This window comes from Agrococcus versicolor (assembly GCF_039531815.1).
Taxonomy (GTDB): Bacteria; Actinomycetota; Actinomycetes; order Actinomycetales; family Microbacteriaceae; genus Agrococcus; species Agrococcus versicolor.
Genome location: NZ_BAAAQT010000005.1, coordinates 1,031,820 through 1,088,584, shown reverse-complemented (window position 1 = coordinate 1,088,584; position 56,765 = coordinate 1,031,820). Strand labels below are relative to the sequence as shown.

At 72.6% G+C, this 56,765-nt stretch carries 49 protein-coding genes (1 of these 49 only partly in view); 27 read left to right on the top strand and 22 right to left on the bottom strand.

Annotated features, from left to right (window positions below; genetic code table 11):
* Window positions 1–737 carry the 5' portion of a DeoR/GlpR family DNA-binding transcription regulator gene (locus ABD249_RS08125; RefSeq protein WP_344342461.1) on the bottom strand. Its footprint begins 49 nt before the window's first position, so the window shows 737 of its 786 coding nt (coding positions 1–737); its start codon is at window positions 735–737; the stop codon falls past the left edge of the window.
* A gap of 148 nt (window positions 738–885) precedes the next feature.
* Here ABD249_RS08125 and ABD249_RS08120 point away from each other — a divergent pair, with 148 nt between their 5' ends.
* Window positions 886–2,271 (top strand): NAD(P)/FAD-dependent oxidoreductase, encoded by a 1,386-nt coding sequence (locus ABD249_RS08120; RefSeq protein ID WP_344342460.1) that lies wholly within the window; start codon window positions 886–888, stop codon window positions 2,269–2,271.
* Between the two features lie 21 nt (window positions 2,272–2,292).
* Here the strand turns inward: ABD249_RS08120 and ppgK are convergent, their stop codons facing one another.
* Together ppgK and map are read right to left on the bottom strand one after the other, a co-directional pair.
* A complete protein-coding gene (gene ppgK, locus ABD249_RS08115) occupies window positions 2,293–3,090 on the bottom strand; it encodes a polyphosphate--glucose phosphotransferase (RefSeq protein WP_344342458.1) in 798 nt (265 codons plus the stop codon).
* 13 nt (window positions 3,091–3,103) lie between these two features.
* Window positions 3,104–3,982, bottom strand: coding sequence for a type I methionyl aminopeptidase (map, locus tag ABD249_RS08110; RefSeq protein ID WP_344342457.1), 879 nt, complete (start codon window positions 3,980–3,982; stop codon window positions 3,104–3,106).
* A gap of 29 nt (window positions 3,983–4,011) precedes the next feature.
* On the opposite strand from map, the gene ABD249_RS08105 reads away from it, so the two are divergent.
* Window positions 4,012–4,185 carry an SPOR domain-containing protein gene (locus tag ABD249_RS08105; RefSeq protein ID WP_344342455.1) on the top strand — a complete coding sequence of 58 codons (174 nt, stop codon included), beginning with the start codon at window positions 4,012–4,014 and terminating at the stop codon, window positions 4,183–4,185.
* A gap of 5 nt (window positions 4,186–4,190) precedes the next feature.
* Entirely contained in the window at window positions 4,191–4,358 is a 168-nt protein-coding gene (locus ABD249_RS08100) for a P-loop nucleotide/nucleoside kinase family protein (protein WP_344342454.1), read from the top strand.
* 27 nt (window positions 4,359–4,385) lie between these two features.
* Here ABD249_RS08100 and ABD249_RS08095 read toward each other — a convergent pair whose 3' ends face one another.
* Both ABD249_RS08095 and panB read right to left on the bottom strand, forming a co-directional pair.
* Complete coding sequence (locus tag ABD249_RS08095) at window positions 4,386–4,898, bottom strand: DUF1697 domain-containing protein (protein ID WP_344342452.1); 513 nt, start codon at window positions 4,896–4,898, stop codon at window positions 4,386–4,388.
* Between the two features lie 10 nt (window positions 4,899–4,908).
* Window positions 4,909–5,766 carry a 3-methyl-2-oxobutanoate hydroxymethyltransferase gene (gene panB, locus ABD249_RS08090; RefSeq protein ID WP_344342451.1) on the bottom strand — a complete coding sequence of 286 codons (858 nt, stop codon included), beginning with the start codon at window positions 5,764–5,766 and terminating at the stop codon, window positions 4,909–4,911.
* A 62-nt stretch (window positions 5,767–5,828) separates the two neighbouring features.
* Here panB and ABD249_RS08085 point away from each other — a divergent pair, with 62 nt between their 5' ends.
* The 3 genes from ABD249_RS08085 to ABD249_RS08075 are packed head-to-tail and all read left to right on the top strand — an operon-like array spanning window position 5,829 to window position 12,182.
* Entirely contained in the window at window positions 5,829–7,919 is a 2,091-nt protein-coding gene (locus ABD249_RS08085; RefSeq protein WP_344342450.1) for an NAD(+) synthase, read from the top strand.
* A gap of 30 nt (window positions 7,920–7,949) precedes the next feature.
* On the top strand, window positions 7,950–9,275 hold the full coding sequence (gene glnA, locus ABD249_RS08080; protein WP_344342448.1) for a type I glutamate--ammonia ligase: 1,326 nt from the start codon (window positions 7,950–7,952) through the stop codon (window positions 9,273–9,275).
* A 15-nt stretch (window positions 9,276–9,290) separates the two neighbouring features.
* Window positions 9,291–12,182, top strand: a complete 2,892-nt coding sequence (locus ABD249_RS08075) for a bifunctional [glutamine synthetase] adenylyltransferase/[glutamine synthetase]-adenylyl-L-tyrosine phosphorylase (RefSeq protein ID WP_344342447.1) — start codon at window positions 9,291–9,293, stop codon at window positions 12,180–12,182.
* A 117-nt stretch (window positions 12,183–12,299) separates the two neighbouring features.
* On the opposite strand, the gene glnA (ABD249_RS08070) is transcribed toward ABD249_RS08075, so the two are convergent.
* Entirely contained in the window at window positions 12,300–13,724 is a 1,425-nt protein-coding gene (gene glnA / locus ABD249_RS08070) for a type I glutamate--ammonia ligase (RefSeq protein WP_344342445.1), read from the bottom strand.
* A 109-nt stretch (window positions 13,725–13,833) separates the two neighbouring features.
* Window positions 13,834–14,529, bottom strand: coding sequence for a DUF4191 domain-containing protein (locus ABD249_RS08065; protein ID WP_344342444.1), 696 nt, complete (start codon window positions 14,527–14,529; stop codon window positions 13,834–13,836).
* A 118-nt stretch (window positions 14,530–14,647) separates the two neighbouring features.
* Here ABD249_RS08065 and ABD249_RS08060 point away from each other — a divergent pair, with 118 nt between their 5' ends.
* Complete coding sequence (locus ABD249_RS08060; RefSeq protein WP_344342442.1) at window positions 14,648–15,832, top strand: hypothetical protein; 1,185 nt, start codon at window positions 14,648–14,650, stop codon at window positions 15,830–15,832.
* Between the two features lie 11 nt (window positions 15,833–15,843).
* Here ABD249_RS08060 and sucB read toward each other — a convergent pair whose 3' ends face one another.
* The 3 genes from sucB to ABD249_RS08045 all read right to left on the bottom strand — a co-directional run bounded on the left by sucB (window position 15,844) and on the right by ABD249_RS08045 (window position 20,600).
* Window positions 15,844–17,682 (bottom strand): 2-oxoglutarate dehydrogenase, E2 component, dihydrolipoamide succinyltransferase, encoded by a 1,839-nt coding sequence (gene sucB / locus ABD249_RS08055; protein WP_344342440.1) that lies wholly within the window; start codon window positions 17,680–17,682, stop codon window positions 15,844–15,846.
* A gap of 11 nt (window positions 17,683–17,693) precedes the next feature.
* Window positions 17,694–19,064 carry a dihydrolipoyl dehydrogenase gene (gene lpdA / locus ABD249_RS08050; RefSeq protein WP_344342438.1) on the bottom strand — a complete coding sequence of 457 codons (1,371 nt, stop codon included), beginning with the start codon at window positions 19,062–19,064 and terminating at the stop codon, window positions 17,694–17,696.
* 63 nt (window positions 19,065–19,127) lie between these two features.
* Complete coding sequence (locus ABD249_RS08045; protein WP_344342436.1) at window positions 19,128–20,600, bottom strand: leucyl aminopeptidase; 1,473 nt, start codon at window positions 20,598–20,600, stop codon at window positions 19,128–19,130.
* Window positions 20,601–20,682: 82 nt separating this feature from the next.
* Here ABD249_RS08045 and ABD249_RS08040 point away from each other — a divergent pair, with 82 nt between their 5' ends.
* The 6 genes from ABD249_RS08040 to ABD249_RS08015 all read left to right on the top strand — a co-directional run bounded on the left by ABD249_RS08040 (window position 20,683) and on the right by ABD249_RS08015 (window position 26,903).
* Window positions 20,683–21,594, top strand: coding sequence for a PAC2 family protein (locus tag ABD249_RS08040; protein WP_344342434.1), 912 nt, complete (start codon window positions 20,683–20,685; stop codon window positions 21,592–21,594).
* A 25-nt stretch (window positions 21,595–21,619) separates the two neighbouring features.
* Complete coding sequence (locus ABD249_RS08035) at window positions 21,620–22,957, top strand: MFS transporter (RefSeq protein ID WP_344342432.1); 1,338 nt, start codon at window positions 21,620–21,622, stop codon at window positions 22,955–22,957.
* A 104-nt stretch (window positions 22,958–23,061) separates the two neighbouring features.
* Complete coding sequence (locus ABD249_RS08030; RefSeq protein ID WP_344342430.1) at window positions 23,062–24,516, top strand: RNA polymerase sigma factor; 1,455 nt, start codon at window positions 23,062–23,064, stop codon at window positions 24,514–24,516.
* A 104-nt stretch (window positions 24,517–24,620) separates the two neighbouring features.
* Complete coding sequence (locus ABD249_RS08025) at window positions 24,621–25,454, top strand: amino acid ABC transporter substrate-binding protein (RefSeq protein WP_344342428.1); 834 nt, start codon at window positions 24,621–24,623, stop codon at window positions 25,452–25,454.
* Between the two features lie 23 nt (window positions 25,455–25,477).
* Window positions 25,478–26,134, top strand: a complete 657-nt coding sequence (locus tag ABD249_RS08020) for an amino acid ABC transporter permease (RefSeq protein WP_344342426.1) — start codon at window positions 25,478–25,480, stop codon at window positions 26,132–26,134.
* Complete coding sequence (locus tag ABD249_RS08015; protein ID WP_344342424.1) at window positions 26,124–26,903, top strand: amino acid ABC transporter ATP-binding protein; 780 nt, start codon at window positions 26,124–26,126, stop codon at window positions 26,901–26,903. Before ABD249_RS08020 ends, ABD249_RS08015 begins: the two co-directional genes overlap by 11 nt.
* Window positions 26,904–26,971: 68 nt before the next feature.
* On the opposite strand, the gene ABD249_RS08010 is transcribed toward ABD249_RS08015, so the two are convergent.
* A complete protein-coding gene (locus ABD249_RS08010; RefSeq protein ID WP_344342423.1) occupies window positions 26,972–27,187 on the bottom strand; it encodes a DUF7455 domain-containing protein in 216 nt (71 codons plus the stop codon).
* Between the two features lie 156 nt (window positions 27,188–27,343).
* On the opposite strand from ABD249_RS08010, the gene ABD249_RS08005 reads away from it, so the two are divergent.
* Window positions 27,344–29,449 (top strand): DNA gyrase/topoisomerase IV subunit B, encoded by a 2,106-nt coding sequence (locus tag ABD249_RS08005; protein WP_344342421.1) that lies wholly within the window; start codon window positions 27,344–27,346, stop codon window positions 29,447–29,449.
* Between the two features lie 42 nt (window positions 29,450–29,491).
* Here the strand turns inward: ABD249_RS08005 and ABD249_RS08000 are convergent, their stop codons facing one another.
* Window positions 29,492–31,906, bottom strand: coding sequence for a DNA gyrase/topoisomerase IV subunit A (locus ABD249_RS08000; protein WP_344342420.1), 2,415 nt, complete (start codon window positions 31,904–31,906; stop codon window positions 29,492–29,494).
* A gap of 11 nt (window positions 31,907–31,917) precedes the next feature.
* Between ABD249_RS08000 and ABD249_RS07995 the strand changes: the two genes are divergently transcribed.
* Entirely contained in the window at window positions 31,918–33,012 is a 1,095-nt protein-coding gene (locus ABD249_RS07995) for an alkaline phosphatase family protein (RefSeq protein ID WP_344342419.1), read from the top strand.
* 29 nt (window positions 33,013–33,041) lie between these two features.
* On the opposite strand, the gene sepH is transcribed toward ABD249_RS07995, so the two are convergent.
* A complete protein-coding gene (gene sepH, locus ABD249_RS07990; RefSeq protein WP_344342417.1) occupies window positions 33,042–34,130 on the bottom strand; it encodes a septation protein SepH in 1,089 nt (362 codons plus the stop codon).
* Between the two features lie 163 nt (window positions 34,131–34,293).
* Here sepH and ABD249_RS07985 point away from each other — a divergent pair, with 163 nt between their 5' ends.
* Window positions 34,294–34,584 carry a DUF4193 domain-containing protein gene (locus ABD249_RS07985; RefSeq protein ID WP_344342416.1) on the top strand — a complete coding sequence of 97 codons (291 nt, stop codon included), beginning with the start codon at window positions 34,294–34,296 and terminating at the stop codon, window positions 34,582–34,584.
* Window positions 34,585–34,606: 22 nt separating this feature from the next.
* Here the strand turns inward: ABD249_RS07985 and ABD249_RS07980 are convergent, their stop codons facing one another.
* Entirely contained in the window at window positions 34,607–35,044 is a 438-nt protein-coding gene (locus ABD249_RS07980) for a DUF3093 domain-containing protein (RefSeq protein ID WP_344342414.1), read from the bottom strand.
* Window positions 35,045–35,075: 31 nt separating this feature from the next.
* Here ABD249_RS07980 and dut point away from each other — a divergent pair, with 31 nt between their 5' ends.
* The 8 genes from dut to ABD249_RS07940 all read left to right on the top strand — a co-directional run bounded on the left by dut (window position 35,076) and on the right by ABD249_RS07940 (window position 43,693).
* Window positions 35,076–35,522 (top strand): dUTP diphosphatase, encoded by a 447-nt coding sequence (dut, locus tag ABD249_RS07975; RefSeq protein WP_344342412.1) that lies wholly within the window; start codon window positions 35,076–35,078, stop codon window positions 35,520–35,522.
* Window positions 35,515–36,102 carry a DUF3710 domain-containing protein gene (locus tag ABD249_RS07970; RefSeq protein WP_344342410.1) on the top strand — a complete coding sequence of 196 codons (588 nt, stop codon included), beginning with the start codon at window positions 35,515–35,517 and terminating at the stop codon, window positions 36,100–36,102. Before dut ends, ABD249_RS07970 begins: the two co-directional genes overlap by 8 nt.
* On the top strand, window positions 36,099–36,869 hold the full coding sequence (locus tag ABD249_RS07965) for a DUF3159 domain-containing protein (protein ID WP_344342409.1): 771 nt from the start codon (window positions 36,099–36,101) through the stop codon (window positions 36,867–36,869). Before ABD249_RS07970 ends, ABD249_RS07965 begins: the two co-directional genes overlap by 4 nt.
* Window positions 36,870–36,994: 125 nt before the next feature.
* A complete protein-coding gene (locus tag ABD249_RS07960) occupies window positions 36,995–39,853 on the top strand; it encodes an aconitate hydratase (RefSeq protein WP_344342408.1) in 2,859 nt (952 codons plus the stop codon).
* 109 nt (window positions 39,854–39,962) lie between these two features.
* Complete coding sequence (locus ABD249_RS07955; RefSeq protein ID WP_344342407.1) at window positions 39,963–41,162, top strand: SPFH domain-containing protein; 1,200 nt, start codon at window positions 39,963–39,965, stop codon at window positions 41,160–41,162.
* A gap of 21 nt (window positions 41,163–41,183) precedes the next feature.
* Window positions 41,184–42,542 (top strand): TFIIB-type zinc ribbon-containing protein, encoded by a 1,359-nt coding sequence (locus ABD249_RS07950; RefSeq protein WP_344342405.1) that lies wholly within the window; start codon window positions 41,184–41,186, stop codon window positions 42,540–42,542.
* Window positions 42,539–42,838: a hypothetical protein gene (locus ABD249_RS07945; RefSeq protein WP_344342403.1), complete on the top strand. Its 300-nt coding sequence runs from the start codon at window positions 42,539–42,541 to the stop codon at window positions 42,836–42,838. The genes ABD249_RS07950 and ABD249_RS07945 overlap by 4 nt, the downstream gene beginning before the upstream one ends.
* Before the next feature lie 9 nt (window positions 42,839–42,847).
* Window positions 42,848–43,693, top strand: a complete 846-nt coding sequence (locus ABD249_RS07940) for an ADP-dependent NAD(P)H-hydrate dehydratase (RefSeq protein ID WP_344342401.1) — start codon at window positions 42,848–42,850, stop codon at window positions 43,691–43,693.
* Between the two features lie 5 nt (window positions 43,694–43,698).
* On the opposite strand, the gene ABD249_RS07935 is transcribed toward ABD249_RS07940, so the two are convergent.
* The 5 genes from ABD249_RS07935 to ABD249_RS07915 form a co-directional block, all read right to left on the bottom strand.
* Window positions 43,699–45,219: a DUF7059 domain-containing protein gene (locus tag ABD249_RS07935; RefSeq protein ID WP_344342399.1), complete on the bottom strand. Its 1,521-nt coding sequence runs from the start codon at window positions 45,217–45,219 to the stop codon at window positions 43,699–43,701.
* Window positions 45,220–47,355: a 3-hydroxyacyl-CoA dehydrogenase NAD-binding domain-containing protein gene (locus tag ABD249_RS07930; RefSeq protein WP_344342555.1), complete on the bottom strand. Its 2,136-nt coding sequence runs from the start codon at window positions 47,353–47,355 to the stop codon at window positions 45,220–45,222.
* 2 nt (window positions 47,356–47,357) lie between these two features.
* Entirely contained in the window at window positions 47,358–48,569 is a 1,212-nt protein-coding gene (locus tag ABD249_RS07925; RefSeq protein ID WP_425546296.1) for a thiolase family protein, read from the bottom strand.
* 73 nt (window positions 48,570–48,642) lie between these two features.
* Window positions 48,643–49,896 (bottom strand): HRDC domain-containing protein, encoded by a 1,254-nt coding sequence (locus ABD249_RS07920; RefSeq protein ID WP_344342397.1) that lies wholly within the window; start codon window positions 49,894–49,896, stop codon window positions 48,643–48,645.
* Window positions 49,893–50,483, bottom strand: a complete 591-nt coding sequence (locus ABD249_RS07915) for a DUF3000 domain-containing protein (RefSeq protein ID WP_344342395.1) — start codon at window positions 50,481–50,483, stop codon at window positions 49,893–49,895. The genes ABD249_RS07920 and ABD249_RS07915 overlap by 4 nt, the downstream gene beginning before the upstream one ends.
* Window positions 50,484–50,505: 22 nt before the next feature.
* Between ABD249_RS07915 and ABD249_RS07910 the strand changes: the two genes are divergently transcribed.
* On the top strand, window positions 50,506–51,645 hold the full coding sequence (locus ABD249_RS07910; protein ID WP_344342393.1) for an alpha/beta hydrolase family protein: 1,140 nt from the start codon (window positions 50,506–50,508) through the stop codon (window positions 51,643–51,645).
* 7 nt (window positions 51,646–51,652) lie between these two features.
* Here ABD249_RS07910 and ABD249_RS07905 read toward each other — a convergent pair whose 3' ends face one another.
* Both ABD249_RS07905 and ABD249_RS07900 read right to left on the bottom strand, forming a co-directional pair.
* A complete protein-coding gene (locus ABD249_RS07905; RefSeq protein ID WP_344342391.1) occupies window positions 51,653–52,081 on the bottom strand; it encodes a SufE family protein in 429 nt (142 codons plus the stop codon).
* Window positions 52,078–52,977, bottom strand: coding sequence for a sulfurtransferase (locus tag ABD249_RS07900; RefSeq protein ID WP_344342389.1), 900 nt, complete (start codon window positions 52,975–52,977; stop codon window positions 52,078–52,080). Before ABD249_RS07900 ends, ABD249_RS07905 begins: the two co-directional genes overlap by 4 nt.
* Window positions 52,978–53,103: 126 nt before the next feature.
* Between ABD249_RS07900 and zapE the strand changes: the two genes are divergently transcribed.
* On the top strand, window positions 53,104–54,108 hold the full coding sequence (zapE, locus tag ABD249_RS07895) for a cell division protein ZapE (RefSeq protein WP_344342387.1): 1,005 nt from the start codon (window positions 53,104–53,106) through the stop codon (window positions 54,106–54,108).
* A 39-nt stretch (window positions 54,109–54,147) separates the two neighbouring features.
* Here the strand turns inward: zapE and ABD249_RS07890 are convergent, their stop codons facing one another.
* A complete protein-coding gene (locus ABD249_RS07890) occupies window positions 54,148–55,344 on the bottom strand; it encodes a Na+/H+ antiporter NhaA (protein ID WP_344342385.1) in 1,197 nt (398 codons plus the stop codon).
* A gap of 163 nt (window positions 55,345–55,507) precedes the next feature.
* Here ABD249_RS07890 and ABD249_RS07885 point away from each other — a divergent pair, with 163 nt between their 5' ends.
* A complete protein-coding gene (locus ABD249_RS07885; RefSeq protein WP_344342383.1) occupies window positions 55,508–56,734 on the top strand; it encodes an ammonium transporter in 1,227 nt (408 codons plus the stop codon).
* The last annotated feature ends 31 nt before the right edge of the window (window positions 56,735–56,765 follow it).

The following is a 56,765-nucleotide window of genomic DNA, read 5'->3' as shown; positions in this document are numbered from 1 at the left end:
CCGGGCCCGGGGGCGTGGTCGGTGACGACGACGTCGACGTCGTCGAGGGATGCGAAGCGGCACAGCGTCGACGCCCCGACCTTCGAGGCGTCGACGAGGCAGGCGATGCGCCGGCCGGCGGCGACGATCGCGGTCTTGACGGCGGCCTCCTCCGGATCGGGCGTCGTGAGTCCTGCCGCGTCGAGGCCGTTCGTGCCGAGGACGACGACGTCGGGTCGCAGCGACTGCACGGCGAGCAGCGTCTGCGACCCGACGGCGGCGCCGGTGAGCTGCCGCAGACGGCCGCCGAGCACGTGCACCTCGATGGCGGGATGCCGCGAGAGGATCGCCGCGACGGCCGGGGCGTGCGTGGCGACGACGAGGCGCTCGGCGAAGCGCTGCGGCCACTGCTGCACGAGCGCCTCGGCGAACGCCGCGGTCGTCGTGCCGGCGTCGACGAGCAGGCTCGTCGCGCCGAGGGCGACGAGGCGACGCGCGGCGAGCTCGGCGATGCGACGCTTGCCCGCGGCGTTGCGGCCCACGCGCTCGTCGACGGCGGCCTCGACGAGGCTCACGCGCTCGGCGCTCACCGCCCCACCGTGCACGCGGCGGGCGATGCCGGCGACCTCGAGCGCGTCGAGGTCGCGTCGCACGGTCTCCTGCGTGATGCCGAGGTCCGAGGCCAGCTCGGTGACGAGCACGCGGCCCTCGGCGCGGATGCGCTCGGCGATCGCATCGCGGCGGTGCACTGCCAGCATCGAGCCTCCTCGGTCGTGACTCGACGGTAGCGCACGAACACAGCAAAGCAAAGGAAAACGCAGAAATAACCAGGTGCGCGTACCGTCGCGAGTCGACGTCGGGCACGGCAGGATGGCGAGCACGCGACGGGCGAGGGCGAGGTGCGAGGTGACGACCTACCGCAACGGCGAGATCTCCCACTGGGCCCGCGTGACGCCGCGCCCAGCCCTGCGGACGGCTGCGGCGCTGCCGCGCGAGGTCGACCTCGTCGTCGTCGGCGGCGGCCTGACGGGGCTGTGGCTCGCGTACTACGCCCTCGTCGACGACCCGACGACGCGCGTGCTCGTCGTCGAGGCCGAGCGCGTCGGCTACGGCGGATCGGGTCGCAACGGCGGCTGGCTGTCACCGTTGCTGCCGGGCAACCGCGCCGTCTACGAGCGCACGAGCGGCCTGGATGCCGTGCGCGCGTTCCAGCGATCGATGCTCGGCGCGATCGACGAGACCCTCGAGGTCGCTGCCCGCGAGGGCATCGACGCGGGTGCGATCCGTGGCGGTCAGCTGCGCATCGCGACGACCCCGGCCGGCCTCGGGCGACTCGAGGCGGAGCAGGAGGGGCACCTGCGCTACGGCTACGAGCCCGACGAGGCGGTGCTGCTCGACGCGGCGCGCACGACTGCCCGCATCGCCGTGCACGGAGCGCTGGGCGGCCTGCTGACGCCCGCGACGGCACGCGTGCAGCCCGCGGCGCTCGTGGCCGGGCTCGCCGCCGCGGTCGAGGCGCGCGGCGGGATGATCGTCGAGGGGGTGCGAGCCGAGGCCCTGGAGCCGGGCGTCGTCCGCACGAGCCACGGCCCCGTGCGCACCCGCCACGCCATCGCGTGCACGGAGGCGTACTCCGGCCCGCTCGTGGGCGAGCGCGCGCTCATCCCCGTCCACTCCTCGATGGTCGTGACGACGCCCCTGTCGGACGCCGACTGGGCCCGCATCGGATGGGAGGGTCGCGAGTGCCTCGGCGACGCCGCCCACACCTTCGTCTACGCGCAGCGCACCGAGGATGGCCGCATCGCCATCGGCGGGCGCGGCTCGCCGTACCGGTTCGGCTCAGGGCTGCCTGGCGATGGCGAGCTGCCGATCGCCGTCATCCGCCAGCTCCACGCGCGCCTGCGCGCGATGCTCCCCGGCATCCGCATGCCGGTCGCGCACGCGTGGCGTGGCGCGATCGGGGTCACGCGCGACTGGTGCGCTCGCGTGCACGTCGACGACGCCACGGGCGTCGGCCACGCGTACGGCTACGCCGGGCACGGCGTGACGGCCACGAACCTCGCCGCGCGCACGCTGCTCGACCGGATCCGCGGCCGACGCACGGCGCTCACGGCGCTGCCGTGGAACGACCACGACGGCGGCACGTGGGAGCCCGAGCCCATCCGGTTCGTCGGCGTCCATGGCATGGTCCGCATGTTCGCGGTCGCCGACGCATGGGAGGAGCGCACGGGTGCGGCCCGGACGTCGCTGCTGGCGACGGCGGGCGGCAGGCTCGCCGGCCTCCACGAGTAGCGCGCGGGGCCGGCGAGGCGCTCAGGCCTTCGGCGGCTCCTGCGGGTCGATGCCGACCGCGAGCGCCGCCGCGCCCATGATGCCCGCGTTGTTCCGCAGCGTCGCGGGCACGATGGGCGTCTGCAGGTCGAGCAGCGGCAGGAACTTGTCGGCCGACTTCGAGACGCCGCCGCCGACGACGAAGAGGTCGGGCGAGAAGATGAACTCGAGGTGGGCGTAGTAGCGCTGCAGGCGCTCGGCCCACGCCTCGTACGACAGCTCCTCGCGCTCGCGCGCCTTGTTCGACGCCCGCGACTCGGCGTCGTGGCCGTCGAGCTCGAGGTGGCCGAGCTCGGCGTTCGGCACCAGCACGCCCTTGTAGATGAGCGCCCCGCCGATGCCCGTGCCGAGGGTCGTGAGGATCACGAGCCCGTCGACGTCCTTCGCCGCGCCCCAGTGGTCCTCGGCGATGCCCGCGGCATCCGCGTCGTTCACGAAGTGGATGGGGCGGCCGAGGTGCTGCTCGAAGAACCGCTCGGCCTCGAAGCCGATCCACTGGTCCGACACGTTCGCCGCGCTCAGCGTGCGGCCGTGCTTCACGATCGCCGGGAAGGTGACGCCGATGGGCGTCGCCTCGGCGGCGTCGAGGCGGCCGACGAGGTCGACGACGACCGTCGCGATGTCCTCGGGCTCGCCGCCGGCGGGCGTCGGCAGCTTGATGCGGTCGCTGAGCAGCTCGCCGGAGCGCACGTCGACGAGCGCCGCCTTGATGCCCGTGCCGCCGATGTCGACGCCGATCGCCTGCGTGGCGCGCTTCTTGGACTTCTTGTCCTTGCTCATGGTCGGTCGGTGCTCATTCCTGCGTGGTGGGGAGGGTCAGGACGTCGGCACCGGCCTCGGTGACGACGATCGTGTGCTCGAACTGCGCGGTGACGCTGCGGTCCTTCGTGGCGGCGGTCCAGCCGTCCGCCCACAGCGCGTAGTCCGGGGATCCGCCGAGGGTCAGCATCGGCTCGATCGTGAAGACCATGCCGGGGACCATCTCGGTCGTGTGCGACGCGGACTCGTGATGCGGGATGACGAGGCCGGAGTGGAAGGACGTGCCGACGCCGTGCCCGGTGAAGTCGCGCACGACGCCGTACCCGAAGCGCCGCGCGTACGTCTCGACCGCGCGCCCCACGAGGTCGACGCGGCGGCCGGGCGCGACGACGCGGATGGCGCGGTGCAGCGCCTCCTCCGTGCGCGTCACGAGGTCGTCGACCTCCGGTGCGACGGCCCCGACGCGGAACGTGCGGTTCGTGTCGCCGTGCACGCCGTCGACGAAGGCCGTGACGTCGACGTTGACGACGTCGCCCTCCTCGAGCACCGTGTCGTCGGGGATGCCGTGGCAGATGATCTCGTTGACGCTCGTGCACGACGAGCGGGGGTAGCCGCGGTAGCCGAGCGTCGACGGATAGGCGTCGTGCTCGACGAGGAAGGCGTGCGCGACGCGGTCGAGCTCGTCGGTCGTCGCGCCGGGGCGCACGGCCTGCTCGACGGCGACGAGCGCGTCCGCCGCGATGCGTCCCGCACGTCGGATCCGCTCGATCGTGCCCGCGTCGTAGACGTCGCCGCCGACGTGCGCCGCGGGGCCGGGACGCCCCACGTACTCGGGCCTCGCGATGCCGCGCGGGACGGCGGGGGCGGGCCCGACGACGCCGGGCACCAGGTGACCGCTCGCGTCCTTGGGCATAGGCTCCAGCATAGGGAAAGGGGACGATGATGACCGAGTACTGGTACAACCTCGAGACGGGCGCCGTCGAGGAGGGCATGGTCTCTCCCGGCTACGATCGCGCCGGCCCGTTCACCTCCGCCGAGGAGGCTGCACGCGCCCCCGAGATCATCAAGCGGCGCTCCGAGCAGTGGGCCGCGGAGGAGGCGGCGGAGGACCGCTGACCCGCGTGGCCACGGCGCATCTGCTCGTCGGCCTCGACGGCGCCGGCAAGTCCACGCTCGCCCGCCGCCTCGCCGCTGACGGTGGCGCCGTGCGGCTGAGCCTCGATGCCGTCATGCGCGCGATGCACCCGGGGCTCGCGTTCGACGACGAGCGCTACGGGCACGTCGGCTGACGACGGGCGTCGCGGGACGCGACGCGGTCAGCCGGCGGCGACGATGCGGCGCAGGGTGCGCAGGTTGCGTGTCATCGTCGAGTCCTTGCCCACGCGCGTCAGCGCCCGCCCGAACGGCGAGTCGATCGTCGTGCCCGTGGGGTTCGACCAGCACAGCGCGTCGCCGACGAGGGCGAGGTCCTCGGGGGTCTCGGTCGTGGCGAGCCGCTCGAGCACGCCGACGTCGAGGCCGAGCACGACGTAGGGCGTGTGCGCATCGTCCTCGGCGAACGGGTACGACGCCACGATGCGGGCGAGCGCCTCGAGCTCGAGGCCGAGCACGCGGATCCGGCGGCCGTAGCCGGCCTCGAGCGCGGCCTCGGCGGTGCGGGCCGCTGCCGTCGCGTCGTCGGCGTCGACGATGGCGTTGCCGCTCGCGAGGACCGTCCGGACCTCGCCGAGCCCCGCGTCCGCGAGCAGCGCCCGCAGGTCCGTCGAGCGCACGACGACCCCGCCCACGTTGACGCCCCGCAGCAGCAGGACGACGCGGGAGGTCGCCATCGTGCCCGCCCTACTCGTACTCGTGCTCGGCCGAGGGGTACGCCCCCGACTCGACGTCGGCGCGGAAGGCGACGACGGCCTCCGTCAGCGTCTGCGCGAGGTGCGCGTACTGCTTCACGAAGCGGGGCGTGCGGCCCGTCGTGAGCCCGGCCCAGTCGGTCCACACGAGCAGCTGCCCGTCGCAGTGCGGACCGGCGCCCACCGACAGCGTCGGGATCTCGAGCGCCGCGGTGACCTTCGCGGCGGCGTCCGAGGGCACCATCTCGAGCACGACCGCGAAGGCGCCTGCGGCCTCGACGGCGAGCGCGTCGCGCAGCAGCTGGTCGGCGCCGTCGTCGCCGCGACCCTGGATGACGTGGCCGCCGAGGCCGTGCTCCGACTGCGGCGTGAAGCCGACGTGGCCCATGACCGGGATGCCCGCGTCGACGATGCGGCGGATCTTGTCGGCCGAGCGCTCGCCGCCCTCGAGCTTCACGGCGTGCGCACCCGTCTCCTTCATGAAGCGGATCGCGGTGTGCAGCGCCTCCGCGGCGTCGACCTCGTACGAGCCGAACGGCATGTCGGCGACGACGAGCGCGCGCTGGCACGAGCGCGCGACGGCACGCGTGAGGGGGATGAGCTCGTCGACCGTCACCGGCAGCGTCGTGTCGTAGCCGAGCACCGTGTTGCCCGCGGAGTCGCCCACGAGCAGGAAGTCGATGCCGGCGCGGTCGAAGATCTGCGCCGTGAGGGTGTCGTAGCTCGTGAGGCCCGTGATCTTCACCCCGTCGGCCTTCGCCTGGCGGAAGTGGCGCGTGCGGACGCGCTTCCTGGTGGTGCCGGGCACGGACTGCGGTGCGCCCCCGTAGGGGCTCGACTCCTCTGGCATGCGAGGAGCCTACGCCGTGCGAAGGGGGAGCCGACGGCGTCGCCGTCTGCGAGGATCGACCCATGGATGCGTTCCGCAGCGCCTACGCCCACGGATTCGCCCGCGTCGCCGCGTGCACGCTGCCGGTCGCGCTCGCGCAGCCCGCCGTGAACGCGGAGCGCATCGCCGAGCGCGTGCATGCCCTCGACGCGCAGGGGGTCGCCGTCGCGGTCTTCCCCGAGCTGTCGCTGTCCGGCTACGCGCTCGACGACCTCCATCTGCAGGACGTGCTGCTCGACGCGGTCGATCGCGCGATCGTCGACCTCGCGGCGGCGACGGCCGACTGCGCGACGATCGTCGCGGTGGGTGCCCCGCTCGCGATCGGCAGCCGCGTGTTCAACTGCGGCGTGCTGCTGCACCGCGGCGTCGTGCTGGGCGTCGTGCCGAAGATGTCCATCCCGAACTACCGCGAGTTCTACGAGCTGCGCTGGTTCGCCGAGGGATCCCGTGCGCCGTCCTGGATCCAGCGGCCGCACTGGCCGGGTGCCGACGACGACGGCGAGCTGCCCTGCGGCCCCGACCTCGTCGTCGTGGCCGACGACGTCCCTGGTCTCGCGGTGCACGCCGAGGTCTGCGAGGACATGTGGGTGCCCGTGCCGCCGTCGGCGCTCGCGGCGCTCGGCGGCGCGACCGTGCTGCTCAACCTCTCGGCCTCGCCGATCACCGTCGGCCGCGCCGAGGACCGCCACCTGCTCGCACGCTCGGCGTCGGCGCGCGGCAACGCCGTCTACGCGTACGCCGCCGCGAGCGAGGGGGAGTCGTCGACCGACCTCTCGTGGGACGGCATGACGATGGTCTACGAGCTCGGCGACCTGCTCGGCGAGTCCGAGCGCTTCCCGTCCGGCCCTGCCGAGACGATCGTCGACGTCGACCTCGACCGCCTGCGGCAGGAGCGGATGCGACAGGGGAGCTTCGACCAGAACGGGGCGATGGTCGGCGCGCCGGGGGTGCGCGAGATCCACGTCGAGCTCGAGCCGACGACCGAGGACATCGGCCTGCGCCGCGCCGTCGACCGCTTCCCCTTCGTGCCCGACGACCCGGCGCGTCTCGCGCTCGACTGCTACGAGGCGTACAACATCCAGGTCTCGGGCCTCGAGCAGCGCCTGCGCGCCCTCACGACCGACGCGTACGCGCCCCGCATCGTCATCGGCGTCTCCGGCGGCCTCGACTCGACGCACGCGCTCATCGTCGCCGCGAAGGCGCTCGAGCGGCTCGGGCGCCCCGTCACCGACATCCTCGCGTTCACGATGCCGGGGTTCGCGACGAGCGCGGGCACCCGCTCCAATGCCATCGCGCTCATGGAGTCGCTCGGCGTCACGTGGGAGGAGCTCGACATCCGCCCCGTCGCCACGAGCCTCCTGCAGACGATCGGGCACCCGGCGGGCGAGGGGGAGCCCGTCTACGACGTGACGTTCGAGAACGTGCAGGCGGGCCTGCGGACCGACCTGCTCTTCCGCATCGCGAACCAGCGCGGCGGCATCGTGCTCGGCACGGGCGACCTCAGCGAGCTCGCGCTCGGATGGTGCACGTACGGCGTGGGCGACCACATGTCGCACTACGGCGTCAACGGCGGCATCCCGAAGACCCTGATCCAGCACCTCATCCGCTGGGTCGTCGACACCGGGCAGTTCGGCGACGACGTCGGCGAGGTGCTCACGGCGATCGTCGGGCAGGAGATCAGCCCCGAGCTCGTGCCGCAGACGGATGCCGGCGCCATGCAGTCGACCGAGGACGCGATCGGCCCGTACCCGCTGCAGGACTTCACGCTCTTCCACGTGCTGCGCCGCGGCTACCGGCCGTCGAAGATCGCCTTCCTCGCCATGCACGCCTGGGCGGACGCGTCGACGGGCGCGTGGCCCGTCGGCTACCCGGTCGAGAAGCGCATCGCCTACGACCTGCCGACCATCCGACGATGGCTCGAGGTGTTCGTGCGCCGCTTCTTCCAGCACCAGTTCAAGCGCTCGGCGCTGCCGAACGGGCCGAAGGTGGTCGCGGGCGGCTCGCTGTCGCCGCGCGGCGACTGGCGGATGCCGTCGGACGCCTCGGCGGCGGCGTGGCTCGCCGAGCTCGACGCGGCGCTGCCGGCGTCGGACGTCCCGGCCGCGCACGGATAGCCTGGGGTCACGGAAGCGAAGGGACCTTCGATGGACAAGCAGCGTGACTTCGTGCTTCGCACGATCGAGGAGCGCGGCGTCAAGTTCGTGCGACTGTGGTTCACGGACGTGCTCGGCACGCTGAAGTCGGTCGCGATCGCCCCCGCAGAGGTGGAGAGCGCGTTCGCCGAGGGCCTCGGCATCGACGGCTCGTCGATCGAGGGACTCACGACCGCGTCGGAGGCCGACGTCATCGCCCGCCCCGACCCCGCGACCTTCCAGGTGCTGCCGTGGCGCGGCGAGGTCGACCCGACCGCGCGCATGTTCTGCGACATCCTCACGCCCGACGGCGAGGGCGCCGCCGCCGATCCGCGCAACGTGCTGAAGCGGGCGCTCGCGCGCGCCGCCGAGCGCGGCTTCTCCTTCTACACGCACCCCGAGTGCGAGTTCTACCTGCTGAAGGACGCCGACCCCTCGAACCCGACGCCCGTCGACCAGGCCGGCTACTTCGACAACGTCCCCGGCGGCACGGCGAACGACTTCCGTCGCGCGAGCGTGCGCATGCTCGAGGACCTCGGCATCTCGGTGGAGTTCAGCCACCACGAGGCGGGCCCGGGCCAGAACGAGATCGACCTGCGCTACGCCGACGCGCTCTCGACGGCCGACAACATCCAGACCTTCCGCACCGTCGTGAAGGAGGTCGCGATCGCGCAGGGCGTGCATGCGACCTTCATGCCGAAGCCCCTGCAGGCGCAGCCGGGCAGCGGCATGCACACGCACATGTCGCTCTTCGAGGGCGAGCAGAACGCCTTCCACGACGCGGCGGGCCAGTACGGCCTGTCGAGGACCGGCCGGCAGTTCGTCGCCGGCCTCCTGCGCCACGCGCCGGAGTTCACGGCCGTCACCAACCAGTTCGTCAACTCGTACAAGCGCCTGTGGGCCGGCGACGAGGCCCCGAGCCACATCTCCTGGGGCCACAACAACCGCTCGGCGCTCGTGCGCGTGCCGCTGTCGAACAAGCCGCAGAGCGCCCGCGTCGAGTACCGCGGCATCGACGCCGCCGCGAACCCGTACCTGGCGTTCTCGGTCATGCTCGCCGCAGGCCTCAAGGGCATCGAGGAGGGCTACGAGCTGCCGGAGGAGGCGACGACGGAGGTCTGGAGCCTCACCGACAAGGAGCGCCGCGCGCTCGGCTACGAGCCGCTGCCGTCGAGCCTCGACCGCGCGCTCGGCCTCATGGAGGACTCCGAGCTCGTCGCCGAGACGCTCGGCGAGCAGGTGTTCGAGTTCTTCCTGCAGTCCAAGCGCGCCGACTGGCGCCGCTACCGGGCGCAGGTGACCCAGTACGAGCTCGAGGCCAACCTCACGCTCCTGTGATGCGGCACGACCACCATGCGCGCTGAGACGACGACGTCTCGCCTCGCGCGGCTCGGCTTCTCGTCCCCGAGCGAGGCGATCGACCTCGTCGGCGAGGTGGAGTCGGTGCTCGGCGAGCGCCTCGACGACCTGCGTCTCGCCGCGGATCCCGATCGCGCGCTGCGGTCGCTCGTGCGCCTGCACCGGGCCGGCCTCGACCTCGCGCCCACGCTCGCGGACGCCGCGGCGAGCGCGTCGCTCATGCGCGTGCTCGGCGCGTCGACGGGCCTCGCGACCTGCATCGAGCGCGCACCCGAGCTGCTCGAGGCCCTCGTGCCGCGCGCCCTGCCGACGACCGAGGAGCTGCGCAGCAGCCTCCAGGAGGCCGTGGCCGACCCCGAGGCGTCCCGCACCGACGCGATCGTCGCGATGCGCCGCAGGTACCGCAGGCACCTCACCGAGATCGTCGCCTACGACCTCGCCCAGCCCGATCCCGTCGCGCACGTGCAGGCGGTGAGCGCCGCGCTCGCCGACGCCGCGGCCTCCGCGCTCGAGGCGAGCCTCACGATCGCCCGGCGCACCGTCGCCGTGCGCTTCGGCGCCGACGACGTCGCCGCCACGGCGCTCGCCGTCATCGGCATGGGCAAGACGGGTGCGCGCGAGCTCAACGTGCTCAGCGACGTCGACGTCATCTGGGTGCACGGGTCGACCGAGGCGATCTCCGAGGAGCGCGCGGCGCAGGTCGCGCAGGCGCTCGCGCGCGAGACGACCGCGGGCTGCGTCGAGTCGGCGCGCGAGCCCATGCTGTGGGAGGTCGACGCCAACCTGCGCCCCGAGGGCAAGGACGGCACGCTCACGCGCACGCTCGAGTCGCACGTCGCCTACTACGAGCGCTGGGCGAAGTCGTGGGAGTTCCAGGCGCTCCTCAAGGCCCGCGCCGTCGCGGGCGACGCGGAGCTCGGCGCCGCGTACGAGGAGGCCGTCGCCTCGCGAGCGTGGCAGTCGTCGTCGCGCGGGGGCTTCGTCGAGTCCGTGCAGCGCATGCGCGAGCGCGTCACCGCGCACATCCCCGCCGACGAGGTCGACTGGCAGCTGAAGCTCGGACCGGGCGGCCTGCGCGACGTCGAGTTCACGGTGCAGCTCCTGCAGCTCGTGCACGGCGCGACGGACGAGCACGTCCGGCAGCGCGGCACGCTCGAGGCGATCGACGCGCTGCTCGCCGCCGGCATGATCGGACGCGTCGAGGCGGGCGAGTTCGCCGACGACTACCGGCAGCTGCGCGTCCTCGAGCATCGAGCGCAGCTCGCGCGCCTGTCGCGCACCCACCTCATGCCGTCGGATCCCGACGCGCAGCGCGGCATCGCGCGGGCCGCGGGATTCGCCGACGCCGAGGCGATGCTCGCGCGCTGGACGACGATCAAGCGCGAGGTGCGCAGGCTGCACGAGCGGCTCTTCTACCGGCCGCTGCTCGCCGCCGTCGCCTCGCTGCCCGACGGCTCGACGCAGCTGACGGACGAGGCCGCCAGGGCGCGGCTCGAGGCGAGCGGGTTCCGCGATCCGAAGGGGGCGCTCGCGCAGATCGGCGCGCTCACGAACGGCGTCACCCGGCGCGCGCAGATCCAGCGCGTCCTGCTGCCCGTGCTGCTGCAGTGGCTGTCGGAGGGACCCGACCCCGACATGGGGCTCCTCGCGTTCCGCCGGCTGTCCGAGGCGCTCGGCGAGTCGCCGTGGTACCTGCGCATGCTGCGCGACTCCGAGCTCGCCGCGCAGCGGCTCATGACGGTGCTGTCGTCGTCGCGGCTCATCGCGACGCTGCTCGAGCGCATCCCGGAGGCCGCGCACTGGCTCGCGGACGAGTCGCGCCTGCAGGCGCTGCCGCATGCGACGCTCGCCGACGAGGCGCGGGCCATCGTCGAGCGGCACCGCGACGACCGCGCGACGGCGCAGACCGCCCTGCGCACCCTGCGACGCCGCGAGCTGCTGCGCGCCGCCCTCGCCTCGGCGCTCGCCGTCGACGACGTGCTCGAGACGGGCGAGCGGCTCACGGGCATCGCGGGCGTGACGATCGACGCGGCGCTCGACCTCGCGGGCGGCGACGTCGCGATCGGCGTCGTGAGCATGGGACGCACGGGCGGTCGCGAGATCGGGTTCGGCTCCGACGTCGACGTGCTCTGGGTCTGCCGGGACGAGTCCGACGTCGACGCCGCGATGCGCGCCGTGCGCGCCGCGAGCGAGATCGTGCAGGATCCGTCGGTCAAGTTCGAGCTCGACGCCGGGCTGCGCCCCGAGGGCAGGCAGGGGCCGCTCGTGCGCACGCTCGCGTCGTACGCCACCTACTACGAGCGCTGGGGCGAGGTGTGGGAGCAGCAGGCGCTCCTGCGCGCCGCGCCGTTCGCGGGCGACCGCACGCTCGCCGACGACCTGCTCGCGATCGTCGTCGCCGCCCGCGACAGGGATACCCTCTCGCAGACGGGCGCACGCGAGATCCGCCGCATCAAGGCGCGCGTCGAGGCCGAGCGGCTGCCGCAGAACGCCGATCGCACGCGGCACCTCAAGCTCGGCCGCGGCTCGCTGAGCGACGTCGAGTGGCTCGTGCAGCTCCTGCAGCTGCAGCAGCCCGTCGACGGGGCGCGCGAGCGGCATCCCACGACCCTCGTCGCGCTCGCCGGCCTCGTCGAGGCCGGGGCGATCCCGGCGCGCGACGCGGCGATCCTCCGACGCGCGTGGCTGCTCGCGTCCCGCCTGCGCAACGCGCTCGCGCTCGCCCAGGCCCGCACGATCGACCTGCTGCCCACCGATCGCGGTCAGCTCGAGGTCGTCGCACGGCTCATGGGGCGCACGCAGGGGAGCGCCGCCACCGTCGAGGAGGAGTACCTGCGCGCGACCCGCCTCGCCCGCAAGGTCTTCGACGAGCGCTTCTGGGGCTAGCGCCTCGCCTGCCGACGTCGCGCGCGATCGTCGCCCGCAGCGTCGAGCGGACATGGGAAGGGGCCGGGTCCCCCCAAGGAACCCGGCCCCAGTCTCATGGGATCGACGTGACGTCGATCAGACCCCGAAGTACAGCTCGTACTCGAAGGGGTGCGGACGCAGCGCGACCGGGAGGATCTCCGACTCGCGCTTGTACGCGACCCACGTCTCGATGAGGTCCTCGGTGAACACGTTGCCCTCGAGGAGGAACGCGTGGTCCGCCTCGAGCGCCGCGAGCGCCTCCTCGAGGGTGCCGGGCACCTGGGGGATGCTCTTGGCCTCCTCGGGGGGCAGCTCGTAGAGGTCCTTGTCGACGGGCTCGTGCGGCTCGATGCGGTTCTTGATGCCGTCGAGGCCCGCCATGAGCTGCGCCGCGAAGGCGAGGTACGGGTTGCCCGAGGCGTCGGGGGCGCGGAACTCGATGCGCTTCGCCTTGGGGTTCGTGCCCGTGATCGGGATGCGGATCGCCGCCGAGCGGTTGCCCGCCGAGTAGACGAGGTTGACCGGGGCCTCGAAGCCCTTCACGAGGCGGCGGTACGAGTTCAGCGTGGGGTTCGTGAACGCGAGCAGCGCCGGCGCGTGGGCGAGGATGCCGCCGATGTACCAGCGGGCGAGGTCCGAGAGGCCGCCGTAGCCGTTGCCGTCGTAGAACAGCGGCTCGCCGCCCTTCCAGAGCGACTGGTGCGTGTGCATGCCCGAGCCGTTGTCGCCGAAGAGCGGCTTCGGCATGAACGTGGCGGTCTTGCCCCACTCCTCGGCCGTGTTCTTGACGATGTACTTGAACTTGAGGATGTCGTCCGCCGAGCGCACGAGGGTCGAGAACTTGTAGTTGATCTCGGCCTGGCCGCCCGTGCCCACCTCGTGGTGCGAGCGCTCGAGCTCGAGACCCGCGTCGATGAGCTTCAGCGACATGTCGTCACGCAGGTCGGCCTGCTTGTCGACGGGGGAGACGGGGAAGTACCCGCCCTTGAAGGGCGTCTTGTTGGCGAGGTTGCCGCCCTCCTCGACGCGACCCGAGTTCCACGCGCCCTCCTCGGAGTCGACGGCGTAGAACGACTGGTTCTGCTTGACCTCGTAGCGCACGTCGTCGAAGACGTAGAACTCCGCCTCGGGCGCGAAGAACGCCGTGTCGGCGATGCCCGTCGAGGTGAGGTACTGCTCGGCCTTGTGCGCGACCTGACGCGGGTCGCGGTGGTAGATCTCACCCGTGCGCGGGTTGTAGATGTCGAAGATCATGATGAGCGTCTTCGACTCGCGGAACGGGTCGAGGTACGCGGTCGTCACGTCGGGGATGAGCTGGAGGTCGGACTCCGCGATGCCCTGGAAGCCGCGGATGGACGAGCCGTCGAACAGCTGGCCGACGGTGAAGAAGTCCTCGTCGACCGTGGAGGCGGGGATGTTGAAGTGCTGCTGCACGCCGGGGAGGTCCGTGAACCGGATGTCGAGGAACTTCACGTCCTCGTCGGCGATGAAGGCGAGAACCTCGGACGAATCCTTGAACATGACGCTCCTTGCTCCTTGGGGGTGGGCGCGGGACGCGCCGTGGTCATGACGCTAGGGCGAGGCCGTTGCCCCGACGTGACGCGATTGTTTCCGGCGCGTTACGCGATCGTCAGCGCGGACGGCCGGCGCGCATGCGACGCGGATCGATGCCCTTCGGGATCGGCATCTGCATGCCGCCGAGGCTCGAGAGGCGGTTCGAGACCGCCATGACCTCGGCGCGGGTGAGCGTGCGCTTGAGGCCGCGCATGCGACGCGTGAGGCGTCGCAGCGGGATGTCGGAGTCGGGGCCGATCGCGAGGACGTGCACGGGGACGTTCGGGACGATGCGCTTGATCTTGCGCTGCTCGTCCTGCACGAGGCGCTGCGTGCGCGCCTGCGGGCCCTCGGCGATGAGGACGATCCCCGCGCGGCCGACGGCGCGGTAGACGGCGTCCTGCGTCTTCGTGTTCACGGCGACGGGCATCTCGCTCGACTGCCACGATCCGCGCAGGCCGTTCGAGAGCACCGCGCCCACGGCGCCGGCCTTGCCCTCGATCTGCGAGAAGGCGAGCTTCTCGGCGCGCCACGTCAGCGTGAGCATCAGCAGCATCAGGCCGATGAGGACGCCCGAGACGATCCACAGGATCGTGAAGAGCACGTCGCCCGGGGCGATGAGGAGCGCGAGCACGACCGCGAGGACGATCGGCAGCACCGCCGCGCCGATCATCAGCGGCAGGGCCACCCGATCCTGCTTGCGCGTCATCTGGAAGATGCGCCACATGGTCCGGATGCGACCCGGCTCCCTCGCGTCGATCGGCTGCGCCATGCCTCCCAGGGTATCGCCCGCGAGGGGCGTTCGACGACGCCTCCCGCACAGGCTCGCGACGTCCACAGCCCGCGGACGCGGCGACGGGCTCGCCGGGCGCGTGGGCGAGGGTTCGGGCATGGAGGAGATCGCTGGGCATCGGGTCGTGCGCGTGGTGCGCGACGAGGGCGAGCGGCGCGTGCTCGCGGCGTTCGGCGACCAGGCCGTCGAGCTGCACGTCGGCCGCGGCGCGGCGGCGGCGACCATGGCGCAGGAGGCCGCCGTGCTGCTCGCGGTGCCGCACGCGCACCTGCTGCCCGTGCTCGACGTCGCGACCCTCGACGACGCGGTGGTGCTCGTGCGACCCTCGTGCGCCACGACCGCGGCGGCGTGGCTGCTCGCTCGTGGCGCGCCGCGCGTGGGCGAGGTCGTCACGATCGCGGCGCCGATCCTCTCGGCCGTCGCCGCGCTGCACGCCGCGGGTGCGACGGCAGGCAGGATCGACCTCCACGCGCTCGTGCTCGACGAGGACGGCTGCCCCTCCCTCGTCGGCGTGGGCGCCGAACGGCGCACGACGTCGCCCACGCAGGCGTGGCGGGCGTCGTGCGAGGCGGTCGCGGCAGACTGCGACGCGCTCCTCGTGCTCGTCGACGAGCTCGTGGGTGCGTGCGGCGAGCCGGTGCCGATCGGCGTGCGCGACGCGCTGCGGGCACGGGACGCCGACGCGGCGGCCGACGGGCTCCTCGAGGCATGGCCCGCGGTGCCCATCGAGCACGCCCATGCCGCTCCGGCGCCACCGAGGAGGGCGCGCGAGCGCGTGCGCCGCGTCGAGGAGGCATCGCGCGCGGTGCGGTGGGCGCAGGATGCGCTCGCGCAGCTGGGGGCCGTGCGCCGGCCGGTCTGGCTCGCCGGGGGAGCCGGCGCGGTCGCGCTCGCCGGCGCGCTCGTGCTCGCGGGCACCGCCTCGTCGGCGCCCGTCGCCGACGCCCCTGCGTCGTCGGCGTCGCCCGGTGGCGGGTCGTCGGTCGACGCGGCGGCACCGCCGACGCCCGAGGCGACGTCGGTCGAGGCCGCGGGCGCGCTGCTCGCGGCACGCGAGGCGTGCCTCGACGCGGCCGACGACGCGTGCCTCGCAGCCATCCTCGATCCCACGGGTGCCGCCGCGGCCTCGACGTGGCGGCTGCCCGGCGACGCGACGCTCACGGAGGTGGCCGTGCTCGGCGACGCCGTGCTCGTGGACGTCGCCAGCAGCAGCGAGCCGGCGTCGGTCCTCGTGGTGAGGACCGACGCCGGCTGGATGCTGCGCGATGCGTGGGGCGCGTGAGGCCCGGGGCGCTAGATGCCCAGCTGCCCCTCGAAGTCGCCGGCCTCGAGCCGCTGCTTCACCTGCGTGAGGTAGCGGGCGGCGTCGGCGCCGTCGATGATGCGGTGGTCGTACGACAGGGCGAGGAACACCATCGACCGCACCGCGATCGAGTCCTGACCGTCGACCGACACCACGACGGGGCGCTTCACGACCGTGCCGACGCCGAGGATGGCGCGCTGCGGCTGGAAGACCACCGGGGTGTCGAACAGCGCGCCGCGCGAGCCCGTGTTCGTGAGGGTGAACGTGCCGCCCGCGAGCTCGTCCGGACCCAGCTTGTTGTCGCGGGTCCGCGACGCGAGGTCCGCGATCTGCTCGGCGAAGCCGCGCAGGTCGAGGCGCCCGGCGTCCTTGATGACCGGGGTCAGCAGGCCGCGCTCGGTGTCGACCGCCATCGAGAGGTTCTCGACGTCGGGGTAGGTGATCTCCTCGCCGTCGTCGGTCGCGTTGATGACCGGGTGCGCACGGAGCGCCTCGACGGCGGCGAGCGAGAAGAACGGCAGGAACGAGAGCTTCTGCCCCGTCTCCTCCTGGAAGCGACCCTTCACCCGGTCGCGCAGCTGCGCGACCTTCGTCACGTCGACCTCGACGACCGTCGTGAGCTGCGCCGTCGTCTGCATCGACTCGACCGCGCGCTTCGCCACGACCTTGCGCAGTCGCGACATCTTCGCGGTCGTGCCGCGCAGCGGCGAGTCCTCGACGGTGGCCGGAGCCGATGCAGCGGGTGCGGCAGCGGCGGCGGGCGCCGACGACGCGGCGGCCTCGGCGGCGGAGAGGACGTCCTCCTTGCGGATGCGACCGCCGACGCCCGTGCCCTGCACGGTCGTGAGGTCGACGCCGCGCTCGTGCGCGAGCTTGCGCACGATCGGGGTGACGTACACCGAGCCGCTGGAGGTGGCGGGCGCGGCGGGCGCCTGCTGCTTCGGAGCGTCCTGCGCCGGAGCCTCCTGCTTCGGAGCCTCCTGCTTCGGAGCCTCCTGCTTCGGGGCTGCCGGAGCCTCGGGCGCCTTCGGCGCCGGCGGGATCCCCTGGACGGCGGCGGGAGCCTCGGCGGGCTTCGCCTCGACCTTCGGCTCCTCTGCGGGAGCCTCCTGCGCGGGAGCCTCCTCGGCGGGGGCGTCCTGCGCGGGCGCCTCGGCCGGAGCCGAGCCGCCTGCCGAGCCGCCCACGCGGGCGATGACGGCGCCGACGTCGACGGTGTCGTCCTCCTCGGCCAGCAGCTCCGAGATCGTGCCGGCGACGGGCGAGGGCACCTCGGTGTCGACCTTGTCCGTCGAGATCTCGACGAGCGGCTCGTCGACCTCGATCGAGTCGCCGACCTTCTTGAGCCAGCGCGTGATGGTGCCCTCGGTCACGCTCTCGCCGAGCGCGGGGAGGGTGATGTCGGTCGCGTCGCCGCCTGCGTCGCTCGCACCGGCCGTGGGGGCGGGGGCGGGCTCGGACTCGTCGGTCGACGGACGCTCGGGCGCCTCGTCGGGCACGTCGGCGTCGACGTCGTCGGCGGCGGGAGCCGCGGGCTCCTCCACCGACTCCTCGGCGGGCGTCTCGGCGGGTGCCGCGTCGCGCGGCGCGTCGCCGGCGTCGCCCACGCGGGCGATGACGGCGCCGACGTCGACGGTGTCGTCCTCGTCGGCCAGGATCTCGGTGATGGTGCCGGCGATGGGCGAGGGCACCTCGGTGTCGACCTTGTCGGTCGAGATCTCGACGAGCGGCTCGTCGACCTCGACCGTGTCGCCGACCTGCTTGAGCCAGCGGGTGATCGTGCCTTCGGTGACGCTCTCGCCGAGCGCGGGCAGGGTGATGTCAGCCATGCGTCAGTCTCCTAGATGGCGTGGAGCGGCTTGCCGGCGAGCTTGAGCATCGTCTCGCCGATCGACTCGCCCTGGGTCGGGTGGGCGTGGAGCAGCGACGCGACGTCCTCGGGGTAGGCCTCCCAGTTCACGATGAGCTGGGCCTCTCCGACGAGCTCGCTCACGCGGCGTCCGATCATGTGCATGCCGACGACGGGGCCGTCCTTGACGCGCACGGCCTTCACGAAGCCCGAGGTGCCGACGATCTCGCTCTTGGCGTTGCCGCCGAGCGAGTACTCGTAGGTCTCGATCGCGTCGGCGCCGAAGTGCTCCTTGGCCTTGGCCTCGGTGTAGCCGACGGACGAGATCTCGGGGTCGCTGTAGGTGACCTTGGGGATGTTGAGGTCGTCGACGAAGCGCGGCTCGAGGCCCGCGATCTCCTCGGCGACGAAGATGCCGTGCTGGTAGCTGCGGTGCGCGAGCTGCAGGCCGGGCGTGATGTCGCCGATGGCGTACACGCCGGGGACCGAGGTCTGCAGGCGCTCGTCGACCGTCACGAAGCCGCGGTCGGTCGCGATGCCGACCTCCTCGAGGCCGATGTCCTGCGTGACCGGGCCGCGGCCGACGGCGACGAGCATGAGGTCGGCGTCGATCGTCTCGCCGGACTCGAGCGAGACGTGCACGCCCGAGTCGTCCTGCGTGACGCCGGCGAAGCGCGCGCTCAGCTTGAACTGGATGCCGCGCTTCTTGTACTGGCGCTCCATCTGCTTCGAGATGGACTCCTCCTCGTTGGGGACGAGGTGGGGGAGGCCCTCGATGATCGTGACCTCGGCGCCGAAGCCGCGCCAGACGCTCGCGAACTCGACGCCGATGACGCCGCCGCCGAGCACGATGACGTGACGCGGGATCCAGTCGAGCTGCAGCGCCTGCTCGCTCGTGATGACGCGGCCCTCGATCGCGAGGCCCGGGAGGGTCTTCGAGAAGGAGCCGGTCGCGAGGACGACGTTGCCGGCCTCGATGGTCTGGTCGCCGACCTGCACGGTCGTGGGCGACGTGATGCGGCCGGAGCCCTCGAAGACCGTGACGCCCTTGGCCTTGATGAGGCCCTGGAGGCCCTTGAACTTCTTGGCGACGATCTCCTCGCGGAAGCCCGTGACGGCCGCGATGTCGACGCCCTTCAGCTCGGCCTGCACGCCCGCGTGTGCGGCGTCGCGCACGACGTCGGCGACCTCGGACGAGTGGAGCATGGCCTTCGTCGGGATGCAGCCTCGGTGCAGGCACGTGCCACCGAGCTTGTCCTTCTCGATGATCGCGGCGGTCTTCCCGAGCTGGATTGCACGCAGCGCCACGGCGTAGCCGGCGCTGCCACCCCCCAGCACGACGATGTCGAACTTCTCGGCCACGTCACGCACTCCTTGGATGTCTCGCTGGCAGGCGTCGGCGCGTCGCCGCCGCCGTGTCCAACCCTATCGGCTGGCGTCCGCCCGCTGCGTCGTCCCGGAGAGCGCTGTGAGCGATCGCAGGAGTCCGCGCACGGCGACGCCCGTCGCACCCACGGGCACGGTGCCGTGGGCGGAGCCGGTGTTCGTCGACGGTCCGGCGATGTCGACGTGCGCCCACGGGATGGGCGCGCCGTCGCGCTCGCCGACGAACGTCGACAGGAACACGCCAGCGAGCAGCATGCCCGCGGCGCGGTTGCCCACCTTGGCGTTCGCGATGTCGGCGACGGGGGAGTCGAGCATCTGCAGCAGCTCCTCCGGCAGCGGCATGGGCCACAGGTCCTCGTCGACGGCGTCGCTCGCCTCGCGGATCGTCGCCACGAGCGCGTCGTCGTTGCCCATGAGCCCCGAGTAGCGGTCGCCGAGCGCGACGCGCTGCGCACCCGTGAGGGTCGCGACGTCGACGATCGCGTCGGGCAGCGTCTCGCTCGCGAGCGCGATCGCGTCGGCCATGACGAGACGGCCCTCCGCGTCGGTGTTCGTGACCTCGACCGTGCGGCCGCCGCGGATCGTCAGGACGTCGTCGGGGCGGATGGCCGTGCCGGAGGGCATGTTCTCGGCGAGGCAGAGGTACGCGGTGATGCGGACGGGCACCTGCAGCGCGGCGGCCGCGGCCGTGACGGCGTAGACGGTCGCGGCGCCGGTCATGTCGAACTTCATGTGCTGCATGGCGTCGGCCGGCTTGAGTGAGAGCCCGCCGGTGTCGTAGGTGATGCCCTTGCCGACGAGCGCGATGTGGCGCTCGGCGCCCGTGGGGGCCCACTCGACCGTCACGAGGCGCGGCGGCCGCGACGAGCCCTGGCCGACCCCGAGGATGCCGCCGAAGCCCTCCTCGGCGAGCGCGACCTCGTCGCGCACCGTGACGGCGAGGCCCGTCTGCGAGGCCTCGTCGCGCACGAGCTCGGCGAAGATCTCGGGGCTCAGGTCGCGCGGCGGCGTGTTCGACAGGTCGCGCGTGCGGTGGACGGCCTCCGCGACGATGCGGGCGCGGCGCACGTCGGCATCGGTCACGTGGACCTCGCCCACGACGACCGCGACCTCGGCGGGCGGCGTCGACGTCGCGTCGGCTGCCTTGTAGCGGCCGTAGCGGTAGGCGCCGAGCGCGGCGCCCTCGAGGACGGCGCCGACGTCGGCGGCATCGGACACGGGGAAGGCGATGGCGACGGTCGGGGTGCCCGCGAGCGCGCGCGTCGCCGCGGCGGCGGCGTCGCGCAGCGCACGGGTGGTCGCGGTGCGGCCGATGCCGACGAAGGCGACCCTGCGCCCGTCGACGACGGCGCGCACGACCTGCTCCGCACGCCCCGTGACGCCGAGGTCGGCCAGCAGCGCGGGATCGACGCCTGCGGCGTGCGGGGCGTCGGCGGCGAGCACGCCGTGCACGAGGACGTCCGCGGTGGCGTCGTCCGATGCGGCGATGAGCGAGAGTGCGGGGATCGGCATGCCGTCGAGCCTATGCGGCTCGCGACGCGAGCCGCCCGGTCGCGCGGCGACGCACGCCGCGACCGCTGGCTACGCTGGAGGCATGGTCAGGCCCGAGGATCTCATCGCGTTCTCCGACGAGGACGCCGTGCCGCCGGGCCTCGACCTCGTCGTCGCGATGCACGGGTTCGCCGACGCGGGCGCAGCAGCCGAGCTCGCGGCCGCCACGATCGTGTCGACGCTCCCGCACTCCTCGGTCGTCGAGTTCGACACCGATCTGCTCGTCGACCACCGCTCGCGACGTCCGCACGTGCTCTTCGACGAGGACCACATCGCCGAGTACGTGCCGCACGCCCTCACGATGTCGCTGTGCGAGGACGACGCCGGCAAGCCCTTCCTCCTGCTCTCCGGCCCCGAGCCCGACTACATGTGGGAGCGCTTCGCCGACGCCGTGCGCATCGTCGCCGAGCGCCTCGCGGTCCAGCGCACGACAATCCTGCTGTCCATCCCCATGCCCGTGCCGCACACGCGACCGCTCGGCGTCACGGTCTCCGGCAACCGCAAGGACCTCGTCGAGGCCTTCTCGGTGTGGAAGCCGACCTCGACGGTGCCCGCGTCGGTCATGCACCTCCTCGAGCACCGCCTCGCCCCCGAGATGCCCGTCGCCTCGTTCGTCGTGCTCGTGCCGCACTACGTGGGCGAGTCCGGCACGGCCGGCCCTGCGCTCGCGGCCCTCGACGGCGTGACGAACGCGACGGGGCTCGTGTTCCGCACCGAGGAGCTGCGCGGCACCGAGCGCGAGTTCCAGTCGCTCGTGAGCCAGCAGATGGAGGCGAACGAGGAGCTGCGGCGCCTCGTCGCGACCCTCGAGGCTCGCTACGACGCCTACATGGAGAACGCCGGCGTGCGCTCGCCCCTCACCGACGAGGACGGCTCGCTGCCGACGGCCGACGAGATCGCCGCCGAGCTCGAGCGCTACCTGGCTCGCAGGCGGGCCGACCCCACGCAGCCGTGACCGGAGCGCGCTCGTGAACGGGCGGATGGCGTGGGTCACCTGGGTCGTCTGCATCCTCGCCTACCTCGTCGCCACGCTCCATCGGTCCTCGCTCGGCGCCGCGGCGCCCGACGCGATCGTGCGGTTCGACGCCACGGCGGCCCAGCTGTCGAGCCTCGCGGTGCTGCAGCTCGTCGTCTACGCCGCGCTGCAGATCCCGGTGGGCGTGCTCGTCGATCGCTACGGTCCGCGCATGCTCGTCGCGATCGGCGGCGTGCTCATGGCGCTCGGCCAGGGCCTGCTCGCGGCGACGGACGACGTGCCGGTCGCGATCGGCGCGCGCATGCTCGTCGGCGCCGGCGACGCCGCGACCTTCATCTCGGTGCTGCGCCTGCTGCCGTCGTGGTTCTCCGGACCGCGCCTGCCGCAGCTGTCGCAGTGGACGGGCAACATCGGGCAGCTCGGCCAGCTCTTCTCGGCCGTGCCCTTCGTGTGGATGCTGCAGCACCTCGGCTGGACGACGTCGTTCGCGTCGGTCGCGATCGTCGGCGCGGTCGTCGCGGTGCTCGTGCTCGTCGTCGTGCGCAACGCGCCGCCGGGCATCGTCGCGCCCCGCACGGACAGCATCCAGCTGCCCGCGTCGTGGTGGCGCCGGCTGCGCTCCGCGATCGGCCTGCCCGGCACGCAGCTGGGGTTCTGGGCGCACTTCTCGACGCAGTCGCCCGGCACGGTCTTCTCCCTGCTGTGGGGGTTCCCGATCCTCGTCTCCGGCCTCGGCTACACGCGCGGCGAGGCATCGGGCCTCGTCGTCGTCATCATCGCGACCGGCGTCGTCAGCGGGCCGATCCTCGGACTGCTGAGCGCGCGGTTCCCGGCGAGGCGGTCGAACCTCGTGCTCGCGATCGTCGCGCACATGGCGCTCGCGTGGGCGGTCGTGCTCCTCTGGCCGGGCACCCCGCCGACCGCGGTCGTCGTGTGGATGCTCGTGGCGATCGGGATCGGCGGGCCCGGCTCGCTCATCGGCTTCGACTTCGCGCGCACCTTCAACCCCATCCGCTCGCTCGGGTCGGCGAACGGCTTCGTCAACGTCGGCGGGTTCACGGCGTCGTTCTGCCTCATGGCGCTCATCGGCATCGGGCTCGACGTCATCCATCGCATCCGGCTCGACGCGGGCATCGACGCCGGGCTGTACGACTGGGAGGCGTTCCGCATCGCGCTGTCGGTGCAGTTCCTCGCGCTCGGGCTCGGCGCCGCGATGCTCCTGCACGCCCGGCGGCGCACGAGGAGGCGTCTGCAGGAGGAGGATGGGGTGACGGTCGCGCCGCTCTGGTCGGCGCTGCTGGCCGCGATCCGACGTCGTCGAGGACGCGCGGGAATGCCGTAGCGTCCCGCGGCGCTATAATGGTACACATCCGCCCGTCGGACGCAAGGGTCATCTGCATCCGTCGGGCCTCCGCACATCTGCCCAGCCACCCTCCAGGAGGTGCCATGGCGACCCGCACCAGCACACGAGCGAAGGCCGACGCCGACGCGACCGACACGGCCGCGCCCACGACGACCCCCGCGACGACGAAGACGACCGCCGCGAAGACCGCGGCGGCCAAGGCTCCCTCCAAGGCCGCGGCTACGAAGACGGCGGCTGCCGCGAAGGCTCCCGCCGCCAAGGCCACGACGGCGAAGGCCACGACCGCGAAGACCACGACGGCGAAGGCGACGACGGCCAAGGCCACGACGACGCGCAAGGCGGCCGCCCCCAAGACGGCCACCGCATCCGCGACGCCGCGCACGAAGGCGAAGGCCCGTACGAAGGCCGCGTCCGAGGCGACGAGCGACGAGGCTGCCGACGAGGACGCCCAGGTAGCGGTCGACGCCGACGACGCCGACGAGACCGAGGACGAGGACGGCACGCCCCGTCGTCGTCGTGGCCAGAAGTCCGACGAGTCCGCGTACGACGAGAAGCTGCCGAACGGCGCGCTCATCATCTCGACGAACGAGGACGACGAGGTCCCGGTCTACTCGGCCACGATCACGGGCGCGACGGCCGACCCCGTCAAGGACTACCTGAAGCAGATCGGCAAGGTCCCGCTCCTCAACGCCGCCGAGGAGGTCGACCTCGCGATGCGCATCGAGGCGGGCCTGTTCGCCGAGGAGCGTCTCGCCGGCGACGAGAAGCTCGCTCCGAAGCTCACGCGCGAGCTCCGCTCGATCGCTCGCGACGGCAAGCGCGCGAAGAGCCACCTGCTGGGCGCGAACCTGCGCCTCGTCGTGTCGCTCGCGAAGCGCTACACCGGTCGAGGCATGCAGTTCCTCGACCTCATCCAGGAGGGCAACCTGGGCCTCATCCGTGCGGTCGAGAAGTTCGACTACACCAAGGGCTTCAAGTTCTCGACGTACGCGACGTGGTGGATCCGCCAGGCGATCACGCGCGCCATGGCCGACCAGGCGCGCACGATCCGCATCCCGGTCCACATGGTCGAGGTCATCAACAAGCTCGCCCGCGTGCAGCGCCAGATGCTGCAGGACCTGGGCCGCGAGCCCACGCCCGAGGAGCTCGCGCGCGAGCTCGACATGACGCCCGAGAAGGTCGTCGAGGTGCAGAAGTACGGCCGCGAGCCCATCTCGCTGCACACGCCCCTCGGCGAGGACGGCGACAGCGAGTTCGGCGACCTCATCGAGGACACCGAGGCCGTCGTGCCCGCCGACGCCGTCGGCTTCACGATGCTGCAGCGTCAGCTCGAGTCGCTGCTCGACTCCCTGTCCGAGCGCGAGGCGGGCGTCATCAAGATGCGCTTCGGCCTGGGCGACGGCATGCCGAAGACGCTCGACCAGATCGGCGACACCTTCGGCGTCACGCGCGAGCGCATCCGCCAGATCGAGTCGAAGACGATGGCGAAGCTGCGCCACCCGTCGCGGTCGCAGGCGCTGCGCGACTACCTCGAGTAGGCCGCCGCTCGCAGCGACGAGACATGGGGCGTCACCCGGCTTCGGGTGACGCCCCATCGGCGTATAGACTGACCTTCTACCCCCAAGAAGGAATGCCGATACCCATGCTCCGCTCGAAGTCGCTGCGCATCGCAGCCGTCACCGCCGCCGTCGCCTCCCTCGCGCTCGCCGGCTGCTCCGCGTCGTCCTCCGCACCCGAGTCCTCCGAGGAGGCGAGCGGGCTCACGCTCGCCGACGTGCAGGAGGCCGGCGTGCTCGTCGTCGGCACCGAGGGCACGTACTCGCCGTTCTCGTTCCACGCGGACGGCGGCACGGGCGAGCTGACCGGTTACGACGTCGACGTCATCACGGCCATCGCGGGCGAGCTCGGCGTCGAGGTCGAGTTCGAGGAGACGCAGTGGGACGCGATCTTCGCCGGCCTCGACTCGGGCCGCTGGGACGTCATCGCCAACCAGGTCTCGATCAACCCCGAGCGCGAGGAGCGCTACCTCTTCTCGACGCCCTACACGTACTCGCCGGGCGTCCTCATCGTGCCGACCGACAGCGACATCGCCTCGTTCGACGACCTCGAGGGCGTCACGAGCGCGCAGTCGCTCACGTCGAACTGGGCCGAGGTCGCCACGGAGTCCGGCGCGACGGTCGAGGGCGTCGAGGGCTTCGCCCAGGCGGTCGAGCTGCTCCGCACGGGCCGCGTCGACGCGACGATCAACGACCGGCTGACGTTCCTCGACTACGAGACCGCCCAGGGCGGCGACATCGGCGTCGAGATCGTCGACGAGACCGAGGACGTCTCCGAGTCGGCCGTGACCTTCCGTCAGGGCAGCGACGACCTCGTCGCCGCCGTCGACGAGGCGATCGCGACGCTCACGGCCGATGGCACGCTCGCGGAGATCTCGGAGCGCTACTTCGGCGAGGACGTCTCGGTCGCGACCGCGTAGGCGGCCGGCCCTAGGCTCTGGCCATGGACTGGGACCTCGTCCTCACGTCGATCGGGCCGATCGCGCTCGCCGCCGTGCGGGCGACGATCCCGCTCACGCTCGCGTCGTTCGCGATCGGGCTCGTGCTCGCCGTCGGCCTCGCCCTCATGCGCATCTCGGGCGTCGCCGTGCTCTCGGGCATCGCACGGGTGTACATCTCGCTCGTCCGCGGCACGCCGTTGCTCGTGCAGCTGTTCCTCGTGTTCTTCGGCCTGCCGTCGATCGGCGTCACGATCGACCCGTGGCCGAGCGCCATCATCGCGCTGTCGCTCAACGTCGGCGGCTACGCGGCCGAGGTCGTGCGGGCGGCGATCCTCTCGATCCCGCGCGGGCAGTGGGAGGCGGCGTCGATGCTCGGCATGACGCGCGGGCAGGCGTTGACGCGCATCATCCTGCCGCAGGCGTCGCGCGTGTCGGTGCCCCCGCTGTCGAACACCTTCATCTCGCTCGTGAAGGACACGTCGCTGTGCTCGACGATCCTCGTGACCGAGCTCTTCCGCGTCGCGCAGCAGATCGCGGCCCCCTCGGGGGAGTTCCTGCTGATCTACGGCGTCGCCGCCGTCGTCTACTGGGTGCTCTGCACGATCCTCGCGTTCGGGCAGGACCTGCTCGAGAGGAGGCTCGAGCGCCATGCCGTCTGAGCCCGCCACCGTGTCCGAGCCGCTGCTGTCCGTGCGGGGGCTGCGCAAGTCGTTCGGCGACCTCACCGTGCTGCACGGCGTCGACCTCGACCTGTTCCCCGGACAGGTGCACGCCCTCATCGGTCCGTCGGGCTCCGGCAAGACGACGGTGCTGCGCTCGCTGAACGGGCTCGAGACGGCCGAGGCCGGCACGCTCACGACGCCCGACTGGTCGATCGACCTCGCGCAGGGCCTCGGCCGGCGCGATCGCACGCGGCTCGCGGCGCTGTCGTCGATGGTCTTCCAGCAGCACCACCTGTTCCCGCACCTGTCCGTGCTCGACAACGTGACGGTGGGGCCGACCGTGGTGCAGCGCGTGCCGCGCGCCGAGGCCGAGCAGCATGCGCGGGCGCTCCTCGACCGCGTCGGATTGGCCGAGAAGGCCGACGCGCGACCCTCCGAGCTCTCCGGCGGGCAGCAGCAGCGCGTCGGGATCGTGCGGGCGATGGCGATGCGGCCGCAGATGCTCCTCTTCGACGAGCCCACGAGCGCGCTCGATCCCGAGCTCGTCGGCGAGGTGCTGCGGGTCGTCGGCGAGCTCGCGCACGAGGGGTGGACGATGGCGATCGTCACGCACGAGCTCGCGTTCGCGCGAGCCGTCGCCGACACCGTGACGTTCTTCGACGCCGGCGTCGTCGTCGAGCAGGGCACGCCCGAGCAGCTCTTCGACGACCCGCGGTCGGATCGTCTGCAGCGATTCCTGCGCAGGCTCACCGACCCGCTCGGCTGAGCAGCGGCCGAGCCGTCGGACGCACGAAGGGGGCCCGCCGTCCGGCGGGCCCCCTTCGTCGTCTGCGCTCAGTCCTGCAGCAGACGCTCGCTCTCGTCGTGCCACACCAGCGCGAGCGGCGCGAGCTTCTCGCGGTGCTTCGTCGCGTGGTGGGCGCAGAAGAGGAGGACGCCGGACTCCATGGTCGCTCGCACGTATGCCTGCGCACCGCAGCTGTCGCAGCGGTCGAGACCGGTGAGCGGTGCCGTGGCCTCATCCTCGATGGTCGAGATGGTGTCGTTCACGGGTACCTCCTTCTCCTGACGTAGATCCATGCTGCCATGCCTCGCGGTGCGAGGACGCGACATCCGGGTCCGTTTCGCGCGCGGCGTACGCCGCGAGCCTGCACCGAGGGTTCGTCGCCGCTGCCTAGTCTGGATGTCGACACGAGAAGGAGCACCGTGGCGTCGAAGGACTACACCGCCAGGCACCTGTCCGTCCTCGAGGGGCTCGAGGCGGTGCGCAAGCGACCGGGCATGTACATCGGCTCGACCGACTCGCGCGGGCTCATGCACTGCCTGTGGGAGATCATCGACAACTCGGTCGACGAGGCGCTCGGCGGCCACGGCACGCGCATCGAGGTGCAGCTGCATGCCGACGGCAGCGTCGAGGTGCGCGACACGGCCCGCGGCCTCCCCACCGACATCGAGCCCCGCACGGGGCTCACCGGCGTCGAGGTCATCTTCACGAAGCTCCATGCGGGCGGCAAGTTCGGCGGTGGCGCGTACGCATCCTCCGGCGGCCTGCACGGCGTCGGCGCGTCGGTCGTCAACGCGCTGTCCGAGCGCCTCGACGTCGAGGTCGATCGCGACGGCGCGACATGGGCGATGAGCTTCCACCGCGGCGAGCCGGGCGAGTTCCTCGACGGGAAGGACGGCCCGTCGCCGACGGCGACGTTCGTGCCCTTCGTCGACGGCTCGCGCCTGCGGAAGGTCGGCAGGGTCTCGAAGGCCACGACGGGCACGCGCGTGCGCTACTGGGCCGACCCGCAGATCTTCACGCGCGACGCCGCCTTCCAGCTCGAGCCGCTCGTGCGCCGCGCGCGTCAGACCGCGTTCCTCGTGCCCGGCCTCGAGCTCGAGATCGCCGACGATCGCACGCCGCCGACCGACGCGGAGGGCGCGGCGCCCGAGCGCATCCAGACGTTCCGCTACGACGGCGGCATCGGCGAGTTCGTCGACTTCCTCGCTCCGGATGCGGCGCTGACGCAGACGTGGCGCATCACGGGCGCCGGCGACTTCGCCGAGACGGTGCCGGTGCTCGACGAGCAGACCGGGCACATGATCTCGCGCGAGGTGCAGCGCACGTGCGAGGTCGACATCGCGATGCGATGGGGCACGGGCTACGAGACCGTCGTGCAGTCGTACGTCAACATCATCGCGACGCCGAAGGGCGGCACCCACCAGACGGGCTTCGACCAGGCCCTCACGAAGGTCCTCCGCGACCAGGTCGCCCAGAACGCGCGTCGGCTCAAGGCCGGCACCGACAGGCTCGAGAAGGACGACATCGCCGCCGGCCTCACGGCCGTCGTGACCGTGCGCCTCCCCGAGCCGCAGTTCGAGGGCCAGACGAAGGAGATCCTCGGCACGCCCGCCGTGCGCCAGGTCGTCCAGAAGGTGCTCTCGCAGGGCCTCACCGAGCGGTTCACGTCTGCGCGGCGCGAGGACAAGGCGCAGTCGGGCCTCGTGCTCGAGAAGGTCGTGAGCGAGATGAAGGCGCGCCTGTCGGCACGTCAACTCAAGGAGACGCAGCGCCGGAAGTCGGCGCTCGAGTCGTCGACGCTGCCGCCGAAGCTCGCCGACTGCCGCTCGTCCGACACGACGCAGAACGAGCTCTTCATCGTCGAGGGCGACTCGGCGCTCGGCACGGCCAAGCCCGCGCGCGACTCGGAGTACCAGGCGATCCTGCCCATCCGCGGCAAGATCCTCAACGTGCAGAAGGCGTCGGTCGCCGACATGCTCGCGAACGCCGAGTGCGCCGCGATCCTGCAGGTCATCGGCGCGGGCTCCGGCCGAACGTTCGACCTCGAGGCCGCGCGCTACGGCAAGATCATCATCCTGTCCGACGCCGACGTCGACGGCGCGCACATCCGCACGCTGCTCCTGACGCTGCTGCACCGGTACGCGCGGCCGCTCATCGAGGGCGGTCGCGTCTACGCGGCGGTGCCGCCGCTGCACCGCACGGTCGTCAAGGCGCAGGGACGCCGGGCAGGCGAGGTCGTCTACACGTACTCCGACGCCGAGAACACCGCGCTGCAGGCCCGCCTGGCGAAGCAGGGGCGGACGTTCGACAAGCCGCAGCGCTACAAGGGACTCGGCGAGATGGACGTCGACCAGCTCGCCGAGACGACGATGGATCGCTCGAGGCGCACGCTGCGACGCGTGACGATCACCGACACCGAACGGGCCAACGAGGTCTTCGAGCTGCTCATGGGCAACGACGTCGCGCCGCGCAAGGAGTTCATCGTCAACGCGCCCGGCTTCGATCGCGAGCGCATCGACGTCTGATCGACGCCGCGGTCGCGCGGCAGGCGGAGGCCCGCCGCGCGATCAGGTGCCGAGCGTGGTGCCGATGGCGCCGATCGGCTGCTCGATCGCGACCCCGGAGCCCGTGCGGGGCGTCGCCTCCGGCAGCGGACGCTGGCTGCCGTCCGACCCGACGGCGAGCGGCGCGACGCCCGCCCACGCGTGCGCGAGGGTCGTCTCGCCCTTGAGGAAGCGGTGGCCGCCCACGCCGCCCGTCGCACGCCCCTTGGCGGGGAACTCGGCGAGGTCGGAGACCTTGACGCGCGCATCGTCGAGCCCGGCGAGGGTCTCGGCGGCGACGGTGACCGTGACGATGCTCGCGGCGTCGGTGACGGCGCCCGCGAACAGCACGGTCGCGGCGCCCTTGAGCGAGATGCCCTTCATGCCCGCCGCGCCCGGCCCCTGCGGGTTCACGTCCTTCGCCTTGAAGCGCAGCACCTGGGCGTCGCTCGCCACGAGCACGACCCAGTCGTCGTCCGTCGCGTGCGCGGCGCCGACGACGCGGTCCTTCGGCTTGAGGGCGATGATCTCGGCCTCGTCGCGGTCGGGGAGCGCGGAGGGCAGCACGCGCTTGACGACGCCCTGCGCCGTCGCGACGAGGATGGGACGCTCGTCGGCCAGCGACACGATCGTCACGACCTCCTCGCCCCGCTCGAGCGCGAGCGCATCCTTGACCTTGAGGCCCGCGGTGAGGCCGATGGAGGTCGGCGGCACCGACGGCAGGTCGACGGGGGTCGTGCGCAGCACGCGGCCCGCGGTCGTGACGACGCCGAACGCGCCGCGGGTCGTCGTGCGCACCTCGGCGCGGATCGCGTCGTGGCGCGAGCGACGCGCAGGGGCCGGCAGCGGCTCGGTCGTGTCGATGCGCACGAGCCTGCCCGTGGCCGAGAGCACGACGGCCGTCGGCTCGTCGGCGACCTCGAGCTGCGCGGCCTGCGCCTTCGTCGTGGGCTTGGGGCGAGCCTCGGTGAGCAGCGTGCGCCGCGGCGTGCCGAAGCGCTCCGCGACCTCGTCGAGCTCGTCCGCGACGACGCGGCGCAGGAGACCGGGCTCGCCGAGGATGCGCTGCAGCTCCTCGATGCGCGCACGCAGCTCGGCCGCCTCCTGCTCGAGCTCGATGCGCGAGAAGCGCGTGAGCCGCCGCAGCCGCAGCTCGAGGATGTACTCCGCCTGCGCCTCCGAGAGGTCGAAGACGTCCTGCAGGCGCGAGCGGGCCTGCGCGGAGTCCTCGCTCGAGCGGATGACCTGGATGACCTCGTCGATGTCGACGATCGCGATGAGGAGGCCCTCGACGAGGTGCAGGCGATCCTGCGCCTTGCGGAGCCGGAACTCGCTGCGGCGGCGCACGACGCGCAGTCGGTGGTCGAGGTAGACGCGCAGCAGGTCGACGAGCCCGAGCGTGCGCGGCGTGCCGTCGACGAGCGCGACGGCGTTGATCGAGAACCCGTCCTCGAGCGGCGTGACGCGGTAGAGCTGCTCGAGCACCGCCTCGGGGCTGAAGCCCGTCTTCACGTCGACGACGAGGCGGAGGCCGTGCTTGCGGTCGGTGAGGTCCTGCACGTCCGAGAGGCCCTGCAGGCGCTTCGACTGCACGCCGTCCTTGATCTTCTCGATGACGCGCTCGGGACCGACGAGGTACGGCAGCTCGGTGAAGACGAGCTGCGACTTGCGCCCCGTGCGCTCGATGGACGCCTTCGCGCGCGTCTTGAACGAGCCGCGACCCGTCGCGTAGGCGTCGCGCACGCCGTCGAGGCCCGCGACGATGCCGCCGCCGGGCAGGTCGGGACCGGGCACGAACGCCATGAGGTCGTCGACGGTCGCGTCGGGGTGCTCGAGCAGGTGCTTCGCGGCCTGCACGACCTCGATGAGGTTGTGCGGCGCCATGTTCGTCGCCATGCCGACGGCGATGCCGCTCGCACCGTTGACGAGGAGGTTCGGGTACGACGCCGGCAGCACGACGGGCTGCTGGAACTCGCCGTCGTAGTTGGGCTCGAAGTCGACGACGTCCTCGTCGAGGCCCGCCGTGAGCGAGAGCCCGGCGGCGTCGAGCCTGGCCTCCGTGTAGCGCGAGGCGGCGGGGCCGTCGTCGAGCGAGCCGAAGTTGCCGTGGCCGTCGACGAGCGGCACGCGCATCGTGAACGGCTGCGACAGGCGCACGAGCGCGTCGTAGATGGGGGAGTCGCCGTGGGGATGCAGCTTGCCCATGACGTCGCCGACGACGCGCGCGCTCTTCACGTGACCGCGATCGGGCGTGAGCCCCATCTCGGCCATCTGGAAGAGGATGCGTCGCTGGACGGGCTTCAGCCCGTCGCGCGCGTCCGGCAGGGCGCGCGTGTAGATGACGGAGTAGGCGTACTCGAGGAAGGAGCCCTGCATCTCGGCGGCGACATCGACATCCTCGATGCGCTCGCCATCGGAGGGTGTGGCGATGTCGGTCATAGGCTGTCCGAATGCTACCTGCGCCCAGCCCTGCCGGCGTGCGCCTCGCCGACGTGCTGCCGTCGCAGATCCTCGCGACGCGGGGTGCGCAGAACCCCCTCGGCCTGCCGCGCGCACGCCGCACCGTCCTCGTGGTCGTCGACGGGCTCGGGGTCGCGAACCTCAACGCGCGCGCGGGGCATGCGCGCACGCTCGTCGCCGGCCCGCGCAAGGGCATCGTCTCGGGATTCCCGACCACGACCGCCGCGGCCCTCACGTCCCTCTACACGGGCACGGCTCCCGGCACCCACGGCATCGTCGGCTACGACGCCCTCGTGCCGGGCGTCGGCGTGCGCAACCAGCTGCGCGACTGGGGTCGCGACATGGATCCCGAGACGTGGCAGCGCAGCGCGCCGCTGCTCGCCGACGTGCCGAGCGTCGTCGTCAACGAGGCGCGCTACGCCGACTCGGGCTTCACGCGCGCGACGCTGCGGGGCGCGCGCTACGTCGCCGCGCGCTCGATCGACGATCGCGTCGACGCCGCGATCGAGGCGACGCACGCCGGCGACGGCATCGTGAGCTGCTACGTGCCCGACCTCGATCGCATCGGGCACGACCGGGGCTGGCAGTCCGACGCGTGGATCGACGCGCTCGAGCGGCTCGACGGGGCCGTCGCCCGCCTCGTCGACCGCGTGCCGGCCGGCACGGGCATCCTCGTCACCGCCGACCACGGCATGGTCGACGTGCCCGAGCATCGCCACGTCGTCGTGCCGCCGTCGCTCCTCGAGGGCGTCGCGCACGTCGCGGGGGAGCCGCGCTGCCTGCAGCTGCACCGCGACCCGACCTGGAGCGGCTGGGCGTCGACGGTCGAGGCGTGGCGCGCCGCGCTCGGCGACCTCGCCTGGATCGCCACGCGCGACGAGCTCGTCGCGTCGGGCTGGCTCGGCGTCGTCGACGACGCGGTGCTGCCGCGCATCGGCGACCTCGTGGTCGCGATGCGCGGCACCGGCGCCCTCTACCTGCGCGAGGACGACCCCGCGCGGGGCATGGTCGGCCAGCACGGCTCGCTCACGCCGGAGGAGCTGCGCGTGCCGCTCGTCCGCCTCGGGGCGTACGCGGCCTCCTAGCCCCCGCAGGAGGCCGGACCGCGCCCGCCTCAGGCGGGATCGTCGTCGTGCCGTGCGCCGAAGACGATCTCGTCCCAGCTCGGCATCGACTGCCGGCCGCCGCGCTTGGCACGGCCGCCCGACAGCGGGCTCGTGTGATGCACGCCGGGCTGCTCGTCGGCGGCGGCGGGCTCCTCCGACTCGAAGAGCGGCTCCTGCGAGCGGGGCAGATCCGGCACCGTGCCGGTCTCGGCCTGCTGCAGGGCGGCCTCGCGCTCGCCGCGGCGACGGCGCAGGGCCTCGAGCAGGTCGGCGGTGTGGTTGGGCGCCTGCGCCGGTCGAGCCGTCGACACGGCGGCCTCGACGACCGCGGCCGGCTGGCCCTGGGCGGCATCGCGCAGCACGGGGTTCGGCGTCACGGGCTTGGAGGGCCGCTGCTCGCCGACGTGGAAGGCGCCGGAGTCGAAGCGCTCGCCGTCGACGCGCGGCTGGGGCTGCGTCCTCGCCTGCTGCGGCGTCTCGGCGACCGCGGGCTCGGCGTCGGCCTGCTGCTGCTGGTCGACGGCGCGCAGGCGCGGCATGAGCACGGTCGAGGCGTCGCCGCGCTGGCTGAGGGCGGTGGCCTCCTTGTCGCGCGGCGTGAGCGCCGCCTTGCGCGGCTCGAACGTCCACGTCGCGACGTGGTCGATGCCCTGCGCGTGGAAGCGCAGCCGCACGACCCAGGCGCCCGCGCCCTCGCGCCAGGCGAACCAGGACTCGTCGCTCGCGCCGATGTCGCGCAGCCTGCCCTCGAGGGCGTCGCCGAACGTCGACTCCTTCGCGAGCGGGTCGATGTCGCCCGAGGCGACGGCGACCTGCAGCGCCTGGTCGAGCACGTGGTCGCGCTCGGCGACGACGGGACCCTCGAAGCGGCGCACGAACTCGAGCACCTCGCCCGTCTCGCTCGCGACCTCCTCGGCCGTCTTGCCGGCGCGCAGCGCCGTCTGGATCTCGCGCGGCGAGGCCTTGCGCTGCGACGTCTGGGCCTTCGCCCTCGGCAGCTCGGGCAGCGCCGCGACGTCGATCGCGAAGCGTGCGCCGTCGGCGGTCTCCACGACGAGCAGGTCGTCCTCGACCCCGATCACACTGAGCTTGTCCATGCGCCTCACGTCCCGGTTCGGATGGTCGCTGCCAGCATCGCATCGCGGGTCGATCGAGGGCGGGAATGACCGTGGCGTGCCGCGAGTTGCAATCGTCGGATCGAACGTGCAGACTGTGCGCCGACTCCCCCTGAATCCACGCCGAAGGAACGCTGAGCACGCAATGGCAACCGACTACGACGCACCTCGCAAGACCGACGACGACTCCGAGTCGATCGAGGCCCTGAAGGAGCGCGTCCCCGCCAAGGCGCAGACGGCGACGGACGACGACGCCGACAACCCCGGCAGCTTCGACCTGTCGGCGGCAGACCTCTCGGACGTCGAGCTCGAGACCATCGTGCTGCCCGCCCAGGAGGACGAGTTCACGTGCGTCAGCTGCTTCCTCGTGAAGCACCGCCTGCAGTTCGACCACGAGACGAAGCTCGGCCCCATCTGCAAGGAGTGCGCCTCCTAGGCACGCACCCCGGCGGCGCTCGCTAGGCGCGAGCGTCGCGGATCGCCGCGACGAGCGCCTCGGGCCGTCGCGTCGACACGACCCACGCGGTCGTCGGATCCGACCCGTCGACGACGGGCACCCGGACGAGGCGCCGCGTCCACGGCACCGTGGAGTGGTAGGCCCGTGCGTCCCACTCGGCGTGGAGCGTGACGTACGACTGCCGCGCGTCGAGCGCGACGGCCTCGCCGAGCGCCTCGAGCGGGATGCGCGCGCGCCCCGCGTGCAGCGTCGTCCCGTCGACCTCGACGACGGGCGCGGCGACGACGAGCCCGCCGGCGATGCCGAGGTAGAGGACGATCGCGACGATCCACCCCCACACGGGATCGATCGGCAGGAACACCAGCACCGCCGCGGGGACGACGAGCAGGCACACGGCGAAGAGCCAGATCGGGGGCAGGAGACGCTCACGGTGACGCACCCCTCCATCCTGCCCGCTAGCCTTGGCTCCCGTGGACGAGGTCGAGGTGCTCATCGTCGGCGACGTGCCGACCTACGCGCATCCGGGCGATGCGGGTGCGGACCTGCACGCCGCGGAGGCGCTCACGCTGCAGCCGGGGGAGCGAGCGGTCGTGGGCACGGGCGTGCGCATCGCGCTGCCCGCCGGTCACGTCGCGTTCGTCGTGCCGCGCAGCGGCCTCGCGGCGAAGCACGGCATCACGATCGTGAACGCGCCGGGCACGATCGACGCGGGCTACCGCGGCGAGGTGCGGGTCATCCTGCACAACATGGGTGCCGAGCCACACGCGATCGCCGTCGGCGACCGCATCGCCCAGGTGATCGTGCAGCGCATCGAGCGCGCGCGCTTCGTGCAGGTCGACGAGCTCCCGGGCTCCGACCGCGGCGAGGGCGGCTTCGGCTCGAGCGGATTCGGACGGACGAGGGAGACGCATGCCTGACGAGATCGACGACCAGGTCGAGGAGGAGTCGTTCGAGAAGAGCGCTCCCGCCGACCGCGCGGAGGCCGGACCGCTCGACGAGTCCGAGGCACCCGTGCGCCCGTACATCGACCTCGGCGGCCTGCGCATCGTGCCCAGGCAGGGGCTGCAGATGCGCCTCGAGGTCGAGGAGGCGTCCAAGCGCGTCGTCGCGGTGACGCTCGAGCACGCGGGGTCGACCGTGCAGCTCCAGCCGTTCGCGGCACCCCGCTCCGAGGGCATCTGGGGCGGCGTTCGCGCCGTCGTGTCCGCGCAGCTGCAGCGCCAGGGCGCGACGGTCGCGGAGGAGGAGGCCCTGCTCGGGCCCGAGCTCCGTTGCACGCTGCAGCCCGGCCCCGACGGCCAGCAGCGCTCCGTGCGCATCGTCGGCGTCGACGGTCCGCGCTGGATGCTGCAGGGCATCGTCGGTGGCGCCGCGGCGAGCGACGACGCGGCGATGGCCGACCTCGTCGAGATCTACCGCTCGACCGTCGTGTGCCGTGGCGACCTGCCCATGCCGCCGCGCGAGCTCATCCCGCTCCACGCCCCGAAGCCCGCATGACGAGCGAGCAGCGACCCGGCGAGGAGCCCGTCGAGCGCGACGCGACGACGGCCGCTGCCGACGGCGACGAGCGCGACCGCGCGGACGACGCGATCGCCAACGCCATCCGCTCGTCGCGGCTCGGGCACATCGCGCCGGGCGAGCGTCCGTCGGGCTCGGCGATCCTGCAGGCGATGGGCGGCGTGCGCGGCATCGTCGAGTCGCTGCTGCCCGGCATCCTCTTCCTCGTCCTCTACACGGTGACGCAGGACGTCTGGCTCTCGGTGCTCGTGCCGCTCGGGGTGTCGATCCTCGCCGTGCTGCTGCGCGTCGTGACGAAGGGGCAGCCGCTCCTGGCCTTCGCGGGCCTCATCGGAGTCGGCATCTCCGCAGCCGTCGCCATCTTCACGGGCAACGCCGCCGACAACTTCCTCTGGGGCTTCATCGTCAACACGGTGGGCGTCGTCGCCCTCGTGATCTCGCTCGTCGTGCGCCGGCCGCTCGTGGGCCTCCTCGCCGGCGGGCTCACCGGCACGCCGTACGCGTGGCGCACCGAGCCGGCACGGAAGGCCGTCGCCGTGCGCGCGACGATCCTGTGGATCTGCGTGCTGGGCGCGCGGCTCGCCGTGCAGGTGCCGCTCTACCTCTCGGACGCGACGCAGGCCCTCGCGACGACGAAGCTGCTCATGGGCGTGCCCCTCTACGGCGCCGCGCTGTGGATCACGTGGCTCATGGTTCGCGCCGTGCCCGAGCCCCTCGAGCAGCGCGACACGCCAGCGTCCGCCTGACGGGGTGCCCGCGCCGCGCGATCGGCGTAGACTGTCTTGACGTCAAGATACTTTCGGCCGGGGCGCCCAGCCCGCGGCTATGCTCGGACGCGCACAGCGTCAAGACGATCGTGTGGGGAGTCACCGTGTCGGCAGTCGACAGCTTCGGAGCCCGCAGCACCCTCGAGGTGGGCGGCCAGGACTACGAGATCTTCAGGATCGATGCGGTCGAGGGGCACGAGTCGCTGCCCTTCAGCCTCAAGGTCCTGCTCGAGAACCTCCTGCGCACGGAGGACGGCGCCAACGTCACCCGCGCGCAGATCGAGGCCCTCGGTGCGTGGAAGGCAGAGGCCGACCCCGACACCGAGATCCAGTTCACGCCCGCGCGCGTGGTCATGCAGGACTTCACGGGCGTGCCGTGCATCGTCGACCTCGCCACCATGCGCGAGGCCGTGACCGAGCTCGGCGGCGACCCCGCTCGCATCAACCCGCTCTCGCCCGCCGAGATGGTCATCGACCACTCGGTCATCGCCGACCTCTTCGGCTCCGACAACGCGCTCGAGCGCAACGTCGAGATCGAGTACGAGCGCAACGGCGAGCGCTACCAGTTCCTCCGCTGGGGCCAGACGGCGTTCGACGACTTCAAGGTCGTCCCGCCCGGCACCGGCATCGTGCACCAGGTCAACATCGAGCACCTGGCGAAGGTCGTCTACGACCGCACGGTCGACGGCGTCCTGCGCGCCTACCCCGACACGTGCGTCGGCACCGACTCGCACACGACGATGGTCAACGGCCTCGGCGTGCTCGGCTGGGGCGTCGGCGGCATCGAGGCCGAGGCGGCCATGCTCGGCCAGTCGGTCTCGATGCTCATCCCGCGCGTCGTCGGCTTCCGTCTCACGGGCGACATCCCCGCGGGCGTCACCGCGACGGACGTCGTGCTCACGATCACCGACATGCTGCGCCAGCACGGCGTCGTCGGCAAGTTCGTCGAGTTCTACGGCGAGGGCGTCGCCTCCGTGCCGCTCGCGAACCGCGCGACCATCGGCAACATGAGCCCCGAGTTCGGCTCGACGGCCGCGATGTTCCCCATCGACGACGTCACGCTCGACTACCTGCGCCTCACGGGGCGCGACGAGCAGACCGTCGCCCTCGTCGAGGCGTACGCGAAGCAGCAGAAGCTGTGGCACGACCCGTCGCGCGAGCTGCGCTTCAGCGAGTTCATGGAGCTCGACCTGTCGACGGTCGTGCCGTCGATCGCCGGCCCGAAGCGCCCGCAGGACCGCATCCTCCTCTCGGAGTCGAAGGGCCAGTTCGAGCGCGACATCCTCAACTACGTCGCGAGCCCGTCCGGCACGGCGACGACCGACGACGCGGCCGACATCGCCTCGATGGACTCCTTCCCCGCATCCGACCCGGGCAGCGTGCCCGGCGAGGAGCACGAGCAGCACGAGCACGCCGCGAAGGTCGCCGTGCTGCAGAGCGGCTCGTTCGAGGGCGCCTCGACGCCCGCCAACGTCACGACGCCCGACGGTCGCGAGTACGTGCTCGACCACGGCGCCGTGACGCTCGCCGCCATCACGTCGTGCACGAACACGTCGAACCCGTCGGTCATGATCGCCGCGGGCCTCCTCGCCCGCAAGGCGCGCGACCGCGGCCTGACGAGCAAGCCCTGGGTGAAGACGACGCTCGGCCCGGGCTCGAAGGTCGTCACCGACTACTACGAGAAGTCGGGCCTGAACCACGACCTCGAGCACCTCGGCTTCTACACGGTCGGCTACGGCTGCACGATCTGCATCGGCAACTCCGGACCGCTGATCGAGGAGGTCTCGGAGGCCATCAACGAGCACGACCTCGCCGTGACGGCCGTGCTCTCGGGCAACCGCAACTTCGAGGGCCGCATCAGCCCCGACGTGAAGATGAACTACCTCGCGTCGCCGCCGCTCGTCGTCGCGTACGCGCTCGCCGGCTCGATGCACTTCGACTTCGAGACCGACGCGCTCGGCACCGACCAGGACGGCGCGGAGGTGTTCCTCAAGGACATCTGGCCGTCGACGGAGGAGGTGCAGGAGATCGTCGACTCGTCGATCTCCCGCGAGCAGTTCATCACGCAGTACGCCACCGTCTTCGACGGCGACGAGCGCTGGCGGAGCCTGCCGACGCCCGAGGGCCCCATCTTCGAGTGGGACGCCGACTCGACGTACGTGCGCAAGGCGCCGTACTTCGACGGCATGACGATGGAGCTCACGCCCGTCGCCGACATCCACGGTGCGCGCGTCATGGCGACGCTCGGCGACTCGGTGACGACGGACCACATCAGCCCGGCCGGCAACATCAAGGCGGGCACCCCCGCCGCGCAGTACCTCACCGAGCACGGCGTCGGCCAGCGCGACTTCAACTCCTACGGCTCGCGCCGCGGCAACCATGAGGTCATGATCCGCGGCACGTTCGCGAACATCCGCCTGCGCAACCAGCTCACGGCGAGCGTCAACGACGGCACGGCGATCGAGGGCGGCTACACGCGCGACTTCACGCAGCCCGAGGGCCCGAGGTCGTTCATCTACGACGCATGCCAGTCGTACGCCGAGCAGGACACCCCGCTCGTCGTCTTCGGCGGCAAGGAGTACGGCTCGGGCTCGAGCCGCGACTGGGCCGCGAAGGGCACGCGCCTGCTCGGCGTCAAGGCCGTCATCACCGAGTCGTTCGAGCGCATCCACCGCTCGAACCTCATCGGCATGGGCGTCGTCCCGCTGCAGTTCCCGGCGGGCGAGTCGTGGGAGTCGCTCGGCCTCGACGGCACCGAGGTCGTCTCGATCACGGGGCTCGAGCAGCTGAACGAGGGCACGACGCCGAAGACGGTCACCGTGACCGCTGCGCCGAGCGAGCACTCGGCACCCGGCAAGGAGACCATCGAGTTCGAGGCGCTCGTGCGCATCGACACCCCCGGCGAGGCGGACTACTACCGCAACGGCGGCATCCTGCAGTACGTGCTGCGCTCGCTGGTCTGACCCGCACCGCACTCGCATCCCGGACCCCCGCAGGCTCTCAGCCTGCGGGGGTCCGCGCGTCGTAGCATCGAGCGCGAGCGGCGTCCGCCGCGCAGGCGAGGGAGACGACATGGGCCTCTTCAGGGCAGCGATCGACGCGGCGGGCGGCGTGCTCGCCGACCAGTGGAAGGACTTCCTCACCGTCCCGGACGGCCTGCCGGACACCGCGGCCCTCTTCGCGGCGGTGCCGCGCGGCCAGAACGCCGGGCGCGGCTCGAACACGAGCGGGTCGGACGGCGTCATCACGAACGGCTCGCGCATCGTCGTGCCCGAGGGCTACGGCCTCGTCCTCATGCAGGAGGGTGCCATCACGGGCTTCGCCTCCGTCCCCGGCGGGTACGAGTGGCGCAGCGACGCGCAGGAGTCGCAGTCGGTGTTCGCGGGCGACGACGTCGTCGGCTCGCTCGTGCGCACGTCGTGGGAGCGCTTCAAGCTCGGCGGCCGTCCCGCGGCGCAGCAGCAGGCGTTCTTCGTCAGCCTCAAGGAGCTGCCGAACAACCGCTTCGGCACGCAGTCCGAGATCTACTGGGACGACGCGTACCTGAACACGCAGGTCGGCGCCGTGACGCGCGGCACGTACACGCTCCGCATCGTCGACCCGATCCTCTTCGTCAAGGCGTTCGTGCCGGCCTCCTACCTGCGGCCCGGCGTCGTGTTCGACTTCGCGGACCTCGACAACGACGCGGCGGCGCAGCTCTTCAACGAGGTCGTCGCCTCGCTCGCGCCCGCGTTCTCGATGTACACGAACGATCCCGCCAAGGGCAATCGCATCACGCGCATCCAGCAGGACTCCGTCGGCTTCGCGCAGAGCCTCTCCGCCGCCGTCGAGCAGGGCTACCGCTGGACGACGGACCGTGGCATCGCGATCGTGAAGACGGCGATCGTCGCGATCGAGTACGACGCGCAGACGCGCGAGCTGCTGCGCAACGTGCAGCGCGCCGACGCGCTGAGCGGTCAGCGCGGCAACGCGAACCTCCAGGCCTCGGTCGCTGCGGGCTTCGAGTCCGCCGGCGAGCAGCAGGGCACGACCGGCATCCTCGGCATGGGGATGGCGGCGGGCACGACGGGCCTCGGCGGGCTGCAGCAGCCTGTGCAGCAGGCGCCGCAGCAGCAGGCGCCGCCGCAGCAGGCTCCCGCGCCCGCCGCGCAGGGCGGCTCGGCAGCGGAGGACCCGATGGCGGTCCTCACGCGCGCGAAGGCGATGCTCGATGCGGGCCTCATCACCCCCGAGGACTACGAGGCAGCGAAGGCGAAGGCGCTCGGGCTCTAGCTCGACGCCACGGTCGACCGCATGACGATGCCGCCACCGCAGGCGCCACCGCCTCCCGAGGGCGCGGGAGGCGGCGCGGCCGCGCCCGACGCGCGCGCCGTGCCGGTGGTGCCGCGGCGACCCCTGCCGCCGCCGCGGCCCGAGGACCGGCAGCGCGCGCCCGGGCCCGGCGAGCCGCCCGTCGAGCTCGCGGTGCCGCCCGCTGGGCCGCGGACGCAGAACGCGCGGCTGCAGGACGGCATCAACCGTTGTCCGCGCTGCGGGTCGACCGACATCCGCCTGAAGGTCGAGGGCGGCCTGCTGCGCTGCGGCTACTGCCGCAACGAGTGGTCCGAGGCGCGCGTGGAGGAGCGGCTCGGCCTCGGCGAGGGCATCCGCGACCTGCGGGGCACGCTCGTGGCCTCGGGCGCGCAGGACATCGACGCGGCGGTCGACACGTCGCTCACCATCGAGTGCGCCGGCTGCGGCGCCGAGGTCGTCATCGACACGGACGACGCGATGAGCGCGCGATGCCACTGGTGCAGGCAGCGGCTCGACGTCAACCGGCAGATCCCCAACGGCGCCGTGCCGGACGCCGTGCTGCCGTTCGCGCTCCCGCACGCCGAGGCCGTCGAGCGCATCCGCGCCTTCGCGCACGCCCGCCGCACCTTCGCGCACGCGCGGTTCAAGGCCGAGTTCCAGCCCGAGAACGTCGTCGGGGTCTACCTGCCGTACATGGTGGTCGACGCGCAGATCTCGACGCGTCTCGAGGGCGTCGGCGAGGTCGAGACGCGGCGGTACACGCGGGGCACGAAGAGCAACCGCAGGACGTACTACGACGCCGACGTCGTGCGCGTGCGTCGAGCGGTGGACGTGACGGTCGACGACCTGACGTTCGAGTCGTCGGCGCAGCGCTCGAACCTCGACGTGCACCGGTCGACGAACAACATCGTGAACTCGATCCTCCCGTTCGACACGAAGAACGCCGTGACGTGGAACGCCGCCTACCTCGCGGGCTTCACGTCGGAGCGCCGCGACCAGGACGTGCAGGCGATGCATCCGCGGCTTGAGGACCAGCTCCTGTCGATCGGGCGCTCGCAGGTCCGGGCCTCGCTCGGTGCGTACGACCGGGGCGTCCGCTGGGAGACGGAGGCGCTCGACGTCCACGGCACCCGGTGGGTCGCGATGTACCTGCCGGTGTGGCTCTACTCGTACCATCACGTCGAGGGTGGCGTCGGGATGGTGCACTACGTCGCCGTGAACGGGCGCACGGGGGAGACGATGGGCAGCATCCCGCTCGCGAAGGGGCGGCTGCTCGCCGTCGCCATCGGCGTCGGAGCCCTCGTCGAGGCGATCGTGCTGCCGCTCGTGGCGCTCGGGGTGCTGTCGTGGGGCCGGTGATGCACGCCGACGCGCTCGTCGCCGTCGCGGCCGTCGTCGCGTCCTCCGACGGCGAGGGATTCCTCTTCGCGCTGCTGGCTGCGGGTCCGGCCACCGGCATCGCCATCTACACGACGATCTACCGCCGCTACCGCAACCAGGACAAGACGCACGTCTTCGAGCAGGAGACGCGCATCGCGCCCGGACCGGTGCGCGGCGACGACGCGAAGGTCGACGAGGTGCGGGGCACGCGGCGCAGGCGCATCGAGGGCGACGTCATCGATCAGCCGCGGCAGCGCGTGCGTCGCGTCCCGTAGCGTGGGCGCGTGAGCCGAGGGGGAGCGCCCATGGAGCACTGGACGAGGGCCGAGGCACGCGCGTGGATGCGCGCGCCGGCGGCGACGGACGACAAGTACGCCCGCGGCGTCGTCGGGCTCGTCACCGGCTCGCACGACTACCCGGGCGCCGCCGTGCTCGGTGTCGAGGCGGCGCACCGTGCAGGCGCCGGCATGGTGCGCCACGTCGGGCCGCGCCGGGTCGGCGACCTCGTGCTCGCCCGTCGTCCGGAGACCGTCGTGCAGGCCGGCCGCGTGCAGGCGTGGGTGCTCGGCTCGGGCACGGATCCCGCAGGACGGTCCGACGCGCTCGCCGCCGTGCTGCAGGAGGCGCTCGACGAGGGCGTGCCCGCCGTCGTCGACGCGGGAGCGCTCGACCTCGCGGGCACGGGCGACGGTGCGCGGCTGCTCACGCCCCATGCCGGCGAGCTGCGCGCGCTGCTCGCCTCGCTCGGCGAGGACGGCCTGACGCGTGGGGACGTCGAGGCCGACCCCGAACGATGGGCTCGGCTCGCCGCGACGCGGACGGGTGCCACCGTCCTGCTGAAGGGAGCGCGGACCCTCGTGACGGACGGTGCGCGCGTCGTCCTCGTGGCGGCGCCGACGCACTGGCTCGCGACGGCGGGGACTGGCGACGTGCTCGCAGGCGTCGCGGGTGCGATGCTCGCCGCGCACGCCGACGCCATCGCGCGCGACGCGGGGATCGTCGTCGACCTCGGCGCGACGGCCGCCTGGATCCATGGCGCCGCAGGGGAGCGCGCCTCCGGCGGCGGGCCGCTCGTGGCGCTCGAGGTCGCCGAGCAGGTCGCCGACGTGGTGGCGGGCCTCCTGGCCTGAGCGCGTCAGCGCGAGGGCTGCTCGTCCGCCTCGACGAGCACGCCCTGGATCCACAGCTCCCGCACCGCGGGCAGCGCGCCGGCGGACAGCGCCTCCGCGTCGGCGTCGAGCAGCGACGCGATGGCGTCGAGGATCGCGCCGATCGACAGCTCGCCGTCGCATGCGCCCACGAGGGCGGCGACGGCCGTGTCGACGGACGTCGTCCGTCCGAGCGCGCCGCCCTGCACGAGCTCGATGACGCTCGGCCCCGTCGCCCCCGGGCGCAGGTGGCGCACCTCGGTGACGTCGGGCTGCGTGACGAGGTGCGTCGCGCGCAGCGCGTCGTCGGACAGGGTGGCCAGGCGCGCCTGCACGTCGAGCGACGCCTGCAGGTGCGCGCCGGCGTGCTCGAGCGCGATGGGCTGCGCGACGTGCTCGACGCGCACGCGCGGCGCGGGAACGCCCGAGCGTGCCTCGACGGCGACCCAGCCGAGGCCGATGCCGTGGACGCCGCGCTCGGCGAAGTCGTCGAGCCAGGCCGTGAGCATCGGTGCGTGGTCCACGTCGCCCGGGCGCGTGCCGCCGTCGCGCAGCCACAGCTCCGCGTAGCGCACGACGTCGAGCGTCTCGCGCTCGAGCACCCAGCCGTCGACGTCGCTCGCCACGACCCAGGAGCGCACGCGGTCGAGGCCCGTCCCGGCCGAGCCCGACTCCCAGTTGCCCAGCAGCCGTGCGGCGCCCCCTGGGCGAAGGTGCGCGCCGAGGCCCTCGACGACCTCCTGCATGAGCGCGTCGCCCGTGCGCCCGCCGTCGCGGTACTCGTACGTCGGCACGCCGTCGCTGCGCGGCGTGACGACGAACGGGGGGTTCGACGCGATGAGGTCGAACCGCTCGCCGTCGACCGGCGCCCAGAGATCGCCCGCGCGCGTCTCGACGTGGTCGACGCCGTTCAGCGCGCACGTGAGGCGCGTCATGGCGAGGGCGCGCTCCGACAGGTCCGTCGCGACGACGCGGTCGGCGATGCGCGCGAGGTGCAGGGAGACGATGCCGCACCCGGAGCCGAGGTCGAGCGCGCTGCCCGCGCGCACGGGCGGGAGGATCGCGGCGAGGGTGCGAGCGGCGCCGCCGACGCCGAGCACGTGGTCCGGGCGCAGTGGATGGACGCCGGAGAGCTCGTCGAGGTCGCTCGCGATCCACCACGAGCCCGATCCGAGCGCGTCGCGGAACGCGTGCGGACGCACGGCGATGCGCGGCACGACGTCGTCGCCGGCCGTCTCCACGATGCCGAGCGCCGCGGCACCGGCGACGTGCGCCGTGCCCAGCGCTCGCTCCGCATCCTCGACGGGCACCCGGTCGCCGAGCCACAGGAGGCGCACGAGGGTCGCGAGCGCGTCGCGGTCGACGCCGAGCGCACGGCGGGCCGGGCTCGCGACCATGCGGCCGAGCGCGTCGGCGGCGTCGACGCCGATGCGCGCGGCGACGCCCTCGCCCGCGTACCCGGCGGTGGCCAGGTCGTGGGCGAGGGCGTCGACGAGCGCGCGATCCACCTAGGCGGACGGCCCTGCGATGCGCGGCTCGTGGAAGGCGCCGCCGAACGCGCGCTCGGAGGCGTCGACGCGATCGAGGTAGGGCGTGATGCCGCCCATCTGGAACGGCCAGCCGGCGCCGAGGATCATGCACAGGTCGATGTCCTGCGGGCCGACGACCACGTCGTCCTCGAGCATCCGGTGGATCTCGTCGGCGAGGCCGACCTCGAGCCGCTCGCGCAGCTGCACGGCCGTGTACGGGGTCGCGCCCTTCGGCGTGTGCCGACGCACGATCGCGACGGCTCGCTTGTCGATGCCCTTCGCCTCGCCCTTGCGATCCTTCTCGAGCAGCACGCCGGCCTCGGCGAGCTCGTGCAGCGCCTTCGACTCGAAGAACCGGTCGGGGAAGGCCGCGTGGTGCGTGTCGAGCACGTGCGCGCCGACCGTGAGGCCGACGAGGTCGAGCAGGACGAACGGGTCCATCGGGAGGCCGAACGGCTGCTGCGCCGCGACGACCGTCTCGAAGGGCGTGCCCTGCTCGACGGCGTGCATGGCCTCGCCGAGGAGCTTCGCGAGCACGCGGTTCACGACGAATCCGGGGGTGTCGCGGGTGATGACCGCCGTCTTCCGCAGATCCTTCGCGACGCGCATCGCCGTCGCGATGCTCGCCTCGTCGGTGGCGGGCGCGCGCACGACCTCGATGAGCGGCATGACCGCGACGGGGTTGAAGAAGTGGAAGCCCACGAGTCGCTCGGGGTGCGCGAGGCGCGCGCCGATCTGCTCGACCGAGAGGCTCGACGTGTTCGTCGCGAGGATCGCGTCGGGGCTCAGGTGCGGCTCGACCTCGGCGAACACCTGCTGCTTGACGCCGAGCTCCTCGAACACGGCCTCGATGACCCAGTCGCAGTCGGCGAAGTCGGCCTTGTCGACCGTGCCCGACAGCAGGCCCGAGAGCCGGTTGGCGGTGTCGCCGTCGAGGCGGCCCTTCTCCTGCAGCGCCGCGATCTCGTCGCGGATGCCCGCGAGCGCGCGATCGACGCGACCCTGGTCGAGGTCGGTGATGACGACGGGCACCTGCAGGCGTCGCAGGAACAGCAGGGCGAACTGGCTCGCCATGAGGCCTGCGCCGATGATGCCGACCTTCGACACGGGGCGTGCGAGCTCCCTGTCGGGTGCACCGGCGGGGCGCTTGGCCCGCTTCTGCACGAGGTCGAACGCGTAGATCGACGCGTGGAACTGGTCGGATGCGATGAGCTCGGTGAGCGCGGCGTCCTCGGCGGCGAATCCCTCGGCGCGCGTGGCCTTGCGTGCGCCCTGCAGCAGCTCGAGCGCCTTGTAGGGGGCGAGGGCGACCGTGCCGATCCTCGACTCGAGGCTCTTGCGCGCGATCCCGATCGCGACGTCCCACTTCACGGCACGCTCGAGGCGCCCGGGCACGTTCGGACGATCGACCTTCGTGCCGCCCAGCACGCCGTCCGCCCAGGCGAGCGACTGCTCGAGGAACGAGGCGGGACCGAACATGGCGTCGGCGATGCCGAGCTCGAGCACCTGCTCGGCCTTGAGCACGCGGTTCTGCTTCAGCGGGTTCTCGATGACGACCTTGAGGGCGTTCTCGATGCCGATGAGGTTGGGCAGCAGCCAGGCGCCGCCCCAGCCGGGGATGAGGCCGAGGAAGACCTCGGGCAGCGCGACGGCGGGTGCCGCCTGGTTGATGGTGCGGTAGTCGGCGTTCAGGCCGATCTCGAGCCCGCCGCCGAGCGCGAGGCCGTTGATGAACACGAACGTCGGCACGCCCGCGTCGTGCAGGAGGCCGAGCGCACGGTGCCCGAGCCTGCCGAGCTCGGCGCCCGTCTCGCGGTCCGGCAGCAGGCCGACGTTCGACAGGTCGGCGCCGGCGGCGAGGAAGTAGGGCTTCCCCGTCACCGCGATGGCGTGGACGAGGCCGGCGGCCGCACGGCCGCGCTGCGTCTCGAGCACGTCGCCGAGCTCGAAGAGCGTCGCGGGCCCGAGCGTCGTCGGCCGGGTGTGGTCGCGGCCGTTGTCGAGGGTCACGAGCGCGAGGATGCGGCCGGACGGCAGCGTCACGTCACGGACGTACGAGTGCGTGACGACCTCGTCGAACTCGGTCGCCGCCAGGCGCGGGAACTCGTCTGCGATGCTCACTTGCGCTTCCTTCCGGTGTAGCCGGGGTTCTCCCAGATGACGGTGCCGCCCTGGCCGAGGCCGACGCACATCGCCGTGAGGCCGTAGCGGACCTCGGGGTGCTGCTCGAACTGGCGGGCGAGCTGCACCATGAGCCGCACGCCGCTCGATGCGAGCGGGTGGCCGATGGCGATGGCGCCGCCGTACGGGTTGACGCGCGGGTCGTCGTCCTCGATGCCGAAGTGGTCGGTGAACGCCAGCACCTGCACGGCGAAGGCCTCGTTGAGCTCGAACAGGCCGATGTCGTCGATCGACATGCCCGCCTTGCGCAGCGCCTTCTCGGTGCTCGGCACCGGGCCGATGCCCATGATCTCCGGGTCGACCCCGGCGAAGCCGAAGGAGACCAGGCGCATCTTGCTCGTGAGCCCGAGCTCCTTCGCGGCCTCGGACGAGGCGACGAGCGACATCGTCGCGCCGTCGTTGAGGCCGGACGCGTTGCCGGCGGTCACGCGGCCGTGCTCGCGGAACGGCGTCTTGAGGGTGCTGAGGCCCTCGAGCGTCGTCTCGGGCCGCGGCGCCTCGTCGGCGGTCGCGAGCCCCCAGCCCTCGGGCGTCTGCAGCGCGACGGGCACGAGATCCGGCTCGATGTCGCCGGCGGCGAGCGCCGCGGCGTACTTCTCCTGGCTGCGCATCGCGTAGCGGTCCGCACGCTCCTTCGTGAGGTGCGGGAAGCGGTCGTGGATGCGCTCGGCGGTCTTGCCCATGTTCAGGGCGTCGCCCGAGACCATGCGCTCCGAGACGAAGCGCGGGTTCGGGTCGGCGTCGAGGCCCATGGGATGCCTGCCCATGTGCTCGACGCCGCCGGCGACCGCGACGTCGTAGGCGCCGAGCGCGATGCCGCCCGCGACGGCGGTCACGGCCGTCATGGCGCCGGCGCACATGCGATCGAGCGCGTAGCCGGGGACGGACTTCGGCAGGCCCGCGAGCATGCCCACGGTGCGTCCGAGGGTCAGGCCCTGGTCGCCGGTCTGCGTGGTCGCGGCGATCGCGACCTCGTCGATCCGCTCGGTGGGCAGCGACGGGTTGCGCTCGAGGAGCCCGACGAGCGCCTTCACGGCGAGGTCGTCGGCCCGCGTCCGCCAGTACATGCCCTTCTCTCCCGCACGCCCGAACGGGGTGCGGACGCCATCGACGAACACGACGTCGTGTGCCACTGAAGCCTCCTGCATGGGTGGATGCACGTCTGGGTGCACCACGAGCCTAGGCAGGACGCCCGGGACGGGGGAGGCGCTTGCGGATTCCCTACGAGTCGACGTCGGACGGCTCGTCCGGCGTTTGGTCTGCATCTACAAAGGCGAGGGTGATCCGTTGTGCAGTCGCGTCAATCTGCCAGGGGCGAGCACCGAGGGCGGCGAGCCCGTTCCGCACGGCCTCGACCGAGGGCTCCGCGCCGTGATCCCACGTCAGCCTGCGCAGCGTGTCGGGCGTGAGCAGCTGCTCGTTCGGCATCGACAGCTCGTCGGCGATCGCCTGCACCGCGGCCCGGGCGCGCTGGAGCCGCGTCGCCGCCACCGGACGCTTCTGCCTCCAGAACCGGGGAGGGGGAGGGCCGTCGGCGGGCGTGCGCAGCACGGGGAGGTCCTCTGCGGCACGGCCGGCCTCGAGGGCGGCCAGCCAGCGGTCGAGCTGCGACCGAGAGGCGCGTCCGTGGAAGCCGCTCGTCGCCGCGAGCTGCGCCTTCGTGCGCGCGCCGCTCGTCGCGGCCGCCATGAGCGCGGCGTCGCCGATCAGCCGTCCGGGAGCGCCGTCGATCTCGCGCGCGTAGGCGTCCCTGGCCTCCCAGAGCGCTCGCGCGATCGCGAGGGTCCGGCGATCCTTCACCTGGTGCAGGCCCGAGAGGCGTCGCCACGGCTCGGCGGCGGGAGGCTTCGGCAGCCGCGTGCGCGCGGCCTCGAACTCCTGTCGCGCGATCTCCGCCTTGCCCTGCGCCTCGAGGTCGGCGGCCATGGCGTCGCGCAGGTCGACGATGAGCTCGACGTCGAGCGCCGCGTAGGCGAGCAGCGCGGGCTCGATGGGCCGGCGCGACCAGTCCGACGCCGCGTGCTCCTTCATGAGCCGGATGCCGAGGAGCCGCTCGACCACGGCGGCGAGGCCGACGCGCTCGTAGCCGGCGAGGCGCGCGCCGAGCTCGGTGTCGAAGAGCGTCGCGGGCTCGAGGCCGAGCTCGCGCAGGCACGGCAGGTCCTGCGACGCGGCGTGGAGCACCCACTCCTCGCCGCCGATGGCGTCCTGCAGCTCCGACCATGCCGTGATGCCGAGCGGATCGAGCAGCACGGTGCCCGATCCTCGTCGGTACAGCTGCACGAGGTAGGCGCGCGACGAGTAGCGGAAGCCGTTCGCCCGCTCGGCGTCGACCCCGATGGGACCGGTGCCGGCGAGCAGCCGCGCGATCGCGGCGCGCAGGCCCTCGTCGTCGACGACGACGTCCAGCGGGCCGACGGGGACGGCGTCGACGAGCTCGGGCTGCGGCGCGTCGGCCGCGGTCGCGTCGGTCATCGCGGCAGCCTGTGCGCGTCGAGGCTGATGGTGCCCGGCTGCAGCGGCATGCCCGCGACGGCGCACACGAGGTCGCACCACGCGGCGAGGTGCCGCTCGATGGCGTGATCGGTCGGCGTCCACGACGCGCGCAGCTCGAGCTGCGCGCCCTCGCCCTGCTCGGCGAGCTCGCCGAAGCCGGTCGACAGCACGCGCGTCGCGGTGCCGGATGCGGCGTGGTAGCCGGCGTCGCGCTGCTCGAGCGCCTCGAGCAGCCACGACCACGTCACCTCGGGCAGCATGGGATCCGGCGCGATGTCGAGATCCTGCGTCGCCTGCGTGAAGGACACGACGCGGAAGGCGCCGCCCCAGGCCTCGGGCTCCTCGGGGTCGTGCATGAGGATGAAGCGGCCGGTGCCGCGCTCGCTGTCGCGGCCGTGCTCGGGCGAGCCGACGTCGGCGGCGACCGCGTACGACCACGGCGCGATGCGACCGGGGGCGGGGATCTCTCGCACCGTGAGCTCGCCGCGCGTGTCGGCGGAACGCATCCGCTCGACGGCGGCGAGGAAGATCGCCGGCGCCTCGGCCGACTCCGAGCCTGTGTCCACGTCGAAAGACTAGGCTGACGCCGTGAGCAGACCAGCGAGGCGCGCCGCAGCCCTCGCCGCCGTCGGCCTCGCCGCGGGCGCCGCCACCGTCGCAGCGCTCTCGACCGTGCTGGCACGCACGCTCATCACCCCGCCGCGGCACCGCGACGACGTCGAGATCGTGTCTATCGACGCCGAGGGCATCCGCCTGCTGCGCACGCCGGACACCGAGCTGCCCGGCCGCTACGCCCTGTGGATCGGCGACCGGCTCGTGCGCATCGGCGAGATCGTCGCCGAGGACGAGACCACGGTGACGCGCACGGTCACCGGCAAGGCGCGCGTGCGCATCGGCGGCCGCGCGAGCGCGCGCTTCTCGGGCTACCACCTCTACCGACCGCGCGACCTCGGCCTGCCGTTCCGCTCGGTCATCGTCGACACGGAGCTCGGCCCCGCCCCGGCGTGGATCATCGGCGACGAGTCGGCGACGACGTGGTGCATCCAGGTGCACGGTCGCGGCGTGAACCGACGCGAGCCGCTGCGCGCCGTGCCGATCCTCGCCGAGCGCGGCATCCCGTCGATGTGCGTCGCGTACCGCAACGACGGGGAGGCGCCGCGATCGGCCGACGGCACCTACCGGCTCGGCCTCGACGAGTGGCGCGACGTGGACGCCGCGATCGACGTCGCCGTCGCAGCGGGCGCCGAGCGCATCCTGCTCATGGGGTGGTCGATGGGCGGCCAGGTCGTGCTGCAGCTCGCGCGCCGCTCGCGCCATCGCCGCCGGATCGCGGGCATCCTGCTCGACTCGCCCGTCGTCTCGTGGGGGCCGACCCTGCTCTTCCACACGCGTCTCGCCCGCGTGCCCGTCGCATTCGTGCACACGGCGACGGCGCTGCTCGAGTCGCCCGCCGCACGCCTGGCGGGCGGCGACGCGCTGGACTTCCGCGAGCTCGACGGCGTCGCCTACGCCGACTCGTACGCCGTGCCGATCCTGCTGCAGCACTCGGCCGACGACGGCTTCGTGCCGCCCGACGCCTCCCGCGCGCTCGCCGACGCCCGCCCGGACATCGTCGAGTACCACGAGTGGCACGGCGCCAAGCACTGCAAGCTGTGGAACCTCGACGAGCCGCGGTACCGCGAGATCGTGCACGGCTGGCTCGACCGCACGGGCATCGGCCCGCGCTAGCGAGTCGCTAGGCCGCCGAGCGCTCGCGGACCTGGCGCTGGATGCGGCCGAGCATGCCCGACATGCCGCGCAGGCGCAGCGGGGACACGGCGCGCTCGAGCCCGAGCATCGACGAGAGGTCGGCGGGCACCGCGAGCGCCTCGTCGACCGTCGCGCCGTCGAGGCCGCGCACGAGGATGGACGCGAACCCGCGGGTGGTCGGCGCCTCCGCCGGCGCGGTCGCGTGCACGTGCACCACGCCGTCGTCGACCTCGACGAAGAGGAAGACGGGGGACTGGCACTCGAGCACGCGCTCGAGCAGGTCGGGATGCTCGGCGTAGCGCTCGGGCAGGTCGGGCAGCGCGTCGGCGTGGTCGAGCAGGAGCATGAGCCGGTCCTGCTCGCCGATCGCGCCGAAGTCCTCGACGAACTCCCGCAGCGTGGGCGTGAGCGTCATCGGGCGGGCACCTCGCCCGGCTCGACGCCCACCACGATCGGCACGCGCACGAGGGAGCCCCACTCGGTCCACGAGCCGTCGTAGTTGCGCACGCGCGGATAGCCGAGCAGGTGCGCGAGCACGAACCACGTGTGGCTCGAGCGCTCGCCGATGCGGCAGTAGGCGACGACGTCGTCGGCCTCGCCGATGCCGGCGCGGTCGCGGTAGATGGCCTCGAGCTCGGCGCGCGGGCGGAAGGTGCCGTCCTCGCGGACCGCCTCGCTCCACGGCACGTTCGCCGCCGTGGGGATGTGGCCGGCGCGCAGCGCGCCCTCCTCCGGGTAGGCGGGTGCCGTCGTGCGCTCGCCCGAGTACTCCTGCGGGCTGCGCACGTCGATCATCGGCTTGCCGATGTGGGCGAGCACGTCGTCGCGGAACGCGCGCAGCGTCGAGTCGTCGCGCTCGACGACGGGGTAGTCGGTGGCGGGACGCTCCGTGCGCTCGCGCGTGAGCTCGCGGCCCTCGGCGATCCACAGGTCGCGCCCGCCGTCGAGGATGCGGGTGTCGTGGTGGCCGTAGAGCGCGAGCACCCACAGCGCGTACGTCGCCCACCAGTTCGACTTGTCGCCGTAGAGCACGATCGTGTCGTCGCGTCCGATGCCCTTGGTGCGCATGAGCTCGGCGAACGCCTCCGGGCCGAGGTAGTCGCGCGTCACGGGGTCGTTGAGGTCGGTGTGCCAGTCGAGCTTCACGGCACCGGGGATGTGGCCGGTCTCGTAGAGCAGCACGTCCTCGTCGGACTCGACCACGACGATCCCGGGGTCGCCACGGTGCTCGGCGAGCCACGCCGTCGACACGAGGCGCTCGGGGTGGGCGTACTCGGCGAACCGCGGCTCGGGCTCGTGCGACTGGGTCATTGCGGCTCCTCATCCGGCCGCAGGGTGCCTGCGGCCGCTCGTCTACGCTGGAACGCGGCGATCACGCCGATTCTTCCACGCAGCCGTCCGTCCATCGGGCGGCGCTCGATCCCGCACCGGAGCCCCGTGCCCACGCTCACGCGCATCGCAGACCGCAAGCCGACGACCGACGCCGCCCGCATCGTCGCGCACCTGACGCCGCCGCGGCAGTTCGAGACGGCGACGTTCGAGTCGTACGTCACCGACGACGCGCATCCCTCGCAGGCGCACGCGGTCGACCGCATGCAGGAGCTCGCGGGCGTCTGGCGCGGTGGCGGCCGCAAGGGGCTCTTCCGCAAGGCGCCGCAGGTGAAGCCCGGCATCTACCTCGACGGCGGGTTCGGCGTCGGCAAGACGCACCTGCTCGCGGCGCTGTGGAAGACGATGCCCGGCGTCAAGCACTTCGGCACCTTCATCGAGTACACGGCGCTCGTGGGCGCCCTCGGCTACAAGGAGGCCGTGCGCGCGCTCTCGGGCGCGTCCATCGTGTGCATCGACGAGTTCGAGCTCGACGACCCGGGCGACACGATGGTCATGACGCGCCTGCTGGGCGAGCTCGTCGAGGGCGGCACGAAGCTCGCGGCGACGAGCAACACGCCGCCGAACGCCCTCGGCGACGGACGCTTCGCCGCGAAGGACTTCCTCCGCGAGATCCAGGCCATCTCGGATCGCTTCGAGATCCTCCGCATCGACGGCGACGACTACCGCCAGCGCGACGTGTCGGGGGAGGCGCCCGTCGTCGAGGACGACGCGGTCGAGTCGGCGCTCGCCGAGCGCGGCGACGCCGTGGCGCTCGACGACTTCGACACGCTCGTCGCGCACCTCTCGAGCGTGCACCCCTCGCGCTACGTCGACCTCGTCGCCGACCTCGACGCCGTCGGCTGGCGCGGCGTGCGCACGCTCACCGACCAGAGCGAGGCGCTGCGTCTCGTCGCGCTCGTCGACCGCCTCTACGACGCCCAGGTGCAGATCGTCGCGTCGGGGACGCCGCTGAACCACGTCTTCTCCGAGGAGATGCTCGGCGGCGGCTACCGGAAGAAGTACCTGCGCGCGATGTCGAGGCTCATCGCGCTCACGACGGGGCAGGCCTAGCCGCTCGCCGCGAGCGCCTGCGGGCGCTCACTCGCCGACTCACTCGCCGTCGGTGCGACGGCGATCCTCGTCGGCGTCCGCGGCCGACCTCGCCGCGGCGTCGACGGGCGCGAGCCGCGCGCTGCGGACCGCCGCGACCGTGCCGCCGAGCACGATCGCCACGAGCGAGCCGACGAGCACGCCGAGCGTGCCGTCGACGAGCAGCTCCTCGGTGCGGCGATGCGCGAGCTCGTTCATGAGCAGCGCGACCGTGAAGCCGATGCCGCCCAGCAGCGCCACCGTCACGAGGTCGCCGAGCGAGAGGCGCTCGGCGCGCGGCGTGCGCAGCGCCACCTGCGCGAGCCAGCCGGCGGCCGTGATGCCGACGAGCTTGCCGAGCGGCAGCGCGACGGCGATCGCGAGGAAGACGGGGCTCAGCTCGCCCAGCGGCACCTGCGGGATGGCGACGCTCGCGGCGACGAACGCGAACAGCGGCAGCACGATGCCGTTCACGAACGGCTCGAGCCGGTGCCTCGCCGACTCGGCGGGCGCGGGCGCGAGCACGAGCCCCGCCGCGACGCCCGCGATCGTCGCGTGCACGCCCGACTGCAGCACGAGCCACCACAGCGCGAGGCACGCCGCGACGATCGCGATGCGCAGCGGCCAGCTGCCGCGCCGCGAGCGGTACGCGCGACCGAGCGCCCACACCACGACGACCATCGCCCCCGCGGCCGCGAGCGCCCACGCCTGCAGGCTGCTCGTGAAGAGGATGGCGATGAGGGCGATGGCGATGAGGTCGTCGATGACGGCGAGCGCGAGCAGCAGCGCGCGCACGGCGACGGGCAGGCGACGTCCGCAGATCGCGAGCACGCCCAGCGCGAAGGCGATGTCGGTCGCGGTGGGGATGGGCCACCCCGCGGCGAGATCGCCGGGCACGAGCGCGACGAACACGAGCGCGGGTGCGGCCACGCCGCCGACGGCGGCGATCGCGGGCACGAGCGCCCGACGGCGGTCGGCGAGCTCGCCCTGCGTGAGCTCGTAGCGCAGCTCGATCGCGGCGACGAGGAAGAAGACCGCGAGCAGGCCGTCGGTCACCCAGTGCGCCGCCGAGAGGTCGACGCCCCCGAACGGCGTCGGATGCCAACCCTTGAGCGCCTCGAGCGCCGGGCCGAGCGGCGTGTTGGCGACGACGAGCCCAACGACGGCCGCGACGAGCAGGATCGCGGCGGAGACCTGGGCGTTGCGGATCCATGTCACCCGTCCATCCAAGCAGCGCCCGCGCCGCGCACGGTGCGAAACATCCCCGCAACACCTGGCCGCGTTTCGTTACCTGCACGAAACGACGGACGCAGCCGGATGAAATGACGTTCGCTCAGGCTGGCACCAGTCCCTGACCGGAACACCCCCAAGGAGCCTTTCCATGGATGCAGGAAGCATCGCCTTCGGCGTCGCAGCGACAGCCCTCGTGCTGCTCATGACCCCCGGCCTCGCCTTCTTCTACGGCGGCCTCGTCCGCTCGAAGAGCGTCATCAGCATGATGATGATGTCGTTCGGCTCGATCGGCCTCATCGGCGTGCTGTGGATCCTCTACGGCTTCAACATGTCGGCCGTCGACAGCCCCTTCGCGTTCGCGGGCAACCCCTTCAGCGACTTCGGCCTCTCGGGCCTCGCAGCCGGCGAGACCGCGAACACCGACTTCATCGGCGTCGCCTACGGCTCGACCTTCGCGATCATCACGGTCGCCCTCATCTCGGGTGCGATCGCCGACCGCGCGAAGTTCGGCGCCTGGATGATCTTCGCGGGCGTCTTCGCCACGCTCGGCTACTTCCCGCTCGCGGCATGGGTCTGGGGCGGCGGCTGGATCTACAGCCTCGGCGACCTCATGGGCCTGCCGGGCGTCATCGACTACGCGGGCGGCACCGCGGTGCACATCAACGCCGGCGCCGCCGCGCTCGCCCTCGCCTTCGTCCTCGGCAAGCGCGTCGGCTTCGCCAAGGGCTCGCACAAGCCGCACAACGTGCCCTTCGTGCTCCTGGGCGCCGCCATCCTGTGGTTCGGCTGGTTCGGCTTCAACGTGGGCGCGGAGTGGCTGAACGAGATGGGCAACGCCGGCCTCATCACGATCAACACGATCGGCGCGACCGCTGCAGCCGTGCTCGCCTGGCTCGTCGTCGAGAAGCTGAAGGACGGCAAGCCCACCGCCGTGGGCGCCGCCTCCGGCGCCGTCGCCGGGCTCGTCGCGATCACCCCCGCATGCGCCAACCTCACGCCCGGCTGGGCGCTCGTGCTCGGCGTCGTCGCCGGAGCGGTGTGCGCCCTCGCGATCGAGCTGAAGTTCAAGCTCGGCTTCGACGACTCCCTCGACGTCGTGGGCATCCACCTCGTCGGCGGCCTCATCGGCACGATCTACCTCGGCTTCTTCGCCACCGACACCGGCCTGCTCCTCGGTGGTGGCGGCGGCCAGCTCGTCGTGCAGCTGATCGCGGCCTTCGGCGCCATGATCTACGCGTTCGTCGTCGCCTTCGTCATCGGCTTCGTCATCGAGAAGACCATCGGCTTCCGCGTGAAGAACGAGGACGAGCTCGCCGGGGTGGACACGATCGTCCACGGCGAGGAGGCCTACGCCTACGAGATCGAGAAGGTCTGATCTCGACTCGACGATCGAGGGGCCCGGATCC

What these genes read in the sequence shown, in the direction of transcription:
- ABD249_RS07985 (WP_344342416.1), top strand. Translation starts at nt 34,294, where the DNA reads ATGGCAACCGACTACGACGCACCTCGCAAGACCGACGACGACTCCGAG.
- glnA (WP_344342448.1), top strand. Translation starts at nt 7,950, where the DNA reads ATGGACAAGCAGCGTGACTTCGTGCTTCGCACGATCGAGGAGCGCGGC.
- sucB (WP_344342440.1), bottom strand. Translation starts at nt 17,682, where the DNA reads ATGGCTGACATCACCCTGCCCGCGCTCGGCGAGAGCGTCACCGAAGGC.
- ppgK (WP_344342458.1), bottom strand. Translation starts at nt 3,090, where the DNA reads ATGAGCAAGGACAAGAAGTCCAAGAAGCGCGCCACGCAGGCGATCGGC.
- ABD249_RS08075 (WP_344342447.1), top strand. Translation starts at nt 9,291, where the DNA reads ATGCGCGCTGAGACGACGACGTCTCGCCTCGCGCGGCTCGGCTTCTCG.
- ABD249_RS07885 (WP_344342383.1), top strand. Translation starts at nt 55,508, where the DNA reads ATGGATGCAGGAAGCATCGCCTTCGGCGTCGCAGCGACAGCCCTCGTG.
- ABD249_RS07905 (WP_344342391.1), bottom strand. Translation starts at nt 52,081, where the DNA reads ATGACGCTCACGCCCACGCTGCGGGAGTTCGTCGAGGACTTCGGCGCG.
- ABD249_RS08095 (WP_344342452.1), bottom strand. Translation starts at nt 4,898, where the DNA reads ATGGCGACCTCCCGCGTCGTCCTGCTGCTGCGGGGCGTCAACGTGGGC.
- ABD249_RS08035 (WP_344342432.1), top strand. Translation starts at nt 21,620, where the DNA reads ATGGCGTGGGTCACCTGGGTCGTCTGCATCCTCGCCTACCTCGTCGCC.
- ABD249_RS08030 (WP_344342430.1), top strand. Translation starts at nt 23,062, where the DNA reads ATGGCGACCCGCACCAGCACACGAGCGAAGGCCGACGCCGACGCGACC.
- ABD249_RS08025 (WP_344342428.1), top strand. Translation starts at nt 24,621, where the DNA reads ATGCTCCGCTCGAAGTCGCTGCGCATCGCAGCCGTCACCGCCGCCGTC.
- ABD249_RS07920 (WP_344342397.1), bottom strand. Translation starts at nt 49,896, where the DNA reads ATGACCGACGCGACCGCGGCCGACGCGCCGCAGCCCGAGCTCGTCGAC.
- ABD249_RS07970 (WP_344342410.1), top strand. Translation starts at nt 35,515, where the DNA reads ATGCCTGACGAGATCGACGACCAGGTCGAGGAGGAGTCGTTCGAGAAG.
- ABD249_RS08040 (WP_344342434.1), top strand. Translation starts at nt 20,683, where the DNA reads ATGGTCAGGCCCGAGGATCTCATCGCGTTCTCCGACGAGGACGCCGTG.
- ABD249_RS08060 (WP_344342442.1), top strand. Translation starts at nt 14,648, where the DNA reads ATGGAGGAGATCGCTGGGCATCGGGTCGTGCGCGTGGTGCGCGACGAG.
- ABD249_RS07965 (WP_344342409.1), top strand. Translation starts at nt 36,099, where the DNA reads ATGACGAGCGAGCAGCGACCCGGCGAGGAGCCCGTCGAGCGCGACGCG.
- ABD249_RS08045 (WP_344342436.1), bottom strand. Translation starts at nt 20,600, where the DNA reads ATGCCGATCCCCGCACTCTCGCTCATCGCCGCATCGGACGACGCCACC.
- map (WP_344342457.1), bottom strand. Translation starts at nt 3,982, where the DNA reads ATGCCCAAGGACGCGAGCGGTCACCTGGTGCCCGGCGTCGTCGGGCCC.
- ABD249_RS08015 (WP_344342424.1), top strand. Translation starts at nt 26,124, where the DNA reads ATGCCGTCTGAGCCCGCCACCGTGTCCGAGCCGCTGCTGTCCGTGCGG.
- sepH (WP_344342417.1), bottom strand. Translation starts at nt 34,130, where the DNA reads ATGGACAAGCTCAGTGTGATCGGGGTCGAGGACGACCTGCTCGTCGTG.
- ABD249_RS07900 (WP_344342389.1), bottom strand. Translation starts at nt 52,977, where the DNA reads ATGACCCAGTCGCACGAGCCCGAGCCGCGGTTCGCCGAGTACGCCCAC.
- ABD249_RS07955 (WP_344342407.1), top strand. Translation starts at nt 39,963, where the DNA reads ATGGGCCTCTTCAGGGCAGCGATCGACGCGGCGGGCGGCGTGCTCGCC.
- panB (WP_344342451.1), bottom strand. Translation starts at nt 5,766, where the DNA reads ATGCCAGAGGAGTCGAGCCCCTACGGGGGCGCACCGCAGTCCGTGCCC.
- ABD249_RS08020 (WP_344342426.1), top strand. Translation starts at nt 25,478, where the DNA reads ATGGACTGGGACCTCGTCCTCACGTCGATCGGGCCGATCGCGCTCGCC.
- glnA (WP_344342445.1), bottom strand. Translation starts at nt 13,724, where the DNA reads ATGTTCAAGGATTCGTCCGAGGTTCTCGCCTTCATCGCCGACGAGGAC.
- ABD249_RS07995 (WP_344342419.1), top strand. Translation starts at nt 31,918, where the DNA reads ATGCTACCTGCGCCCAGCCCTGCCGGCGTGCGCCTCGCCGACGTGCTG.
- ABD249_RS08000 (WP_344342420.1), bottom strand. Translation starts at nt 31,906, where the DNA reads ATGACCGACATCGCCACACCCTCCGATGGCGAGCGCATCGAGGATGTC.
- ABD249_RS07950 (WP_344342405.1), top strand. Translation starts at nt 41,184, where the DNA reads ATGACGATGCCGCCACCGCAGGCGCCACCGCCTCCCGAGGGCGCGGGA.
- ABD249_RS08105 (WP_344342455.1), top strand. Translation starts at nt 4,012, where the DNA reads ATGACCGAGTACTGGTACAACCTCGAGACGGGCGCCGTCGAGGAGGGC.
- ABD249_RS08085 (WP_344342450.1), top strand. Translation starts at nt 5,829, where the DNA reads ATGGATGCGTTCCGCAGCGCCTACGCCCACGGATTCGCCCGCGTCGCC.
- ABD249_RS07925 (WP_425546296.1), bottom strand. Translation starts at nt 48,569, where the DNA reads ATGCAGGAGGCTTCAGTGGCACACGACGTCGTGTTCGTCGATGGCGTC.
- ABD249_RS08065 (WP_344342444.1), bottom strand. Translation starts at nt 14,529, where the DNA reads ATGGCGCAGCCGATCGACGCGAGGGAGCCGGGTCGCATCCGGACCATG.